The 51233-nt window shown below is 61.1% G+C and carries 53 protein-coding genes; 26 read left to right on the plus strand and 27 right to left on the minus strand.

What is annotated here, in order from left to right:
- Both pdxS and RIF72_RS16270 read right to left on the minus strand, forming a co-directional pair.
- A partial coding sequence (pdxS, locus tag RIF72_RS16265) for a pyridoxal 5'-phosphate synthase lyase subunit PdxS (protein WP_309075925.1) occupies window positions 1–703 on the minus strand: 703 nt, incomplete at its 3' end.
- A 219-nt stretch (window positions 704–922) separates the two neighbouring features.
- The gene (locus RIF72_RS16270; protein ID WP_309075878.1) at window positions 923–1600 is read right to left on the minus strand and encodes a GntR family transcriptional regulator; all 678 of its coding nucleotides are present in this window, start codon (window positions 1598–1600) and stop codon (window positions 923–925) included.
- Window positions 1601–1719: 119 nt separating this feature from the next.
- Between RIF72_RS16270 and purU the strand changes: the two genes are divergently transcribed.
- The 11 genes from purU to RIF72_RS16325 all read left to right on the plus strand — a co-directional run bounded on the left by purU (window position 1720) and on the right by RIF72_RS16325 (window position 16457).
- Window positions 1720–2634 (plus strand): formyltetrahydrofolate deformylase, encoded by a 915-nt coding sequence (purU, locus tag RIF72_RS16275; RefSeq protein WP_309075879.1) that lies wholly within the window; start codon window positions 1720–1722, stop codon window positions 2632–2634.
- Window positions 2635–2691: 57 nt separating this feature from the next.
- Window positions 2692–5184 carry an FAD-dependent oxidoreductase gene (locus RIF72_RS16280; protein ID WP_309075880.1) on the plus strand — a complete coding sequence of 831 codons (2493 nt, stop codon included), beginning with the start codon at window positions 2692–2694 and terminating at the stop codon, window positions 5182–5184.
- A 133-nt stretch (window positions 5185–5317) separates the two neighbouring features.
- Complete coding sequence (locus RIF72_RS16285) at window positions 5318–5944, plus strand: cyclodeaminase/cyclohydrolase family protein (RefSeq protein ID WP_309075881.1); 627 nt, start codon at window positions 5318–5320, stop codon at window positions 5942–5944.
- Window positions 5941–6843: a bifunctional 5,10-methylenetetrahydrofolate dehydrogenase/5,10-methenyltetrahydrofolate cyclohydrolase gene (locus tag RIF72_RS16290; RefSeq protein ID WP_309075882.1), complete on the plus strand. Its 903-nt coding sequence runs from the start codon at window positions 5941–5943 to the stop codon at window positions 6841–6843. Before RIF72_RS16285 ends, RIF72_RS16290 begins: the two co-directional genes overlap by 4 nt.
- A 10-nt stretch (window positions 6844–6853) precedes the next feature.
- A complete protein-coding gene (locus RIF72_RS16295; protein WP_309075883.1) occupies window positions 6854–9172 on the plus strand; it encodes an FdhF/YdeP family oxidoreductase in 2319 nt (772 codons plus the stop codon).
- 197 nt (window positions 9173–9369) lie between these two features.
- Entirely contained in the window at window positions 9370–10587 is a 1218-nt protein-coding gene (gene fdhA / locus RIF72_RS16300) for a formaldehyde dehydrogenase, glutathione-independent (RefSeq protein ID WP_026005570.1), read from the plus strand.
- Between the two features lie 124 nt (window positions 10588–10711).
- Complete coding sequence (locus RIF72_RS16305) at window positions 10712–11992, plus strand: molybdopterin molybdotransferase MoeA (protein WP_309075884.1); 1281 nt, start codon at window positions 10712–10714, stop codon at window positions 11990–11992.
- Window positions 11980–12858 (plus strand): formate dehydrogenase accessory sulfurtransferase FdhD, encoded by an 879-nt coding sequence (fdhD, locus tag RIF72_RS16310; RefSeq protein ID WP_309075885.1) that lies wholly within the window; start codon window positions 11980–11982, stop codon window positions 12856–12858. Before RIF72_RS16305 ends, fdhD begins: the two co-directional genes overlap by 13 nt.
- Window positions 12859–12985: 127 nt before the next feature.
- A complete protein-coding gene (locus RIF72_RS16315; protein ID WP_309075926.1) occupies window positions 12986–13792 on the plus strand; it encodes an IclR family transcriptional regulator in 807 nt (268 codons plus the stop codon).
- A 387-nt stretch (window positions 13793–14179) separates the two neighbouring features.
- The gene (locus RIF72_RS16320; protein ID WP_309075886.1) at window positions 14180–16216 is read left to right on the plus strand and encodes a BCCT family transporter; all 2037 of its coding nucleotides are present in this window, start codon (window positions 14180–14182) and stop codon (window positions 16214–16216) included.
- A 46-nt stretch (window positions 16217–16262) separates the two neighbouring features.
- Complete coding sequence (locus tag RIF72_RS16325; RefSeq protein WP_309075887.1) at window positions 16263–16457, plus strand: hypothetical protein; 195 nt, start codon at window positions 16263–16265, stop codon at window positions 16455–16457.
- Window positions 16458–16546: 89 nt separating this feature from the next.
- Here RIF72_RS16325 and RIF72_RS16330 read toward each other — a convergent pair whose 3' ends face one another.
- Window positions 16547–17227 (minus strand): fasciclin domain-containing protein, encoded by a 681-nt coding sequence (locus RIF72_RS16330; RefSeq protein WP_309075888.1) that lies wholly within the window; start codon window positions 17225–17227, stop codon window positions 16547–16549.
- A 211-nt stretch (window positions 17228–17438) separates the two neighbouring features.
- Here RIF72_RS16330 and RIF72_RS16335 point away from each other — a divergent pair, with 211 nt between their 5' ends.
- Window positions 17439–18020 carry a GNAT family N-acetyltransferase gene (locus tag RIF72_RS16335; protein WP_309075889.1) on the plus strand — a complete coding sequence of 194 codons (582 nt, stop codon included), beginning with the start codon at window positions 17439–17441 and terminating at the stop codon, window positions 18018–18020.
- A gap of 57 nt (window positions 18021–18077) precedes the next feature.
- Here RIF72_RS16335 and RIF72_RS16340 read toward each other — a convergent pair whose 3' ends face one another.
- On the minus strand, window positions 18078–18866 hold the full coding sequence (locus tag RIF72_RS16340) for an IclR family transcriptional regulator (protein WP_309075890.1): 789 nt from the start codon (window positions 18864–18866) through the stop codon (window positions 18078–18080).
- A 158-nt stretch (window positions 18867–19024) separates the two neighbouring features.
- Here RIF72_RS16340 and RIF72_RS16345 point away from each other — a divergent pair, with 158 nt between their 5' ends.
- The 3 genes from RIF72_RS16345 to RIF72_RS16355 are packed head-to-tail and all read left to right on the plus strand — an operon-like array spanning window position 19025 to window position 21678.
- Window positions 19025–19741 (plus strand): CoA transferase subunit A, encoded by a 717-nt coding sequence (locus RIF72_RS16345; RefSeq protein ID WP_309075891.1) that lies wholly within the window; start codon window positions 19025–19027, stop codon window positions 19739–19741.
- A 21-nt stretch (window positions 19742–19762) separates the two neighbouring features.
- Window positions 19763–20467 (plus strand): CoA transferase subunit B, encoded by a 705-nt coding sequence (locus RIF72_RS16350; RefSeq protein WP_309075892.1) that lies wholly within the window; start codon window positions 19763–19765, stop codon window positions 20465–20467.
- Window positions 20464–21678 (plus strand): acetyl-CoA acetyltransferase, encoded by a 1215-nt coding sequence (locus RIF72_RS16355; RefSeq protein ID WP_309075893.1) that lies wholly within the window; start codon window positions 20464–20466, stop codon window positions 21676–21678. The genes RIF72_RS16350 and RIF72_RS16355 overlap by 4 nt, the downstream gene beginning before the upstream one ends.
- A gap of 67 nt (window positions 21679–21745) precedes the next feature.
- Here the strand turns inward: RIF72_RS16355 and RIF72_RS16360 are convergent, their stop codons facing one another.
- Complete coding sequence (locus tag RIF72_RS16360) at window positions 21746–22429, minus strand: ankyrin repeat domain-containing protein (protein ID WP_309075894.1); 684 nt, start codon at window positions 22427–22429, stop codon at window positions 21746–21748.
- A 10-nt stretch (window positions 22430–22439) separates the two neighbouring features.
- Window positions 22440–23027, minus strand: a complete 588-nt coding sequence (locus RIF72_RS16365) for a heme-binding protein (RefSeq protein ID WP_309075895.1) — start codon at window positions 23025–23027, stop codon at window positions 22440–22442.
- A gap of 160 nt (window positions 23028–23187) precedes the next feature.
- Between RIF72_RS16365 and RIF72_RS16370 the strand changes: the two genes are divergently transcribed.
- From RIF72_RS16370 to RIF72_RS16390, 5 genes are all read left to right on the plus strand, one after another.
- Window positions 23188–24405 (plus strand): sensor histidine kinase, encoded by a 1218-nt coding sequence (locus RIF72_RS16370; RefSeq protein ID WP_309075896.1) that lies wholly within the window; start codon window positions 23188–23190, stop codon window positions 24403–24405.
- Window positions 24402–25028: a response regulator transcription factor gene (locus RIF72_RS16375; protein ID WP_309075897.1), complete on the plus strand. Its 627-nt coding sequence runs from the start codon at window positions 24402–24404 to the stop codon at window positions 25026–25028. The genes RIF72_RS16370 and RIF72_RS16375 overlap by 4 nt, the downstream gene beginning before the upstream one ends.
- A 27-nt stretch (window positions 25029–25055) precedes the next feature.
- Complete coding sequence (locus RIF72_RS16380; RefSeq protein ID WP_309075898.1) at window positions 25056–25622, plus strand: DUF308 domain-containing protein; 567 nt, start codon at window positions 25056–25058, stop codon at window positions 25620–25622.
- Window positions 25623–25695: 73 nt separating this feature from the next.
- A complete protein-coding gene (locus tag RIF72_RS16385; protein ID WP_309075899.1) occupies window positions 25696–26502 on the plus strand; it encodes an exodeoxyribonuclease III in 807 nt (268 codons plus the stop codon).
- 48 nt (window positions 26503–26550) lie between these two features.
- Window positions 26551–27438, plus strand: coding sequence for a hypothetical protein (locus RIF72_RS16390; RefSeq protein WP_309075900.1), 888 nt, complete (start codon window positions 26551–26553; stop codon window positions 27436–27438).
- A 29-nt stretch (window positions 27439–27467) separates the two neighbouring features.
- Here RIF72_RS16390 and RIF72_RS16395 read toward each other — a convergent pair whose 3' ends face one another.
- The 4 genes from RIF72_RS16395 to RIF72_RS16410 form a co-directional block, all read right to left on the minus strand.
- Window positions 27468–28517 (minus strand): LacI family DNA-binding transcriptional regulator, encoded by a 1050-nt coding sequence (locus RIF72_RS16395; protein ID WP_309075901.1) that lies wholly within the window; start codon window positions 28515–28517, stop codon window positions 27468–27470.
- A gap of 113 nt (window positions 28518–28630) precedes the next feature.
- Window positions 28631–29593 carry a carbohydrate ABC transporter permease gene (locus RIF72_RS16400; RefSeq protein ID WP_309075902.1) on the minus strand — a complete coding sequence of 321 codons (963 nt, stop codon included), beginning with the start codon at window positions 29591–29593 and terminating at the stop codon, window positions 28631–28633.
- Complete coding sequence (locus RIF72_RS16405) at window positions 29590–30555, minus strand: sugar ABC transporter permease (RefSeq protein WP_309075903.1); 966 nt, start codon at window positions 30553–30555, stop codon at window positions 29590–29592. Before RIF72_RS16405 ends, RIF72_RS16400 begins: the two co-directional genes overlap by 4 nt.
- A gap of 96 nt (window positions 30556–30651) precedes the next feature.
- Window positions 30652–31998 carry an ABC transporter substrate-binding protein gene (locus RIF72_RS16410; RefSeq protein ID WP_309075904.1) on the minus strand — a complete coding sequence of 449 codons (1347 nt, stop codon included), beginning with the start codon at window positions 31996–31998 and terminating at the stop codon, window positions 30652–30654.
- Between the two features lie 250 nt (window positions 31999–32248).
- Between RIF72_RS16410 and RIF72_RS16415 the strand changes: the two genes are divergently transcribed.
- On the plus strand, window positions 32249–32650 hold the full coding sequence (locus tag RIF72_RS16415) for a helix-turn-helix transcriptional regulator (protein ID WP_309075905.1): 402 nt from the start codon (window positions 32249–32251) through the stop codon (window positions 32648–32650).
- A 6-nt stretch (window positions 32651–32656) separates the two neighbouring features.
- Here RIF72_RS16415 and RIF72_RS16420 read toward each other — a convergent pair whose 3' ends face one another.
- The 8 genes from RIF72_RS16420 to RIF72_RS16455 all read right to left on the minus strand — a co-directional run bounded on the left by RIF72_RS16420 (window position 32657) and on the right by RIF72_RS16455 (window position 36635).
- Window positions 32657–33301 (minus strand): DNA alkylation repair protein, encoded by a 645-nt coding sequence (locus tag RIF72_RS16420; RefSeq protein ID WP_309075927.1) that lies wholly within the window; start codon window positions 33299–33301, stop codon window positions 32657–32659.
- A gap of 31 nt (window positions 33302–33332) precedes the next feature.
- Entirely contained in the window at window positions 33333–33668 is a 336-nt protein-coding gene (locus RIF72_RS16425) for a hypothetical protein (protein WP_309075906.1), read from the minus strand.
- A 93-nt stretch (window positions 33669–33761) separates the two neighbouring features.
- Window positions 33762–34373, minus strand: a complete 612-nt coding sequence (locus tag RIF72_RS16430) for a hypothetical protein (RefSeq protein ID WP_309075907.1) — start codon at window positions 34371–34373, stop codon at window positions 33762–33764.
- On the minus strand, window positions 34370–35017 hold the full coding sequence (locus RIF72_RS16435) for a DUF6286 domain-containing protein (RefSeq protein ID WP_309075908.1): 648 nt from the start codon (window positions 35015–35017) through the stop codon (window positions 34370–34372). Before RIF72_RS16435 ends, RIF72_RS16430 begins: the two co-directional genes overlap by 4 nt.
- A complete protein-coding gene (locus RIF72_RS16440) occupies window positions 35014–35394 on the minus strand; it encodes a hypothetical protein (RefSeq protein WP_309075909.1) in 381 nt (126 codons plus the stop codon). Before RIF72_RS16440 ends, RIF72_RS16435 begins: the two co-directional genes overlap by 4 nt.
- Window positions 35391–35582, minus strand: coding sequence for a DUF2273 domain-containing protein (locus RIF72_RS16445; protein WP_018779541.1), 192 nt, complete (start codon window positions 35580–35582; stop codon window positions 35391–35393). The genes RIF72_RS16440 and RIF72_RS16445 overlap by 4 nt, the downstream gene beginning before the upstream one ends.
- The gene (locus RIF72_RS16450; RefSeq protein WP_309075910.1) at window positions 35579–36025 is read right to left on the minus strand and encodes an Asp23/Gls24 family envelope stress response protein; all 447 of its coding nucleotides are present in this window, start codon (window positions 36023–36025) and stop codon (window positions 35579–35581) included. Before RIF72_RS16450 ends, RIF72_RS16445 begins: the two co-directional genes overlap by 4 nt.
- 91 nt (window positions 36026–36116) lie before the next feature.
- A complete protein-coding gene (locus tag RIF72_RS16455; protein ID WP_309075911.1) occupies window positions 36117–36635 on the minus strand; it encodes a hypothetical protein in 519 nt (172 codons plus the stop codon).
- Window positions 36636–36810: 175 nt separating this feature from the next.
- Between RIF72_RS16455 and RIF72_RS16460 the strand changes: the two genes are divergently transcribed.
- A complete protein-coding gene (locus RIF72_RS16460; protein ID WP_309075912.1) occupies window positions 36811–37473 on the plus strand; it encodes a DUF6318 family protein in 663 nt (220 codons plus the stop codon).
- 223 nt (window positions 37474–37696) lie between these two features.
- A complete protein-coding gene (locus RIF72_RS16465) occupies window positions 37697–38422 on the plus strand; it encodes a PKD domain-containing protein (protein ID WP_309075913.1) in 726 nt (241 codons plus the stop codon).
- A gap of 26 nt (window positions 38423–38448) precedes the next feature.
- Here RIF72_RS16465 and RIF72_RS16470 read toward each other — a convergent pair whose 3' ends face one another.
- Both RIF72_RS16470 and RIF72_RS16475 read right to left on the minus strand, forming a co-directional pair.
- Entirely contained in the window at window positions 38449–39276 is an 828-nt protein-coding gene (locus RIF72_RS16470) for a glycerophosphodiester phosphodiesterase (protein WP_309075914.1), read from the minus strand.
- A gap of 8 nt (window positions 39277–39284) precedes the next feature.
- The gene (locus tag RIF72_RS16475; RefSeq protein WP_309075915.1) at window positions 39285–40031 is read right to left on the minus strand and encodes an MgtC/SapB family protein; all 747 of its coding nucleotides are present in this window, start codon (window positions 40029–40031) and stop codon (window positions 39285–39287) included.
- A 495-nt stretch (window positions 40032–40526) separates the two neighbouring features.
- Here RIF72_RS16475 and RIF72_RS16480 point away from each other — a divergent pair, with 495 nt between their 5' ends.
- Genes RIF72_RS16480 through RIF72_RS16490 form a run of 3 tightly spaced genes read left to right on the plus strand, consistent with a single transcriptional unit; the run spans window position 40527 to window position 43803 of the window.
- Complete coding sequence (locus tag RIF72_RS16480; RefSeq protein ID WP_375164241.1) at window positions 40527–41498, plus strand: carbohydrate ABC transporter permease; 972 nt, start codon at window positions 40527–40529, stop codon at window positions 41496–41498.
- On the plus strand, window positions 41495–42376 hold the full coding sequence (locus tag RIF72_RS16485; RefSeq protein ID WP_309075916.1) for a carbohydrate ABC transporter permease: 882 nt from the start codon (window positions 41495–41497) through the stop codon (window positions 42374–42376). Before RIF72_RS16480 ends, RIF72_RS16485 begins: the two co-directional genes overlap by 4 nt.
- A 59-nt stretch (window positions 42377–42435) precedes the next feature.
- The gene (locus RIF72_RS16490; protein WP_309075917.1) at window positions 42436–43803 is read left to right on the plus strand and encodes an ABC transporter substrate-binding protein; all 1368 of its coding nucleotides are present in this window, start codon (window positions 42436–42438) and stop codon (window positions 43801–43803) included.
- A gap of 106 nt (window positions 43804–43909) precedes the next feature.
- Here RIF72_RS16490 and RIF72_RS16495 read toward each other — a convergent pair whose 3' ends face one another.
- The 7 genes from RIF72_RS16495 to RIF72_RS16525 all read right to left on the minus strand — a co-directional run.
- The gene (locus RIF72_RS16495; RefSeq protein WP_309075918.1) at window positions 43910–44758 is read right to left on the minus strand and encodes a TIM barrel protein; all 849 of its coding nucleotides are present in this window, start codon (window positions 44756–44758) and stop codon (window positions 43910–43912) included.
- 2 nt (window positions 44759–44760) lie between these two features.
- On the minus strand, window positions 44761–45597 hold the full coding sequence (locus tag RIF72_RS16500) for a carbohydrate ABC transporter permease (RefSeq protein WP_017199573.1): 837 nt from the start codon (window positions 45595–45597) through the stop codon (window positions 44761–44763).
- Complete coding sequence (locus tag RIF72_RS16505) at window positions 45591–46562, minus strand: sugar ABC transporter permease (RefSeq protein ID WP_309075919.1); 972 nt, start codon at window positions 46560–46562, stop codon at window positions 45591–45593. The genes RIF72_RS16500 and RIF72_RS16505 overlap by 7 nt, the downstream gene beginning before the upstream one ends.
- Window positions 46563–46573: 11 nt before the next feature.
- Window positions 46574–47899, minus strand: coding sequence for an extracellular solute-binding protein (locus tag RIF72_RS16510; protein ID WP_309075921.1), 1326 nt, complete (start codon window positions 47897–47899; stop codon window positions 46574–46576).
- A gap of 209 nt (window positions 47900–48108) precedes the next feature.
- Window positions 48109–49215, minus strand: coding sequence for a LacI family DNA-binding transcriptional regulator (locus RIF72_RS16515; protein WP_309075922.1), 1107 nt, complete (start codon window positions 49213–49215; stop codon window positions 48109–48111).
- A gap of 74 nt (window positions 49216–49289) precedes the next feature.
- Window positions 49290–50174 (minus strand): PfkB family carbohydrate kinase, encoded by an 885-nt coding sequence (locus tag RIF72_RS16520; protein ID WP_309075923.1) that lies wholly within the window; start codon window positions 50172–50174, stop codon window positions 49290–49292.
- 81 nt (window positions 50175–50255) lie between these two features.
- Window positions 50256–51233 (minus strand): SIS domain-containing protein (locus RIF72_RS16525; RefSeq protein ID WP_309075924.1); only part of this gene is annotated, 978 nt, incomplete at its 5' end.

Raw genomic sequence — 51233 nt, forward strand, 5'->3', positions numbered from 1 at the left:
GCTCGGCCGGGTTGCCGGACTTGAAGATCCCGGAACCGACGAACACGCCGTCTGCGCCGAGCTGCATCATCATCGCAGCGTCAGCCGGGGTGGCGATGCCACCGGCGGTGAACAGGACCACGGGGAGATTGCCGGTGGCGGCAATTTCCTTGACCAGTTCGTACGGGGCCTGCAGTTCCTTGGCCGCAACGTACAGCTCATCCTCGGGCAGGGCGGCGAGCTTAGCGATCTCGGAACGGATCTTGCGCATGTGCCCGGTGGCGTTGGAAACATCGCCGGTGCCGGCCTCGCCCTTGGAACGGATCATCGCCGCGCCCTCGTTGATGCGGCGCAGTGCCTCACCAAGGTTGGTGGCACCACAAACAAAGGGAACAGTGAAGTTCCACTTGTCGATGTGGTTGATGTAGTCGGCCGGGGTCAGGACCTCGGACTCGTCGATGTAGTCAACACCGAGGGACTGCAGGACCTGGGCTTCGACGAAGTGGCCGATGCGGGCTTTGGCCATGACCGGGATGGAAACCGCGGCGATGATCGCATCGATCATGTCCGGATCCGACATGCGGGACACGCCGCCTTGGGCGCGGATGTCAGCCGGGACGCGCTCGAGCGCCATGACAGCGACGGCACCGGCATCCTCGGCGATGCGGGCCTGCTCGACGTTAACGACGTCCATGATGACGCCGCCCTTGAGCATCTCCGCCATGCCCCGTTTGACGCGACTGCCGCCAATCAATGGGATGTGGTCAAAAAGGTGGGGTCTTGTCGTCACGTGATACTCCAAAGGCTGAAGGCTGTGATTGCATCACCAGCGCCCGGATTCAGCGGAGAGGAAGAGAACGCGTGATATCCGGGTGATATATTAGTTGGAGTCTTCAGTATGCAAGCACCGAAGCGCGGAGTCAACAGTCAGATCGGCGCTAAGTCAGGCTGCGAAAAGCGCCTGACGCACAGCGTGCTCGAAGCCGCTGACATGGACGCGGGCCAACTCGGCAGCTTTATCCTCGTCACCATCGATGACAGCTCGCAGCAGGTCGAGGTGCTCGCGCACGTGGTGCTCAAGATCAGGCAACCGATCCAGGACCATGCACCAGATTCGGGTAGCCAGATTGTCGTAGCGAATCAGGATGTCCTCGAGGTGCGGGTTCGCGGCCGCCGCGTAGATGCCCTGGTGAACGCTGGCGTCAAGCCGCAGGGTTTCAACCACCGACGCCGCACTGACGTCAAAATCCTCCACCGCGCGCATTACATCGCGGAGGTGTTCTTTGGTGGCGGCCGAAGCGACCCGTGCAGCCCTCGCGGCTGCCAGGGGTTCCAACTGCGCCCGGATCTCCGATATAAAGGCCAAGTCCGTTACTTCCACTCGGGTGGCAAACGTCCCCCGCCTCGGATAAGTGATGACAAGCCGATCCAACTCCAGGCGCTTCAATGCTTCACGCACCGGCGTGCGGCCAATCTCCAGGTCCCTGGCGAGTTGGTCATCATTGAGGAGGTCGCCGGGTTTGATGTCCAACATCAACAAGCGATCCCGGAGGCGTTCGTACGCGACGTCAGCCAAGGATTTCTTGGTGGCCTCGCCGACTGCCAGGGTTCCAAAAGCCACAGCGCCATCCCTTTCTTCACAACCAAAAAATCTATTGACCTGCCCTGAACACCAGTATACGCTGAATCCAATCCTAATATATCAGTACAGGACCCAGGAATATATCTTAAGGAGGAGAGATGACCCTCGTGGCAACAGACTCACCGGTAAGCACCCTACCGAAGCCCGAAATGCTCAAAGAAGAGCAGGCACAGAAGTTCGTACTCACATTGTCGTGCGTCGAACGCGCCGGGATTGTTCAGGCAGTCACAACCTTCCTTTTCGAGCGTGGTTTCAACATCGAAGAGCACCAGCAGTTCGACGACGGACTCCGCCAGACACTGCACCTGCGGACTGCTTTCTCCGGCCCGCTGTCCTACTCCCCGGAGCGGCTTGAAGAGGAATTCAGTGCAATTGCTGACCGCTTCGAGATGAAGTTCAGCTTCCATGACCAAACCAAGAAGCGGGTCCTGGTTATGGTGTCCAAGTTCGGACACTGCCTCAACGACCTCATCTTCCGCTGGCGGGGCGGCAGCCTCGGCGGTGACCTCGTAGTGGTTGCCTCCAACCATGAGACCCACCGGGCCATGGCTGAAGCCGCCGGCCTGCCCTTTGTCTACATTCCCGTCACCCCGGATACCAAGGCAGACGCTGAGCAGCGGCTCCTGGACCTGGTGGAAGAGTACAACGTGGACCTCGTAGTGCTGGCGCGGTACATGCAGGTACTTTCGGACGACTTGTGCCGTGCCCTCGAAGGACGCGCCATCAACATCCACCACTCCTTCCTGCCGGGATTCAAGGGGGCCCGCCCCTACCACCAGGCCTATGACCGCGGCGTGAAGCTGGTGGGTGCCACGGCCCACTACGTCACCGCTGACTTGGACGAGGGACCGATCATCGAGCAGGAAGTCATCCGCGTCGATCACAGCTACGGTCCCACAACACTCTCAACCGTGGGCCAGGACGCCGAAGCCTTGGCATTGTCCCGCGCTGTCAGGTGGCACTGCGAACACCGCGTGCTGCTGGACCAGACCAGCACCGTGGTTTTCCGCTAAACCAAGCACCAGAACACCAGCAGACTCACCCCCATTAACTTCAGCAGGAGAACCCCCATGGCATCCACGCCTCGCATTGTCATCATCGGAGCTGGGATTGTTGGCACCAACCTCGCCGACGAACTGGTCACCCGCGGTTGGAACAACATCACCGTCCTGGACCAAGGACCCCTGAACATGCCCGGTGGCTCAACGTCCCACGCACCGGGCCTGGTTTTCCAGACCAACCCCTCAAAGTCCATGGCACTCTTCGCCAAGTACACAGTGGAGAAGCTGCTGTCCCTCACGGAAGACGGCCAAAGCTGCTTCAACCAGGTGGGCGGCCTTGAAGTTGCTACTACCGAAACCCGCCTGGCTGACCTGAAGCGCAAGCTCGGCTACGCACAGTCTTGGGGCATCGACGGCAAGATCCTCTCCCGCGAGGAATGCAAGGAGCTCTACCCCCTGATCAATGAGGAAGACATCCTGGGCGGCCTCCACGTCCCCACCGATGGCCTGGCTCTTGCAGCCCGCGCCGTGCAGTTGCTCATCAAGCGAACTGAAGCCGCCGGCGTGAAGTACATCGGCAACACCGAGGTGACCGGAATCGAACAGTCCAACCACCGCGTGACCGGCGTCGAGACTCCCGACGGCGTGATCCCCGCGGACATCGTGGTTTCCTGCGCCGGCTTCTGGGGCGCCAAGGTGGGCGAGTTGATCGGGATGTCCGTTCCGCTCCTCCCGCTGGCCCACCAGTACGTAAAAACGACGCCGGTTCCCGCCCAGAAGGGCAAGAACGAACTTCCCAACGGCGCCCAGCTGCCGATCCTGCGCCACCAGGACCAGGACCTCTACTACCGCGAGCACGGCGAGCGCTACGGCATCGGCTCCTACGCCCACCGCCCCATGCCTGTGGACCTCGATGAACTGGGAAGCTACGAGCCGAGCAGCATCACCGAACACAACATGCCCTCGCGCCTGGACTTCACGCTGGAAGACTTCCTGCCCGCATGGGAAGCCACCAAGCAGATCCTGCCGGCACTGCGGGAAAGCGAAATCGAGGATGGCTTCAACGGCATCTTCTCCTTCACACCGGATGGTGGCTCCCTGGTGGGCGAGTCCAAGGAAGTTGACGGCTTCTTCGTTGCCGAGGCCGTGTGGGTCACTCACTCCGCCGGCATCGCACGTGCCGTGGCCGAGCTCCTGATCGAAGGAAAGTCGCAGATTGACCTCGGTGACTGCGACATCCACCGCTTCGAAGAGGTCCAGCTGACCCCCGAATACGTCAGCGAAACCTCCCAGCAGAACTTCGTGGAGATCTACGATGTGATGCACCCGCTCCAGCCCAAGCTTTCTCCCCGCAACCTCCGCGTCAGCCCCTTCCACGCTCGCCACAAGCAGTTGGGCGGCTACTTCCTGGAAGGTGCCGGATGGGAGCGCCCCTACTGGTTCGAAGCCAACGCCGAGCTCCTCAAGGAAATGCCGGACGACTGGCAGCCGCCGGCCCGCGACGCCTGGTCCGGCATGTTCAGCTCCCCCATCGCCGCGGCTGAAGCTTGGAAGACCCGCACAGCAGTGGCGATGTACGACATGACGCCGCTGAAGCGCCTCGAAGTTTCCGGCCCTGGAGCCTTGAAGCTGCTGCAGGAGCTCACCACCGGCGACCTTGCCAAGAAGCCCGGCGCCGTGACCTACACCCTGCTTCTGGATGAGGCCGGTGGCGTACGAAGCGACATCACAGTGGCCCGCCTGAGCGAAGACACCTTCCAGCTTGGCGCCAACGGCAACATGGACACCGCCTACTTCGAGCGCGCAGCCCGGCACCAGACCGAAAACGGAGGCGCCGGAGACTGGGTCCAGGTCCGCGACACCACGGGTGGCACCTGCTGCATCGGTTTGTGGGGTCCCCTCGCCCGTGACCTCATCAGCACGGTGAGCAGCGACGACTTCTCAAACGACGGCCTGAAGTACTTCCGTGCCAAGAAAGTCACCATCGGAGGAGTCACTGTCACCGCGATGCGGCTCTCCTACGTGGGCGAACTGGGCTGGGAGCTGTACACCAGCGCCGATAACGGGCAGCGCCTCTGGGACGCCTTGTGGAAGGCCGGCCAGCCGTTCGGCGTCATCGCCGCGGGCCGTGCCGCCTTCAGCTCGCTGCGACTCGAAAAGGGCTACCGTTCCTGGGGCTCGGACATGACCACTGAGCACGATCCCTATGAGGCCGGCCTTGGCTTCGCCGTGAAGATGACCAAGGAGAACTTCGTCGGCAAAGCCGCCTTGGAAGGGCGCAGTGAGGAAAGCTCGGCACGCCGCCTGCGCTGCTTGACCGTCGACGACGGCAGGAGCCTGGTGCTGGGCAAGGAACCGGTGTTCTACAAGGACCAGGCGGTAGGTTACGTCACCAGCGCGGCCTACGGTTACTCGGTCCGCAAGCCGATCGCCTACGCCTACTTGCCCTCTGCAGTGTCCCTCGGAGACTCCGTGGAAATCGAGTACTTCGGACGCCGCATCCAAGCCACCGTTACCGAAGACCCGCTGTACGACCCCACCATGAGCCGGCTCCGGGGCTAACAGCCCACGCAGCCACCAAGGGCATGCGGCCCGGACCCTTCCCCTCGCACCGACCGGGTCCGGGCCGCTGCCTTACCCCTTCTTAAGACAGCTTCCTTAGTCACCCTTCTTCTTCAGTCAGCCAGGAAGACACATGATCAGTTCAGAAACCATCCATGACTACCTCTCCAGGCTCGCTTCACGTCAGCCCACTCCCGGCGGAGGCGCAGCCGCTGCCTTGCATGCCGCCCAAGGTGCTGCCTTGGTAGCCATGGTGGCCAGATACACCACCGGCGCCAAATATGAAGAGCACTCCGCACTGGTAACCCGGATCACCAGTGCTGCCGACCACCTGATCGTCGAGGCCCTGCGTCTCGCTGACGCCGACGAGCACGCCTTCCAGTCAGTCATCGACTCCTACAAGCTCCCCTCGGAATCCGACGAACTCAAGGCAATAAAGACCGCAGCCATCCAGGACGCCCTGGTTCAGGCTGCCCATACTCCCGCGCAGCTCATCAAGGTTGCCGGCGAAGTGGTGGATCTTGCCACCGAACTCTTTGACGTAGCCAATCCCAACGTCATCAGCGACGTCGCCGCTGCTGCCGATGCAGCCCGCGCAGCTGCCACCACGGCCCGGGTCAACATCGACATCAATGTAGTCGCCATCAAGCACGGCGAAGCCCGTTCCCGCCTGGCGGAACAGACGAACGGGATTGAGGACAAAGTGGTTCTCGCAGCCGATGCCCTGGTGCAGCGCGTCCGCGAAAGGATCCTCTCATGACCACCGAAGTGCACGGGAACACCAGAGTGCTTTCCGGCAAGCCACTCGCTGCCCTTATCCAGCAGCGCGCCCATGAGGAGACTGCCCTCCTGGATGACGAGGGCATTCGCCCGGTCCTGGCTGTTGTTGTTGCAACGGACGACGAATCGACGCACTGGTACGTGCGGTCCATCGAGCGTGCAGCCGGACGTGCCGGTATTGGTTGCAGGATCGTCGATCTTGGTCACGATGCCACCGAACAAGTGCTGGCCAGCGTCCTGGCCGACCTCAGCGCCGAGCCATCCGTCCACGGCATCATCCTCCAGACTCCCCTGCCGGCGGCCGTCCGCGCTGACCGCCTCGTGGGTCTCATCGTTCCGGAAAAAGACATCGACGGCGCCAATCCCCTCAGCCTCGGCCGCTTGGCCGTGGGGCAGCCCGCATTCGCCCCCGCTACTGCCCAGGCCGTGGTGGAGTTGCTGGACCACTTCCAGGTCCCGGTCGCGGGACGCAACGTGGCCGTCGTCGGGCGTTCCGCCGTGGTGGGCAAGCCACTGTCCCTGCTCCTGATTGAAAGGGACGCCACCGTCACCGTCTGCCATTCCAAATCAGGACCGCTGCAACGCTACACCCAGCTGGCCGACGTCGTGGTTGTTGCCGCCGGGCGGACCGGACTGCTGAAGGGCAGCCACCTCTCTCCGGACACGGTAGTGATCGACGTCGGCACGAACGTCCTGCCCGACGGTTCCCTTGTGGGAGATGTTGACGAAGCCAGCGTCACCGGCGTAGCGTCCGGCCTAAGCCCGGTTCCGGGCGGCGTCGGGTCAGTGACCACCGCGCTCTTGCTGCTGCACACTGTGGAAGCCGCCCGGCAACAGTCCCGCACCGCGCTGCTCACTGCTTCCACTTCCCGGATCTGAAGGGTTCCCCATGCATTCCAAAGCCCCCCGCGAGAACATCGACGAGTCAAAGCTGACCGTCACCAAACCCAAGACCAAGGCCGTGGGCATCCCCGCTGTTGCCAACGCCTTGAAGATTTCGCTGGAACAGATGGGACCACTGCGCAGCGTTCAAACCCTGCTGGCAGTGAACCAGCTGGACGGCTTCGACTGTATGGGGTGCGCCTGGCCCGAGCACGAAAAGCGCAACGCGGCAGAGTTCTGCGAGAACGGCGCCAAAGCAGTGGCCGAGGAAGCCACCCGGCGTCGTGTCACGCCGGAATTTTTTGCCCAGCACTCCATTGCCGAGCTCAAGACCCGCGATGACTTCTGGCTAGGCCAGCAAGGCCGGCTCACCCACCCGATGTTCCTGGATGAAGGCGATACCCATTACAGGGCCATTGATTGGGAGGAAGCCTATGACCTCATGGCCGAGGAACTGCGGAGCCTGGAACACCCCGATGAAGCCGTCTTCTATACCTCCGGCCGGACCTCCAACGAGGCAGCGTTCGTTTACCAGCTCCTGGTTCGCGGCCTGGGCACCAACAACCTCCCGGACTGCTCCAACATGTGCCACGAATCCTCGGGCTCCGCGCTGGTGGAAACCATCGGCATCGGCAAAGGTTCCGTCAGCCTGACGGACCTTGAGACGGCGTCGCTGATCTTCGTGGCCGGGCAGAATCCCGGTACCAACCACCCGCGCATGCTCAGCGCGCTGGAAAAGGCCAAGAAAAACGGCGCGGTCATCGTTTCCGTCAATCCCCTTCCCGAAGCCGGGCTCCTGCACTTTGAGAACCCCCAGCATGTGGCCGGCATGATTCAAGGGACACAACTGACGGACGACTTCCTGCAGATCCGTGCCGGCGGCGACCAAGCCCTCTTCCAGGGCTTGGGCAAATACCTGCTTGAAGCCGAAGCTGCCGGACGGAACACCCCGGGCCTGCAAACGGTCCTGGACCATGACTTCATCAACAACCACACCGTGGGCATCGACGACTACCTGCGTTACCTGGAAAAGGTGGAGTGGGAAGACATTGTGGAGGCAACTGGCCTCACCCTTGAGCAGATCCATTCGACAGGCGAGCGGATGCTCGCCTCCAGTGCCACCATCGTGTGCTGGGCCATGGGCCTGACCCAACACAAACATTCAGTACCCACGCTCCGGGACGTAGTCAACGTCCTGCTGCTTCAAGGCAACATTGGCAAACCGGGCGCCGGCGTTTGTCCTGTACGCGGCCACTCGAACGTCCAGGGTGACCGCACCATGGGCATCTTCGAGAAAATGCCGGAGACGTTCCACGACCGGCTGGACCAGGAATTCGAGTTCCGGTCTCCGCGCGAGCACGGCTTTGACACCGTGGCAGCCATCCGCGCCATGCGGGACGGCAAAGTCCGTTTCTTTATGGGCATGGGCGGCAACTTCGTCCGGGCTGCCCCGGATTCAGACGTCACCGAGCAAGCGTTGGCCAACACCCGGCTGACCGTTCAGATCTCCACCAAGCTGAACCACTCGCACCTGTCCACTGGTCGCCGGGCTCTGATCCTGCCCACCCTCGGACGCACCGAGAAGGACACTCAACGGACCGGCGACCAGCGGGTCACCGTGGAAGACTCCATGAGCGCCGTCCACGCATCACGGGGACGCCTCAAGCCTGCAAGTGAACACCTCCACTCCGAAGTAGCGATCGTCTGCAACCTTGCAGACAGGCTGTTCAAAGACGGCAACCAACGCCTGCCCAACACCCCGCAGGCTTCCTGGCTGGCCATGAGGGACGACTACTCGCTGATCCGCAAACACATTGAAGCGGTGTTTGACGGCTTTGAAGACTTCGAAGCGCGGATCCAGCATCCGGGAGGCTTTGTCCTGCCACATCCCCCGCGGGATGCCAGGAAGTTCGACACCGCATCAGGAAAAGCACATTTCACCGGCAATGAGCTGGAGTTCATCAAGATCCCGCCAGGCCGGTTGGTCCTGCAAACTCTGCGTTCACACGACCAGTACAACACCACCATCTACGGCAAGGACGACCGCTACCGTGGCATCCATGGTGGCCGTCGCGTGGTGCTCATCAGCGCCGAGGACATTACCGAGCTGGGTTTTGCCGACGGCGACATGGTCCACCTGATCTCGGAATTCCAAGGAACAGACCGGCGGGCCGAGAACTTCCGCATCGTGTCTTACTCAACGCCGAAAGGCTGTGCCGCCGCGTACTACCCGGAGACCAATGTCCTGGTCCCCTTGGACTCCGTGGCGGACACCAGCGGAACGCCCACGTCCAAGTCCGTGATCATCCGGTTGGAGAGGGCGTAGGACCCGCTGTACACCATGAGCTGCGTCACATAGTATGACTGATATATCTATCTGATACTGATGGAAATATCAGCTGTCCGGTTGTCCGTGAATGGTGCTTCGATGGCCTGAAACCTGGGGAGGTATTTCCTCATCGAAGCACCACTTTCGGACCATTGGGCAGCAGTTCAGCAATAGCCAAAGAAGAGGGAGTGACCATGTCAGGAAACAGAGCAGTCGCCTACAAGGAACCTGGTGTCGTCGAGATCATCGACACCGACTACCCAACGTTTGAGCTTAAGGACGGACCGGGCGTCAACCCGGCCAACGTCGGCCGGAAGGTGCCTCATGGCGCGATCCTCCGCACAGTAACCACCAACATTTGCGGTTCGGACCAGCACATGGTCCGGGGACGCACCACAGCTCCGCAGGACCTGGTCCTCGGCCACGAAATCACAGGCGAAGTGGTGGAGGTGGGACCCGACGTCGAGTTCATCAAGGTAGGCGACATCGTCTCGGTGCCGTTCAACATTTCCTGTGGCCGTTGCCGCAACTGCAAGGAGCAAAAGACCGGCATCTGCCTCAACGTCAACCCCGACCGCCCCGGCAGCGCCTACGGCTACGTGGACATGGGAGGCTGGGTGGGCGGACAAGCAGAGTTCGTGCTGGTCCCCTACGCCGACTGGAACCTGCTGCGTTTCCCGGACCGCGATCAGGCCTTGGAAAAGATCATGGACTTGACCATGCTCTCGGACATCTTCCCCACCGGCTTCCATGGCGCCGTCACCGCCGGCGTGGGCGTGGGGTCCACAGTTTACGTTGCAGGTGCCGGGCCCGTGGGCCTTGCTGCTGCCGTGGGCGCACAGCTGCTTGGCGCCGCCGTCGTGATCGTGGGCGACATGAACGAGGACCGCCTGGCGCAGGCGCGTTCCTTCGGCTGCGAAACAGTCAACGTGTCCAACGGCGATCCGAAGGAGCAGATCGCACAGATCCTTGGTGTTCCGGAAGTGGATTGCGGCGTCGACGCGGTGGGCTTCGAAGCCCGCGGCCACGGTAAGGACGCCTCGCACGAGGCTCCTGCCACAGTGTTGAACTCCCTCATGGACATCACTGCCGCCGGTGGATCCCTGGGCATCCCAGGGCTCTACGTCACGGGCGATCCGGGTGGAATCGACGATGCAGCCAAGCACGGCTCACTCTCGCTGTCCCTTGGTACCGGCTGGGCCAAATCCCTGTCCTTCACCACCGGCCAATGCCCGGTCATGAAATACAACCGGCAGCTGATGATGGCCATCCTCCATGACAAGGTCCAGATCGCCAAGGCAGTCAACGCCCAAGCCATCCCGCTCGAGGACGCTCCGCGCGGCTACGCCGAATTCGACGCCGGAGCGGCAACGAAGTTCGTGCTGAACCCCAACGGATACGTGAAGGCCTAATACACGTATCCGTCTCAGTACGCACCACACGGATACCGGGGACTGCGCGGCAAAATTATGGGAAGGCCGGGCAGTCCCCGGTATCTGCGTTTCACCGGAAGCACCACCTCAGGAAGCGGGCACCATGCTTGCACAAGCAACCTTCACCGACACTCACGCAGGGTTCATGGTGAGCGGCGAGCCGCGGCATGCACCCTCGTGGGCCGAAGCACGTGAACTGGCCTACCAGTGCGCCGGCCCCCTCCCGTCGTCGAAAGTCACCCTCGGCGATGCGATTGGGCACACCCTGACTAGCCCTGTCACCGCTCAACGGAACATGCCCCATTACGCGTCATCCGCCATGGACGGCTGGGCCATCAACGGCAGCGGTCCTTGGATACTAACGACGGCGGGGCTGCCGCTGTCGCCGGGCGAAGCCAGCGTCATCGCCACCGGCGGCCTCGTTCCAGCCAGTGCCACGGCAATCCTGCGCAAGGAAAGCGGCCAGGTATCCAGGGACGGGCTCCTCTCGCTCAGGCAAGACGCCAAGCCGGGTGAGACACTCCCAGGCCGGCATATTCGTCCAGCCGGAGAAGAAGCCGCCGCCGGAGATGTCCTCATACCCGCCGGCACGCTCCTCAATCCGGCTCACATCGCCCTGGCCTCTGTGGCAGGCCACGATCACCTTCACGTGCAGCGCAAGCCGAGGGTCGCCGTCGTACTCACCGGTTCGGAAGTGGTCACCTCAGGTGAGCCGGCACCAGGACAGGTCCGCGACGCGTTCGGCCCGCAGCTGGACGCCGTGATCTCGCAGTTGGGCGGGGAGCCAAACGGTCAGCTCAGGATAGGCGACTCGTACCAAGAGTGGATGGCGGCGCTGGGCGGCGTTCCTGATCGCTTACCGCCCGATGTGACGATCACCACCGGTGGGACGGGAAAATCCGGAACCGACCACTTCCGCGACGCCATTGTGGCACTCGGCGGTCGGCTCCTCCTGGACGAAATCGCCATGCGGCCGGGACATCCGGCCGTGCTGGCGGAACTTCCTGACGGGCGTTTCGTGATCGGGCTCCCGGGAAATCCGCTGGCCGCGATGATGGCGCTGATGACCCTGGGGGAACCGTTGCTGGCCGCCATGGGAAGCAGGCCCCTCCGGGGAGCCGTGTTGATGACGTCCGGGGCCGACATAGATCCGGACCCAAGGCGGACACGCCTCATGCCCTGCACCCTCAGCCACGATCTCGCGTTCCCCGCCTCCCGCACGGGTCCGGGGATGATGCGCGGGCTTGCTTGGGCAGACGGATACATGGCTGTTCCCCCTGAAGGCGTCTCAGCCGGCGCGCCCGTACCCGTCCTGCCGCTGCCGTGGACAGCACCCATCAATTCTCCGAACCAATCAGGAGGGTATGCCGCATGGCACGCATGACCCAGCGCAGGAAAATCCATCGTTTCCGCTTGGATGCAACAGACACCGAACATTCCGTGCGGTTCAAGGAGGATGTTCTGGCCGCCGAAGAACCCTTGGAAATCAGGATTGGAGGCAAATCCTTTGCCGTGACCATGAGGACACCGGGCGACGACTTTGACCTGGTGGCTGGATTCCTGGTGTCCGAGGGCATCATCCGCAGCCCTTCGGAGCTGGTCTCCCTTCGCTTCTGTGCGGGCGAGAAGGAGGGGGTGCAGACCTTCAATGTGGTGGAAGCCCAGCTACGGCCGGACGTTGCGTTGCCGGACACCATGCGCCACGTATATACGTCGAGCTCTTGTGGCATCTGCGGCACGGACTCCATCGAAGCCGTACGCAAGACCATCCACTTCGATCCATCCCTGGACCGCCTACAAGTTCCAGTGGACGTCCTCGCCGAGCTCCCGGACCGCCTCCGCGAAGCGCAGGCGGTCTTCGACCGAACCGGAGGCGTCCATGCGGCAGGGCTCTTTAAGGTGGACGGCCCCAGCCCCGAGCTGCTGTGTCTGCGGGAAGACGTCGGCCGCCACAATGCAGTAGACAAAGTGGTTGGCTGGGCTCTCAGGCAGGACCTGCTGCCCTTGACCGGCCTGGTTCTGCAGGTCTCGGGCAGGGCATCGTTCGAACTCGTCCAGAAAGCAGCTTTGGCCGGCATCCCGGTTCTAGCGGCCGTCAGCGCGCCCTCCAGCCTCGCCGTCGATCTTGCCGCCGAGACCGGGGTGACCCTTGTTGGCTTCAGCCGGGGACACAGCCTCAATGTCTATGCCGGAAGGGAACGCCTGACCAACCCACGAAAGGCTGTCCGGGAGGTTGCCATGAGCGGGTGAATCATTCGAGCGCCCATGATGCGAAAAGGTCCGTGCAAAACTCCGTCTAGGATGAGGAAGACGAGGGTGCAGGCCGAACAGGGCTACCAGCTCAGGGCGGCCTGCTTGGACAATGACACGAGGCACCATGGCCGCACGCAGCAACCCGGACTTCGACAAGGACGCAGACGCCCAAGGCGGAGGCGTCCAGTCAGTAGACCGCGCACTCCAAATCCTGGAAATCCTGGCCCGGGAGGGCGACGTTGGCGTGAGCGACATCGCCGAGGAAATGGGCGTCCACAAATCCACCGTGTCCCGGCTGGTCGGCTCCTTGGTCAACCGCGAACTGGTCCGGCAGAACAGCGAACGTGGCAAGTACCAGTTGGGCTTTGGAATCCTCCGCCTGGCTTCTTCCATCCCTGGCAGACTGAGCGTGGTCCATGAGGCGCGCCAAGTCCTGGAGTCGCTGGCGGCCGAATACAAGGAAACCGTCAACCTGGCTGTGCTGCGGTCCAACTATGCCGTCAACGTGGACCAGGCCATGGGACCCTCAACGCTGGCCACCTACGACTGGGTGGGCAGCCTGACGCCGCTGCATGCCACATCCAGCGGCAAGGTCCTTCTTGCCGCCTTGACCGCCGACGAGAGAACCCAGGTCCTTAAGGCTGTGGGTCTACCCGCGCGAACTCCACGCACTGTTACCAACCGCGGTGAGCTGGAAAAGCAGCTGCTGGACGTGGCCCGCAACGGCTACGCCACGGTTCATGAAGAGTTCGAAATCGGCCTTACCGCCGTTGCCGTGCCCATCTTCAACCACTCGGGAAGTGTTATCGCCGCGGTAAGTATCTCGGGCCCGGCGTTCCGCTTCTCACCCGAGGACCAGCCGGGCCTCATCGACGGCCTCCGCGAGGCCGGGCTGACCATCAGCGCCCGGATGGGTTACAGGCACCGCTAAGCCCTGCCCTTCATGGCTCCGTGATGCCCCATGCGCAACACGGGCCATCATACGCAACGCACTTCTGCTCGCCCATTCGCTGCGTCAAAGTGTCGGCAAGCATGTAAAAGTCCTTGACTTTGAGTGTGACGGGGCGCACTCTGTTGCTTAGCGCGAATGTTGTTGATTCATGCGGAACGCCCTTCAGCGCTCCATGAGCCCAGCGTTCAACCAACCCGTCCGACCCAAGAGGTGCCCATGAAACTGCCCATCTACGCTCATGAAGTGCAGATCCGGGACAGCAAATCATGGTCAGCAGGGAAGCCCCCCCAGCCTTCCCTTCGGCCTCATCTTTCAGGGCCATGTATAAACGCAAAACCCATGACTCGCCGAGCAAAGGACCCGCTCATGGCTATAAACAGCGACACAAAACCTTTAACACCAGAGGAGTTACCCGCCGACGACCGCCTGGCGGGTACTTCAACATCCAACTCCACGACGGCAAACAGGCCTGTTCCCTCGGAGAACCTTGAGGAAATAATCACGGTCTCCCCCGACGACATCAACGTGGCCGCCCTCGACGCTGAGGACGGAGGCGCAGAGAGCCTTCCCGATTCTGAAGAATACGAACAGATCATGGAAGAGCTGCGTCACGCCAGGACCGAACAAGCAGTTTCGGCCCGCCGCAACCGCAAACTTACTCTCGACAAAGTCACCTTCGGGATCACGGGCGCCATCGCCGTCGCCTTCGTGGTCTGGGGCTTTACGGGAAGGGACAGCCTCTCCGACACTTCCAAAGGCGCCCTGAACTGGGTCATGGAATACACGGGCTGGCTGTTCATGGTTCTCGCCTCATTGTTCGTCATCTTCGTCCTGTGGCTTGCCCTCGGTAAGTTCGGCAACATCCCGCTGGGCAAGGACGGCGAGAAGCCCGAGTTCCGGACCATTTCCTGGGTGGCCATGATGTTCGCCGCCGGCATGGGCATCGGGCTCATGTTCTACGGCGTGGCCGAACCGCTGTACCACTACATCTCGCCGCCGCCGGGAACAGTGGACGGCCGCACTCCAGATGCCATCCAAACTGCCATGGCCACATCGATCTTCCACTGGACCCTGCACCCGTGGGCCATGTATGCAGTGGTCGGCATCGCCATGGCATACGGCACCTACCGCCTGGGCCGCAAGCAACTGGTTTCCGCCGCCTTCACCTCACTTTTTGGCATCCGCATGGTGGAGGGTCCGCTCGGGAAGTTCATTAACATCCTGGCCATCTTCGCCACACTGTTTGGAACCGCCGCCTCGCTGGGCCTCGGCGCCCTTCAGATCGGAAGCGGGATGACGTCCAACGGTTGGTTGGGTGAGATCGGCACTCCGGTGCTCGTGGTCATTGTGGCTATCCTGACCTTCTGCTTCGTGGCATCCGCTGTATCAGGCATCAGCCGAGGCATCCAGTGGCTTTCCAACATCAATATGGTCCTGGCTGTTGTTCTCGCCTTGATTGTGTTTGTAGCCGGACCCACCCTGTTCATCCTTAACCTGATCCCGTCCGCTGTAGGCGACTACGCCCGGGACCTTGCCGAAATGTCGTCACGGACCGAAGCTGTTGGGGATGAGTCCCTGCGCAGCTGGATGACCAGCTGGACCATCTTCTACTGGGCTTGGTGGATCTCCTGGACGCCCTTCGTCGGCATGTTCATCGCCCGCATCAGCCGTGGACGCACCATCCGCCAGTTCGTCACCGGCGTTCTGCTGGTGCCCAGCGTTGTCAGCGTCATCTGGTTCGGAATCTTCGGCGGCGCCGCTTTCCACGTCCAGCAGGAGGCAGACAAGGCCGGCACGCCCGGGCTTGTGGCCATGGTGGATGGCGCACCCTCCATCAACTTCGATGGCGCCCTCTTCGACCTCGTGAAGAACCTGGGCATGCCCGGCTGGCTGACAGCAGCGGTCATCGTCCTGGCCATGGTCCTGGTGGCGATCTTCTTCGTCACCGGCGCCGATGCAGCCTCTATCGTGATGGGATCCCTCAGCTCCAATGGCGCTGAGCACCCGCGTCGAGGAGTGGTGATCTTCTGGGGAAGCCTCACCGGCGCAGTGGCAGCGGTCATGCTGCTCGCCGGCGGCGATAAACCATCGGAAGCCTTGTCGGGCCTGCAAAGAGTAACCATCGTGGCAGCCCTGCCTTTCGTGATCGTCATGCTGCTGCTCTGCTTCGCACTGGTCAAGGACCTTCGCCGGGACCCGCTCCAGTTGCACAAGCGCTTGGCTACTTCGGTGGTGGAACGAGCCATCCGAACAGGCGTTGAGCAACATGGCGGCGTTCAATTCGACCTCGTCACCAAACACGACTGCGCCGAAAAGTGCACAGAGTCCGATTGCCCCGGGGGAACACCCACGGGAACCATTCCCCTGGTCGGCAAGCCCCAACTGGATTCCGACCACAAGTAACCCAGCCTTTTGGCTGACCCCCATTCACACCTCAGTAAGGTCCACCATGCCCAACACCTCTGCCAATGGCACGCTCCGTCTCAACACTCAAGCCCGTCACAACAGCCAAGCGAATGAGGACGTCACCCTCACTCTCGACGCTTCCAACCCCGTGACAGTTCGGATTGAGGTTGACCGCTGCCCCTGCGGATCGGAACACAACAGGGCCGGCTCCTACGTCGACACTGATTTCGGCCGCTAGCAGCAACACGCTGATTCGAACACAACAAAGCAGGCGCCGGATTCTTCTTCCGGCGCCTGCTTTTTGTTAGTACTGCTGGAGGCTAAAGCCTATTTGGGCATCAGCACCGAATCGATCAGGTAAACCGTGGCGTTGGCGGTCTGAACGCCACCGCAGATCACGTTGGAAGCTCCGTCAACCGTGAGGGCATCCTTGGTGCCGGCAACCGTCACTTCGCCACCCTGGACAGTCGTGTGGGTGCCCACGATCTGGTCCGGGGTCAGCTGACCGGGGACTACGTGATAGGTGAGAATCTTGCTCAGCAGGGCATCGTCCGTCTTGAGCGTCTCGATCGTTGCGGGGTCGATCTTGGCGAAGGCATCGTCAACCGGTGCGAACACCGTGAATTCGCTGCCATTCAGGGTAGAAACCAAGTCCACCTTGGGGTTGAGCTGACCCGAAACTGCGGCGGTCAGGGTCTTGAGCAGCGGGTTGTTCGATGCTGCTACGGCTACCGGGTCCTGGGCCATGCCCATTACCGAACCGGCACCGTCCGGAACCTGCGCGGCGTAACCGGCGCAGCCGGGGCCCACAAGGTTAGCGGCCGGATCCATGGCGGCGCTGGTCATGGCGGAGGCCGACGGCGACGGCGCCGCCATAGAGGTTTCCGGGGCGGCAGACGAAGCAGCCGGTGTGCTGGATGTGCTGGAACCACCACAGGCAGTGAGACCGAGAAGGGCGGCTGCAGTGAGGCCAACGAAGGCGAGGGCGGGGCGCTTTGTGGACAACATGTCATTCTCCTTGTTTTTGGAACCAGGGCGTTGGGTCCATTTGGTGGTGGGACACGGGCTGCAGGTGTCGCTTTTGCTTCACCAGCGGTTTGTGTCTCACCAGCTATTCGGAGGTTGGGACGACGTGGATGGGTGCGGATTGAAAAAGTTTTTTTAAGCCAGCCTCCCCAGGTCTGGTGGAGGGGTTGATCCTGGTGACAGGATGATCCGCATGGCTATCGAGGTTCGACCCGCGACGGTGTTCGATGACGTGAAAACCATGGTGGGACCCAAGAGCCCCGATGCCAACGTGTGCTGGTGCCTGAGTTACAGGATTCCGTCGAAACTGAACCAGGAGCTCCAGAAACAGGAGCGCGGGAAGTTGGTGAGGAAGCTGGTGGCCGAGGACCCACCCCCAGGCGTTCTGGCATACGACGGCGACGAAGTAGTTGGGTGGGCAGCAGTCCACCCTCGCGCGGACACCACTTTTGCCAAGAACCGCAAGATCCCCCACGTGGATGAGACGAGGGTGTGGTCGGTCTGGTGTATACGGGTGAGACCCGGGCATCGTGGCAAGGGAATTTCCCACGAGCTGCTCCGCGGGGCGATTGACTTCGCAAAGAGCCACGGCGCGCCCGCCATTGAGGGTTACCCGGTGGACAACAAAGGCGGCAAGGTGGACCTGACCATGGCCTACGTGGGCACCCGGAGGCTATTCGAGCAGGCGGGCTTCAAGAAAGTGGCCGAGACGACGTCGGTCCTCAACGGTTTCCCGAGGGTGCTGATGCGTCTGGACCTCACCTCCCCCAACTAGGTCGCAGATCAGGTCGTTCTCAGCGCTGAGAACGACCTGATCTGCTACCTAGTTGGGTCAGGATCCCTGCAGGCGCGCCGTCATCCTGTGCGCTTCCTCGAGCAACAGTTTCCCGAGGAACTCCTGGCGGTCTGCACGGAATCGCGGCTCAATTCCCGTCAAGGAAAGAGCCCACGCTGGCCGTCCCTGCTGATCAAACACAGCCGCTCCCATGCCCCAGCTGCCTTCCAGGATCAAACCGGGATTGACGGAGTATCCAGCCAGCCGCGTCCGTTCCAGGTTGTCCCGCACCACGTCAACAGGATGCCCCACGGCGAAGTCGCCGGCGTGCGCGGCCCAGTCGCCCAACAACGGTTCCTGTTCGTCGGGAGGCAGGAAAGCCATGATGGCAGTGCCGGCCGAAGCGACCCCCAGCGGAAAGCGCACGCCTTCGTGCAGCACGAAGGACCGCACCGGGAACGAGCCCTCTTCCCGCAGCACGCACACGGTTTCGTTGCCACGACGAATGGAGAAGAAGGCGCTCTCTCCTGTCTCTGCAGCCAACCTGCGCAGCGAAGGCCGCGCAATGTCCTCCATGGGAAAACGTGCAGCGGCCACTGATCCCAGCAGGAAGATCTCCGGCCCCAACACCCACTTCCCGGAGGCCGGATCGTGTTCCAGTAAACCCTCCGCGGCCAAGGAGGTCAGAAGCCGGTGAACGGTCGGCCGGGTCAAGCCGGACTCCCGCACCAAGCCCGCCAGGGACATGCCTTCGGGCTTACGTCCCACAAGCCGAAGCAGCAGGGCCACCCGGCCCACCACTTGCGCTCCCTGAACCACCACAGCACCCTCCACAAGAGATTTCATCCATAATATGGACACCCTTCATCGTAGTGTCCATACCCTGAGTAATTGGACATCTAGCTCATTGACCGCCTAATGGGTGGACCCTAGGCTCCTATTTTAGAGTCGATGCGTTCCACAAAGTGGACTGCGGTGAGAAACAACTCAAAGAGGAGTCGAGCATGACCAAGATCCAAGCGAGCGCAGCCCAAGCGTTACATGACCTGATGGCAGACGGCCTGACTATCGCCGTCGGCGGTTTTGGACTCAGCGGCATCCCCGCTGACCTCATCGACGCCGTCCGCGAGTCCGGCGCCAAGGATCTCACCATCGTGTCCAACAACATGGGCGTGGACGGCAAGGGGCTCGGCGTCCTCATCGAAGCGGGCCAAGTCCGGAAGGTCATCGCTTCCTACGTAGGTGAGAACAAGCTCTTCGCCGAGCAATACCTCGCCGGCCAGCTGGAGGTCGAGTTCACGCCGCAGGGCACCCTCGCCGAGCGTCTCCGTGCTGGCGGCGCCGGCATTCCAGCGTTCTACACGCGAACCGGAGTGGGAACCCTGGTTGCCGAAGGCAAGCCGTTGGAAGAGTTCGACGGCGTGACGTACGTCCGGGAGCGAGCCATCACCGCCGACGTCGCCCTGGTCCACGCCCACACTGCGGATACGGACGGGAACCTGATTTATCGCTACACGGCCCGCAACTTCAACCCGGTGGTTGCCACCGCGGGTGCAGTGACCATCGCCGAGGCTGAGGTCATTGTTCAACCCGGTCAGCTGGACCCGAATCACATCGTCACCCCGGGCGTATACATCCAGCGGCTGGTTCAGGCCACGGATCGGGTCAAGGACATCGAACAGCGGACGGTCCGCCCGCCCCGCGAAGCGGTCACGGTCTAAGAGAACAAGGAAAACATCACCATGGCATGGACACGAGACCAAATGGCCGCCATCGCGGCCGAAGAACTGAACGACGGCGATTACGTCAACCTCGGCATCGGCATTCCCACGTTGGTGGCCAACAACCTGCCCGACGGCGTGCGGGTTGTCCTCCAAAGTGAGAACGGCCTGCTGGGCATGGGCCCTTTCCCGTATGAGGGCGACGAGGACGCCGACCTCATCAACGCCGGCAAGCAGACCGTCACCATCACCCCCGGCGGCAGCATCTTCGACTCCGCCACGTCGTTCGGCATGATCCGCGGCGGCCACGTCAAGGTGGCCATCCTGGGCGCCATGCAGGTGTCCGGTTCGGGGGACCTGGCCAACTGGACCATTCCCGGAAAGATGGTCAAAGGCATGGGCGGGGCCATGGACCTGGTGGCCGGGACCCCGCGTGTGGTTGTACTCACTGAGCACAACGCTAAGGACGGTTCGCCCAAGATCGTCACTGAATGCACGCTCCCGCTCACTGGACTCAAGTGCGTTGACCGGATCATCACGGACCTCGCCGTTTTCGACGTCGAGGAAACACCGTCCACGGCGGAAACACACGACGGCGGCACCCGGCTGCTGCTGACCCGCCTGGCCCCTGGCGTCACGGTGGAAGAGATCCGCAGCAAGACCGAGGCAGATTTCACGGTGGCTCTCGCCTCTGTTGATCACACACTTGAAGGAGTAAACGCATGAGCCTGAAGGACCAATTCGGCAAGGACATCCTGCTCACAGGGTGGGGGCACAGCAAGTTCGGCAAACTGACTGATGACACGTTGGAGTCGCTGATTGTCCAGGTTGCCGGCGAAGCGATTAAGAACTCGGGGCTGGATCCCAAGGACATCGATGAGATCTATCTCGGCCAGTTCAACTCCGGGATGCAGCCTCTGGGATTCACGTCGTCGCTGGCGCTTCAGTTGTCCGCGGACCTTGCCAACATTCCCGCGACGCGCACCGAGAATGCTTGCGCTTCCGGATCCGCGGCTTTCCAGCAAGGTGTCAAAGCCGTCCTCGCCGGAACTGCCCGCCACGTCCTGGTGATCGGGGCGGAGAAGATGACCGACGCCGGCGCCGAGGTTGTGAGGGCGGCCTTGCTTGGCGCTTCGTACGAGATGGCAGGAAAAGCCTCTTCTACGGGATTCACCGGATTGTTTGCTGAGGTCGCCAAGCACTATGGGAAGCGCTATGGGGCAAACATCGACGCCTTGGGATTCGAAGGCGGCCTTGGCGACGTCCTCGGTTCCATCGCCGCCAAGAACCACCACAACGGCATGGACAACCCGTACGCCCAGATGCACCGCGACTTCAGCGAGGAATTCTGCCGGACCGTCTCAGAGAAGAACCCCATAGTGGCCGAACCCTTGCGCCGCACGGACTGTTCGCCGGTCTCAGACGGTGCCGCCGCCGTCGTGCTTTCCACGTCGGCTACCGGAGGCGCAACCGCGCCTGTGCGCCTCGCCGGATTTGGCCACGCCAACGACTTCTTCCCGGCGGAGAAGCGCGATCCCACCGAGTTTGCAGCCACCAGGGCTTCGTGGGAGCGTGCGCTGGGTATGGCTGGAGTTGGCCTCCAGGACTTGGACTTCGCGGAGGTGCACGACTGCTTCACCATCGCCGAACTCATCATGTATGAAGCCATGGGCCTCACTCCTCGCGGCGAGGGCGCGCGAGCCGTCCAGGAAGGCTGGGTCTATATGGACGGCAAGCTGCCCGTCAACGTCTCCGGCGGGCTGAAGGCGAAAGGCCACCCGGTGGGGGCCACTGGTGTGTCGCAGCATGTCATCGCCGCGATGCAGCTCAGCGGCACGGCCGGCGACATGCAGTTGTCCAATGCACGCCGGGGCGCGGTCCAGAACATGGGCGGAGTGGGCATCGCCAACTATGTGAGCATCCTCGAATCCCTCTAACCCAAGTAAGTCGCAGATCAGGTCGTTCCCAGCGCTGGGAACGACCTGATCTGCTACCTAGTTGGGATCAGCGGTTCCGGACCAGCGCTGCGATCTCCGTGAACCCGAGCCGCTCTGCGTTTTGCAGGGCGGTTCGGCCTTGGGGGTCGCGGATGTCCGGGTTGGCGCCGGCAGCCAGGAGTTGCCGGACCACGTCCTGCTGCTTGGGCCCGCCATTGTTGAGCAGGATCGCTTCCTGCATTGCAGTCCACCCCAAATTGTTGACGTGGTCCACGGGTACACCTGCTGCGATCAGAATCCTGACCGTTTCGGTGTGCCCATGCTCGCTCGCAGGGATCAGCGCGGTGCCGCCGTACCGATTGGTGCTGCGAACATCCGCTCCAGCAGCCAGAGTCAGCTGCAGGACCTCGTTGAAGCCTTCAGCGCCGGCGTAGAGGAACGCGGAGTCCTGGATGTCATCCTTCGCGTTGACGTTCCCACCCTCCGCGATCAGTTCACGGACCCGGGCAACATCGTTGGCCTTCGCGGCGAGGATCAGGAGCCGGTCGGTTTCGATTTGGGCCTCCGGTGAAAGTGTAGTGGGCAATACAGCCGACGACGACGGGTCAGGACTTGGGCTCGATGTCGCGGTCGAGCTGGGCGCCTGGTCAGCAGGCGACGACGGCGCGCAGCCGGCCACGAGCGCGGCGATCAGCAAGCCCGCACCGATCACCGAACCTGCGGCCACGCCCCGCCCCTTTAGGGAATTCATACTGCCGAGGCTACTTCGCGGCCGCAGCCAACGCATCAGCACCGGCGGTGGCGCAGGCCTCGTCGAGGGCGCCGTCGGGTGCGCCGCCAACTCCGATGCCCGCCACTGAAACGCCGTTGACCTTCAGCGGAACGCCACCGGGCAGGAACAAGGTGCCGGGAAGGTCGGCGATGGACGGGCCGTTGCCGTTGACGCGCTTGGCGAGTTCGCTGGTGGGTGCACCGAAAGCTGCTGCCGTGTAGGCCTTCTGCTTGGCGGCTTCGATGGTGTGCTCGGCGGCGTTGTCACCGCGAAGGAGCGCCTGCACGGTGCCGAAGCGGTCAACCAGTGCCACGGTCACGAACGGCAGCTTGTCGGCCTGGCACTTTGCGAGCGCGGCATTGACGGCCTTGCTGGACGCCCCCACAGAGATGCGGTTCTGGGCCACGACGTTCTCCGGCGCAGGCAGAACGTCTGCGGCAACCTTCACCGGTGCGGCAGCAGGCGCGGCAGCAGGCGCTGCAGCGGGTGACACGGCGTTGGCCACGGCAGTGACGCCGCCGGTGAGCAACAATGCTCCGGCAGCAGCGGCGGCAATCATCTTCTTGGACTTCTTCACGGGGTCTCCTCGTTGTAATCATCGGGTACAGCTCCATGCTTCCGCGGACGGGCCCACAGCCACATCGGCCGGGCGCCCCTCCCGGCCTCAGCCTTTCCGCCACCGGTATCAGCCAAAAGGTGGAGAGACCAAGGACAGCGCCGGGATCTAGCATGGGAGGATGCCAACTGCCTCCCCACGGCCCGCGCCCAGCAACCGAATCGACGGGCGCATTGATGTAGTTGTGCACTTGGGCTTTGCCGTCCTGATAGTGGCCTCTGCGGTCAGGTACGTCATGCGCCACTCCCCCGCGGACAATCTGTGGACCGTTGCCCTGGCCCTTGCAGTGTGTGCGTTGTACGCGGTCACCGCCGTGTTGGTCCACCGGCAACAAGGCCAAGGCATGCAACAGCTGTGGATTCCGTGGACGGTCGCGTTGCTTGCAGCCTGGGCCGCGTTGGTGGTGATCGCCCCGAGCTTCGCATGGTGTTCCTTCGCCATCTTCTTCCTCACCCGCACGGCCTTCCAAGGCTGGGCCGGCTATGTGGCAGGAGGCGCGACGGCGGCGGCCACCGCCGTCGGGCTCTTCCGGATGAGCGGTTGGACGGACGTCGCCATGCTGCTCGGCCCGCTCGCTGCGGGCGCCCTGCTCACCCTGATCTACGACAAGATCGAGCGCGACGCGGCACTGCAACGCAGGCTTTTCGACGACGTCACCCTAGCCCAGGAGCAACTAGCCGCCAAGCAGCGTGAAGCTGGAATCGCCGCTGAACGCGAACGCGTGTCACAGGAAATCCACGACACCGTCACCCAAGGCCTGGCCAGCAGCCTGCTTCTCCTTGAAGCCGCCCAGCGGTCTTGGCCAGCCGAAACTGCCCGGGAAGAAGTACACAAAGCAACGGATTTGCTCAGGCGGAATCTCGCCGACACCCGCAGTCTGGTGCACGAACTCTCGGCTCCGGGCCTCGAGACCGGGCCGCTGCCGGAGGCCTTGGAACATGCAGCAAGGCAGTACTTTGAGACCGTGAGCATCCAGGTCACGGGTGAGCCGCGACCCCTTCCGCCCGAGGTGCGGCATGCCCTGCTCCGCGTCACCCAGAGCGCCGTGGCCAACATCAAGCTCCATGCCCGTGCAGACCACGCCAGTGTGACCCTGGGGTACCTTCCGGACGCGGTCACCTTGGACGTGTTCGACGACGGCCGCGGCTTTGATCCCGCAGCGGTACCTCCGCCGTCGGCAAACGGAGGATACGGCCTGCGGGCCATGAGGCAGCGTGTAGAACAATTGGGCGGAGAATTGTCTGTGGAAAGCTCGCCGGGCGAGGGAACCATCATTGCGGCGCAGTTCCCCTTGACCAACATTGCTGATCCGGCAAATGGCCTGAAGGAGGCACTATGAATACCATTTCCGTGCTCCTTGTGGACGACCACACCGTAGTCCGGAGCGGGCTCAAAGCGCTGTTGGGCACCCAAGGTGATATCGCCGTCGTCGGGGAAGCGGCCTCAGGCGAGGAAGCACTGGACGCTGCGCACGAGCACACGCCCGCGGTAGTCCTCATGGACCTTGCGATGGGCGCCGGAATGGATGGCATCGAAGCCATCAAACAGCTCCGCCAGTGGAATCCGAAGCAGGCCGTCATCGTGTTCACCACCTACGATTCCGACGCCGACATCGTCCGCGCAGTGGACGCCGGAGCCATGGGCTACTTACTTAAGGATGCCGCGCCGGAGGAGATCTTCGCAGCCGTGCGGGGCGCTGTGCAGGGGAAGAGCGTGATGAGTGCACCGGTGGCCTCACGCCTGTTCCAGCAACTGCGGAATCCGGACGAGATACTCACTCCCCGCGAAGCCGAGTTGCTCAGCCTCCTTACCCAGGGCCTCAGCAACCGCGATCTGGGCAAACGCCTGTTCATTTCCGAAGCAACAGTCAAAACCCACCTCGCCCACATCTACGCCAAACTGGGCGTGGAGACGCGGGCCGCAGCAATTGCCACAGCTATCCGGCGCGAAGGGATGCGGTAAAGGCACGCCGTTGGTTACGCTGACCGTATGTCGGACGTAGCGGATCGCAAAATGTTCAAAAACCCGGGAACTGCTTTGCTGGTCCGGGGAGCCCTTTTCATAGTTTTTGGCCTACTGATCATTGTTTTACCGAGCGCTACTGCCTTGGTGGTAGTTGTCATGTTCGGGGTATTCGCGATGATTGACGGCATTACCAGCGTGGCCCATTATTTCTATGACCCCGCCGGCCGTTCCCGTTGGACCATAGTGGGCGGCCTGATCTCCCTCGCAGCCGGCATTGTGGCGATTGCCTTGCCTGGAATTACGGCAGCAGCGATCGGTGTCCTCATCGGCTTGTGGGCCTTGGTCCTGGGTCTTTCCCAAATCATTCTGTCGCTGGCTGCCAGGAGCTTCATCCGGAACTGGGGTATCTGGTTCTTGACGGGACTCGTCACAACGGGGTTCGGGATTGTTGTCCTTTTCAACCCGGGGCTCGGTTTCCTGAGCCTGGTGTGGATGTTGGCAGGGTTCGCGATCCTGACAGGGTTGCTCCTCATCGCATCAGGCATCGGCCTCCGCAGGCTGGCCAGTTCACCCCCGCTGTTCGCGCGATAGTGTGTGCTGGTTGTGAACGGCAAAAAGGGCAGCAGGGGATGCACTCAGCGCCAAGTTCGGTAAGTTAGTGGCTGTGAAGATAGCAACCTGGAATGTGAACTCCCTCCGCGCCCGTGCCGACCGCGTAGAAGCCTGGCTTGAGCGCAGCGACTGTGATGTCCTGGCCATCCAGGAGACCAAGTGCAAGGACGAGAACTTCCCTTGGGAGCTCTTCGAGCGCATGGGTTACGAGGTTGCGCACTTTGGCGTGAACCAGTGGAACGGTGTTGCCATCGCTTCCCGGGTGGGCTTGGAGGACGTGCAGCGAACCTTCCTGGACCAGCCTGCGTTCGGCAAGGCAGGCAAGGATCCCGCGCAGGAAGCCCGTGCCATCGCAGCCACCTGCGGCGGCGTCCGAATCTGGAGCCTCTACGTTCCCAACGGCCGCTCACTGGACGACGAACACATGCCGTACAAGATCAAGTGGCTTGACGTCCTGCAGGGCCACGCAGCCGAATGGGTGAAGTCCGATCCGACCGCCCAGATCGCGCTCATGGGGGACTGGAACATCGCCCCGTTCGACGACGACGTGTGGGACATCGAGCTCTTCCGCAACAACAACTACACCCACGTCAGCGAACCCGAGCGCGCAGCCTTCCACGCCTTCGAAACCGCAGGGTTCACCGACGTCGTCCGTCCCTACACTCCGGGCCCCGGTGTGTACACGTACTGGGACTACACGCAGCTGCGCTTCCCCAAGAAGGAAGGCATGCGCATCGACTTCTGCCTCGCCTCCCCGGCACTGGCATCGCGTGTCACCGGAGCCTCCATCGACCGCGAAGAGCGCAAGGGCAAGGGCGCTTCGGACCACGCTCCCGTCATCGTGGAGCTCGCAGACTAAGTACCTCGCAGACCAAGTACAAGGTCACTAACGAAAGGGGCGGCTGACATGACTGGAAACCTGTATCGGGGCCAGGCCGGTCTGCCGTTCTCTTCGTCGCTGCGCATTTACGAGCCCCTTGAGGCGTTCCCGCCTGAACAGCAGCGCCAACTCGTTGCTGAGGGCAGCAAGAACGGTTCCCGGGCCGCCGTCGAGAATGCGGAGCTCCAAGCCTCGCTGGGACGCATCACGCGCTCCGGCGGCGATCCTTTCCCCACGGGCCGCACGGACTTGGTCCGCATGACGCGCGTGCCCACCGGCCGTCATGCCGCGGTGTCCGGGAAAGAAGATCACGACGCCGGACGGCTGCTTTACTGCCCCAGCCAACTGGTTATTCGGGCTGGTTTGGCGGCCAACGCGCTCATGGACGGTGTGCACAGCCCGCTGGCGGATCTTCTCATTCCGGTCTCGCAGCGGGACAAGCACCAGGCAAGGATCGATCGCATCAACGCCGGGGAAGCCGCTAAACGTGTGCATACCCGTGCCTCAACATGGGGCATTCCCTTCAGTTGGTTCTCGCTTTTCAACGAGTCCGACCGCAAGGACGTGGTGGAATCCGAGGGGCGCATCCTGACGGTCCGGGTATGGACGCCCCTGACTGAGGCCCTGGACCGGGCACGGTTCGCCGTGGCCCATCTGGCGCTGGCTGCTCCGGATTTGGATATGTTGGATGACCTGACACAGCTCACGGAATGGCTGGAACTTTTTCACGTCCAGTCCATGGTGGAGCTGGACTATGGCGCCGTAGCCGACAAGGTGTATCCGGACGAGTCCCCCATGGACGTTCGTTTGGGGATTGAGTGCCTGGCTGAAGGCGACATGACCGGTGCGGCCGCTGCCTATCGACGCCTCGCCTCGCGGTGGATTCCCATCCGGCAGTTGGCGCGCGCTTCCTAGCCTGCTTCGGCACTAGCTTGGCTTCGGCGCTAGCTTGGCGGGGCCGTTGTGTCGCGCACGATCAGTTTGTGAGGCGCTACTTCTGAATGCACTGCTCCCTGGTTACCGTCCAGTTCATCCAAGAGCATTTTGGTGGCGAGTTCGGCCTGGTTGTCGGGACGCTGCCCGACGGTGGTGAGACCCACCGACGACGAGAAATCGTGGTCATCGATCCCGATGACCGAGAGGTCCTCCGGCACCCGTACACCGTGGCGGGCTGCTTCGAAAATGACACCCATCGCCATCTCGTCCGATGAACAGAAAATGGCCGTTGGCTTGCGGCCGGGCTGACTCCAAAGACGGTTGAATGCCTGTTGCCCGCTGGCTACCGTGAAGTCCCCCCATTGGTCCCATTCCGGACGGACTTCCAGGCCGGCGTCGGTCATGACTTCCTGGAACGCCCGGATACGCACGCGGGGGACGTCGAAGTTCAGGTCCGTTTCGTCGTCGCCATGGAGCAGGGCGATGTCCTTGTGGCCCAGTTCCAGCAGATGCCGCACGGCCGTGGAGGCGGCGTCGTAATCATTGATGCCGATGTACGCGCAGTCCTCAACGTGACCACCCACCACTACCAATGGGATGTCGATCTTGTGGAGGTGTTCCAGCTCTTCCTCGGTCAACGACATGCACAGCACCAGCAGTGCGTCGATTTGTTTGTAGACCATGGTGGAACTGAAGAGCCGCTCACGATTGCTGCCGTGGCCGCCCAGATTGAAAAGGGAGAGGTTGTACTTGCGTGAATGCAGTTCCCGGTCGGCGCCTTCGATGGCCTTGGAGAAGAACCACCTGCTGACGAAAGGGGCCAGCACGCCGATGGTGCGTGTTCGGCCCGTTGCCAGTCCCGAGGCCGACGACGACGCCACGTACCCTAGGGAACTGGCTACTTCGAGGATCTTTTCCCGGGTCGCGGGCGACACTCGCGGCAGTCCCCGGACTGCCCTGGAAACTGTCGCCGTGGAAACTCCGGCAGCAGCAGCGACGTCCTCGATGCTGACGCCCGCATGGCCGCCGCGTTGGGACCTACCCGTTGTTTTTGACACAGGCTCCCCTCTCCGGCCGCCGTTGCTCCGCCTTCACCTTAAATGTGGACTTGTGCTTTGCAGGCCTCGGTTACGCAGCCACGTAATGCGCTGCGCAACCGAGGCCGCGCTTCCTAGCCCTTGAGGCCGCCGGACAGCAGGCCGCGCACGAAGTAGCGCTGCAATCCGAAGAACACCAGGAGCGGCACAATGATGGAGACGAATGCTGCCGCCGGATTCAGGTAGTCCCTGGCACCACGAGTACCGGAGATCTCGGCCAAACGCTGCGTAATGGGTGCAACGTCCGCCGTTCCGCCGGAGAATACCAGCGCCACCAGCAAGTCATTCCAGACCCAGAGGAACTGGAAAATGGCCAGCGAGGCGAGCGCAGGAACCGACAACGGCAGAATGATCCGCCAGAAGATGGTGCTGTGTCCAGCGCCATCCACCCTTGCCGCCTCAATGACTTCCCCGGGAATTTCCGAGATGAAGTTGTGGAGGAGGAAGATGCCCAGCGGAAGGCCGAACATGGTGTGGGCAATCCACAGCTGTGCGTAAGAGCCGGCCGGGAGCTGCAGGGTCTGCGTGAAGAACTGCAGGAGCGGAATCAGCGCCATCTGTAGCGGGATGATCTGCAGGGCAAAGACGAAGATGAAGAGTGCGTCGCGGCCCTTGAACTTACCCCACGCGAAAACGTACGCGGCCATGGACGCCAACACCAGCACAAAGATGGTGACAGGGATGACGATCGCGATGGAGTTGACGAAGTACTGCGAGAGGTTGGCGGACTGTGAGCCTGCGGGAGTCAGAACGTCCACGTAGTTCTTGAACGTGAAGTCCCAGTCAATAAAGGCGTTCCACCAGCCGTCGGAGCGGGGACCCACCTGCTTGGCTGCCGGACGGAACGAGGTGACAAAGAGGCCGAACGTCGGCACGGACCATACGACGGCGATGATGATCGCTGCCGCTGTTGCCCACTTGGAGGTGAGCTTCGTTTTGACCCGACGCATGATCGGCTGGGCGTCCTCCGTGGGGTCGGATCCAGGACGCTGCCGGGTGGCTTTCGAGGCCTCTTGCGGGGCTGGCGTGGCTGTCAATGGATCTCCCTTTGCTTGCGAAGGACTCGAGCGTTGTACACGACGATCGGCAGCACCATGAGGAACAGGACCAGGGCCAGAGCGGCACCACGTCCCGGCTCACCGGCGCGGAAGGCTTGCGTATACATTTCGTTGGCGACCACGGACGTGTCGTAGTTGCCTGCCGTCATGGTTCGGACAATGTCGAACACCTTCAGCGTGGCGATTGTGATGGTTGTCAGAACCACCACCAAGGCGCCGCGGATACCCGGAATCGTGACATTCCGGAACTGCTGCCAGGCGTTGGCTCCATCCAGGCGGGCTGCCTCGATGAGTTCCACCGGTACACCCTTGATGGCTGCAGAAAGGATCACCATGGCAAAGCCGGTCTGGATCCAGACCATGACGATGATCAGGAAGAACGTGTTTTCCGGGGCATCCAAAAGGAACTGCTTGGGATCCATGCCCAAGGCGTCCCGGAAGAAGTTGATGACACCGGTCTGCTCGATATTCGGGCCGCGGTAGTCATACACGAGCTTCCAAATGATCCCGGCGCCCACAAAGGAGATGGCCATCGGCATGAAGACCAGTGACTTCAGAACCCGCTCTCCACGGGCTTTGTCGATAAACACCGCATAGGCAAGCCCAAAGCCCGTGGACAGCAGCGGAACCAGAACGGTCCAAATCACGGTGTTCCGCAGCGTGGTCAGAGCTTCGGGCTGCGTGAACATCCATGCGAAGTTATCAAAGCCGTTGACGTTGCCGCCGGCGTCAGTGAAGGCCAGCATTGACGTGCGGACGGCCGGATAAACCAGGCCCACCAGCATCAGGATGGCCGCGGGGGCAAGGAAGCCCGCAACGGTTACTTTGTCCTTGACCGATTTAGGTGCCCTGTCCACCAGCAGCATGATGAGGCCGATAACCGCTGCGAATATCGCCAGGGCTATCACTACTTGTAGGAGTTTTTCTCCAATAAATTCCATACCCAACCTCCGGGGCGTGAGTGAATCACTAAGTTCCGGGAAAAGCACTGCCTCCCCGGCTGGGAGTTCCAGTCAGGGGAGGCAGCACTTTGGGAGTTAGCTCTTAGGCCAGCTGGATTCGATGCTGTTGGCAACATCCTGTGAGGACGTGCCGTTGATCCACTGCACAATGCCCTTCCAGAAGGAGTTGGAACCAACTGCACTCGGCATCAGGTCAGAGCCGTCGAAACGGAAGACAGTCTCAGGGTCCTGGAGGATCTGGACGGTCAGCTTGTCGAGGTCCGACTGTGCGTTGTTGGGATCCAGGCCCTTGTTGGCGCTGACGACGCCTCCAAGTTTCACACGGTTGTTGGCAAAGTCAGCGCTGGCCAGGTAAGCCAGGAACGACTGAACTTCAGCGGTGTCCTTGTAGGCGCCTACCATTTCGCCGCCACCGGTGACTGCCTTGCCCTTGCTTTCGTCAATCGGCGGGGTGATGAATGCCCATACGTCGCCATCCTCAGCAACGTTGGTTCCTGCAGGCCAGTTGGCTGCCTGGAAGTTGGCCTGGTGGTGCATGGCGCAAGTGCCATCCAAGACCGGCTGGCCAGCCTGTGCGAAACCGGTGCTGAGGATTGTGCGAACGTCACCGAAGCCACCGTTCACCATGTCCGGGTTGAGGAGGATGTCGCCGGCCTTGTTAAAGGAATCGACGATCTTAGGATCATTGAACGGAATCTCGTGAGCTACCCACTGGTCGTAAACCTCGGGTCCGTGGGCACGCAGGACGACGTCCTCGATCCAGTCCGTGCCGGGCCAGCCGGTAGCCTCACCGGATTCGAAACCAGCACACCACGGCTTCATGTTCGGGTCATCTGCTGCGATCTTCTTGGAGAGTTCGATCATTTCGTCCCACGTCTTGGGAACCTCCCAGCCCTTGTCGCTGAAGGTCTTGGGCGCGTACCAAACAAAGCCCTTGACGTTGGCGAGCATCGGAGCGGCGTAGTACGTGCCGTCCACCGTGCCGTACTTCTTCCAGTCCGGGGACCAGTTCTTGTCCACGAGATCCGAAACGGTCTGCGGGGCGGGCTTCAGGTAACCGGCCCGCGCCTGGGTGGCAAGAAGACCGGGCTGCGGGAAGATCGCCACATCAGGGGCGGTGCCGGACTGGGCACGGACACCGATCTGGGTTTCGAATTCCTTGCTGCCCTCATACCTAACAGTGATGCCAGTGCAGTTCTCGAACTGCGACCAGGCTTCTTCGAGGTTGGTTGCCTCGATATCGACGATCGTCGAATAGACGGAGACGGTCTTGCCGTCATGCTTGCCATAGCTTTCGTAGGCGGAGCAATCATCCGACCCGGCGGTGGATCCACCACCGCCACCATCTCCGCTACACGCGGAAAGGGTAAGTGCCAGAACACCGGCGGCTGCGACCGGTAGTAGGTACTTGGTTTTCTTCATGCTAAAGACTCCTCGCTGAGTACAAAGATTCGGCGGCGCAATTGATGTGGTGACGCTCACACTAGCCATGATCGTTCTTCTAATGCAAGCGCTTACACATAACGTAATCGCATTGATACCAAGCAGTCTTCGCTTCTCTGCGACAGAGGGCCTTTCCGGGGGTCCGACAGGTGACTGTGGGCAACTCCGGCCCGCACTATTCCCCGCCCTGATTTGATTGCCTACTATTGCCTATGGAAAACTGAGAATCGTGGATGAACTTGAAGCACTGCAGACTATCGGCCGCCTGATCAAAGAAGAACGCTTGGCCCAAGGCCTGAGCCAAGTGCAGTTGGCCAAGCAGGCTGGTACTGCCATCAAGACAGTCCGAACACTGGAATCCGGGACCCGCAGGACGCAGGAGATCAACCAGCGCAAGCTTGAGCACGCTTTGGGCTGGAGGGCAGGATCCGTATCGGAGGTCCTTAAAGGCAAGTCGAACTTCGCTCCGGACATGATCACCCCTGACGACATGCGCTCAAGCGACGAATCACGCCCGGGGCCTCCCCGCGTCACCGTTCCCAGCGCTCCCGTAGCCAGGGCCTCACACCTCTCCGACGAAGAACTCCTCGCCGAGCTCACCTACCGTATGATGCATCGGAACAGGGGCTGATCAGCCCTACTTGACCGCCTTGCGCCGCACCATCTCATTGATCCAGGCCGGCGCGAACGGCGAGGTGCAGTTAGGCGGCGTCGGGTAGTCCTTCAGCACTTCCAAGCGCTCACCGATGTCCAGGGCTCTGGCCCTGTGCTCCGTGAACTCAATACCTATTTGCGCCAGACAGTGATTCATGGCCCATTGGAGGCGGTCCGGGGCGTCCTTCATGTTGGCCTCTATGGCGTCGAGCAGCTGGGCGAGTTCCAGGCTTTCGGGCTTCCTGACGACTCGTTCGGACGTCATCGCCCATCCCGCACTCGCCACCACGGGATCGGGATCGGAGAACCAAGCCAGCCGAAGATCTTCGGAGTGCGGGCTTTTCTTGACGACGTAGTTCACCAGCCAGTCCTGCACTTTGGGAGTCCGTGCTTCGCGCAGCATGCCGTCCAATTCAGCCCGCTCAAAAGCTGCGGGGCGGCAGATCAGGAGGGCCAGCAACCTGGCGGCACTGTCACCCGTCTCCCAAAGCTCCCGAGAAAGGTCCTGCTGGATCTTCAGCCGCTTCGCGACGGCACGCAGTTTGCTGAGGTTTACCCCATGGTCATCGCCATGCTTCTCATTTACCTCGCGGGCGCGGGGTTCTTCCAGTGCCGCGAGTTCCGCCATAAGTTCGGCGACGGTCGACTCGGGCACGATTCTACTTCTCGCCTTTGAACAAGCCTGCGATCTTCGAGCCCAGGCCCTTGACGTTTTCCGCCACATCTTCGGCGATTTCCTTGGATTTCTCCGCGACGTCGCCCGCCAGTTCCTTCGCATTCTCGCCGACGTCACCGGAGAAGAATTCCTTGACATTCTCTGCGGCGTCTCCGGCTAACTCCTTGACATTCCCGGCAGCCTCACCGGCGAATTCCTTCACATTCTCAACAGCCTCGCCAGCGAATTCCTTGGCATTTTCCAGTGCATCGCCTGCTCCATCCTTGCCGTTTCCTGCAGCGCCATTTACCGCTTCGGCTCCCGTGGTCTCTTCACTCATGGTGTTCTCCTCTGTGACGGTTGGATCTGGAAATTGTGCGCCGGGGAAGGTTTCCCCTTTGCAGTCAGACAATGGACGTACGGGTCCCCTATATCAGCGGACCCTTTCGGCCTTGGTAAACCTGGATCGGGCACCGGAAACCATGTGGATCAGCACAGGGGTCTTCTGTCCGATCACAAGGTCCAACGCTTCAACAAGCTGCGACACTTCAGCCGCGAGGATATGGGGCGCCACTCCTTGCCGCGGTTGGATGCGGATTCGCAGACCCGGATTGCCTTTTACCTCAAGGGTCGCCACGGACGCACCCGCGAGGTCCGTCCGTTCAGACAAAGCGGCCCGTAGTGTCTGTTCAGCGACGCCCCCACCGATCCTGACTTCGCCGTCCACGTCGCTGTCGTCGTCGCTGGCCACCAGAAGGTTGGCCCGGCCTTTGCCTTGCTGCGACAACCAAGCGATCATCGCGATGATGATGGCCACCAGGATCAGGCCTGCCACAATCCACAACCAGCTTTCCTCGCGCCCCGGGAAGCGCGTCTGCCGGAAGGCATTTTCGGCACCCGCCCACACGGAAGCCGACCAGTCATGCCACCACGTGCCCACTGCCGGCACGGTGGCCAGCATCAGGAGAAGCAGCCCGACAGCCAGCAGTTTCGCACCGATGATGAAGAGCAGTACACGGTTGAGTGTCCGCGGTGTTCCGTTCACGCTCCGATCACCCCCGACGACGCCAGGTTCACCCTGACAGCAGGCATCGGCACAGGCGACATTTCTTCAAGTTCAGCCTGCACGGCCGTCAACACTGCTTCTTCGCTGACCCTGCTACCCGAGGTTGGCCGCACGTTCACCACAACCAACTGTCGCGAGACAACCACCATGACTTGTTCCTGGGTGACGTTCGCGGCAGTTCGCGCACGACGTGCCAGCGCGGAGGCCAGGACTTCGTCATCAACCACGACGGCGGTGCGCGGGTCCCGGAGCAAGTGGCGGGCTCGCCTGCCAGGCAGAACAGCGTGGAGGAGAAAGAAGAGCCCCACCATGGCGATGACGGCACCACTCGCACCGAGCAGCAGGGGTGAGATGCCTTCCGGGAGGGCAATGATGCGCCCAGCTGCAGTGGTGGGGTCGATCAGCCAGGGTGGCTGCCCGATGGCGCGGACGCCCGCTTCGAGGAGTGCATAGACACACAGAACGATGACCAGGACGGCCGCAATGACGGACGCTCCAGCGCGGGACGAATGCGTCTCACGGCGCAGTATACGGCTCATCTCGGGGTCCTCCCCGGCAACCGGAGTGGCTCCCGCGTTCGGGTCCCTTGATTTCAATTGTTGTGTTTCCTGATCCTGGGTCACTGGACGCGGCCTCCCTCGGTGACGTGCGCTCCACTGATCCTGATATCCACCCTGCTGAGTTCGGAACCGCTAAGCCGGGTCACGGTTTCAAGGACAAATGCCTTGGCCGCCACGGCACGGTCCCAGATCGACCCACCAAATCCTTGGACACGTTGCGGATCACGCAGCACCTCGGTCAAAGCCGGGACGCTGATGGGTGCCACTATGGACAAAGCCAGCAGGCCGTCGTCGTCCGCCCAATCAGCTCGGATGTCGTGGGCCTCAACGCCGAGCGCCTCCGCTGCGGCGGCCCGAGCCAACGATGTCAATGCCTGGGTACTGATCCGGTTATGGCCGGCCAGGCTGGTGGTGTACTCCACAGCCTCAGCCACGCTCATGACGAAGAGCGCCGGCCCGTAATGGCGTCCAGCACACTGCGGAGATCCAGCTTGCCCTCAGCCGCGCGGCCAAGCAGCGCGCCGATGCCCATGAACAGCAGGGAGATCAGGAAGCCCCATAACCCGAACGAGAAGGACATGAAAGCCACGAAAGCGCCGATAGCGATTCCCACCACGGTCATGCTCATTGGAGAGCCTCCCTTTCCACTGCCACTGTCTTGCTTCCGGCGGGTTTGGCCGGCGGCGCGATGAAGACATCAGTGATCTCGATATTGACCTCAATCACCTGAAGGCCCACCAGTTCCTCCACAGCCCGGTAGACCGCAGCCCGGACCTGGTTGGCGACGCCGTGCAAGGGATGACCGTAGAGAGCAACCAACGTTATGTCCACCGCCACTTGGGTCTCCCCCACCTCGGCTCGGACGCCTGCTGCATGGTCCGAGCTGCCGACGGCGTCGCGAATGGCACCCAGCGCACGGGACGGAGCCGAGCCCAAGGAGTAGACGCCGGGCACTGTACGGGCAGCGATACCCGCTACTTTGGCGACGGCCGCCTCGGAAATGATGGTGCGTCCGGTACCAGGGATTTCGCCCCCGGGCACGGGATCAAGCTGCACGTTCTGGTCTTCCACGGAGCACTCCCCTTCTCTTGAGTACCACCCTAGCGTCTAGCTCCGACGCTTTGGGAGAAGCGTCAGAGAGAAGGGAACGCGCCCGGTGGCGCTACTTACAGTTCTTCTCGGTCCAGTCCTGGATGGGCTTCATAAGTTCTTCAAACTGCCCGTCGCCGTATTTGCTGAAGTCCGAGCCGGCAGCCTCCGTGAAGACCCGAAGTTTCTCGAACGCCGGCTTCAGTTCTTCCGGCACTTTGCCCTCCATTTTGGACAACTCCTGCTTGGCCTTGTCGATGTCCTCGGGCTTGCCGCCGGCCATTGCCGCCAACGGCAGGATGGTTACGCTCAGCATCGTGGCGCTTACCGAAAGACAGGCCTCGGACATGGACCCGAACTCGCCATAGACACCACCCGTTCCCGTGGGTGCATCGGGGCTCGTGGTTGCATTGGGGCTCGCGCTTGCGCCCACATCGGCGGCTGGCACCTCGGACGACGCCGCAGCGCTAGGCGTGGACTGCGCAACAGGCGTTGGAAACGTGCAGGCGCTGAGCGTCAGCATGACGATTAGCAAGGCTGCCGCTATTAGGCGCCCGGATGTGGACAGGCGCGGGCGTTCGATCGTGGACATGGTTCCCCCCAATAAGATGCGTGCGATGACAAGCCGGCGAGGCAAGAATACGCCGGGCACCATGCGGAGACCATAGGCGGGTTATCCACAATCGCGAATTCCTGACTGGGACGCGGTTGTTTGCCCCACCTAGACTGGCCGACACACCACCAAAACAGCTGCTGGGGAGCCTGTCATGCCACGCCACTCGTTCATGTCTTCGTCTTTTGTTCGCCGCCGTCCAGCGGTTTTGGCTCTCGCTCTTGCGATGCTCTTGAGCGGCTGCGGCGGTGCCACACCCAGCAGCTCACCGACGGAAACAAGCACGACGACGGCGACGCCCACCTCAAGCTTTTCAGTTCCCGAGGCTTCGGCTACTCCGTCAGCACCCGCCGTTTACAAGCCAGCTGATGCACAAGGGAAAGCACAGAATGTGCCCGTTCCTGTTATGCCCGAGCTGGCGAAGGAGAATTCAAAGCCGGGGCTGGAGGCGTTTATCGGGTTTTACTATGCGGTCAAGAACTACGCCAACGAAACAGGCGATATTACAAACCTCTCCGAACTGAACTCTCCCGAATGCACGGCGTGCGGCAAGCTGCTCGATGGAACGTCCGACAGTTACATCAACGGTCGTTGGATGGCTGGGGGACGAATCACAGTACCTACGATGGAGCTCGACTGGCAGGCCGACGACTTGTCTCATCTGGCAAAGGTGCAGTTGATTCAAGACGCGATTACCTACTACAACTCAGACGGTACGGAAGGGCGCCCGCCAAGTGCCGCGACCAATAGTGCCTTCGTGTTCGTCGCGCGTTTCCATACGTCTTGGAAGGTGGTGGAGATCGGTGTCATCCGCTAACCGCGTCCTAGCTGTGTTCGTTTGTACCGCCATCCTGTTTCACGCCCTCCCCGCGGCAGGCGTAGAAGGGCCGGGAGGCTCATCAACGTGGGGGACTAGCAATGAAGAAGAGGGAACAATTGATGCTGGCGTAATTTGGAAGTTCGATCCGCTGAAGGGGGAAGCTGTTCGAGTCGGTACTAGTGGGAGTACCGGTTCGGCATCCGAGGATCCAAATCAGTACATGGCTGACGTGCACTGCCGATCGGGCGGAACGGACACTCCCGACAGGGGTTGCCTCACGATGGAATGCCCGGCCAAGACACCGGGAGGCGAAGAAGGCACACCGGTCATCTGGCGACAGGCACCAAAGTCCATCACCAACCCGACATGGACCGACTACCCAGCCGTCAGCGGACCCACCTGCCTCTACGACCCCGAACCCGAAAACGTCCTCGCCAACATCGCCGCCAGGATCCTCAACGACTTTCGCCAACTTCCCGTCAACCCGGGAAGCCTCGAAGCACAGCCCTTCCCCCACACCCTCAAAGGCGGACCCACCAACTTCTACGCCACCACGGGAGAACAAGGCTTCGACATCACCATCCTCGGCCAAACAGTCCACCTGACCGCCACACCCGCCAACTACACCTACACCTTCGGCGACGGCACCACCCTCGGCCCCACACCCGCCGCAGGCTACTCCATCCCCGAAACCGAATGGCTCAACAACGAGACCCGAACCAGCCACACCTACACAGACACCGGCAACTACCAAGCAACCCTCACCACCAGCTTCACCGGCACCTACTCCGTCAACAACGGACCACCACTACCCATCAACGGAACCCTCGACATCACCACACCCGCCAAAACAATCCACGTCTGGAAAACAGAAAAAGCACTCGTCGCCGACACCTGCCAGGAAAACCCCAACTCCTGGGGCTGCCCCGGCACAGCTCTCCAGTGAGATCCAGTCCAGCGGTTCCTTTCCGATCAGGCCGAAGGAGCAGGGTTCAGCAGGGGCAGCGATATGGGGCGGGCCGGTGGAAGAGGTTTTCCCAGCTCAGTCAAAGCTCGCCGGGCCATAGCGACGTCGTTCACGCATATACCATCCACGCCAAGACCGGCTGCGGTACTGATCTGTTCGTCTGTTTCCACTGTCCACGGAAATACCTTCAGCCCAGCGGCATGTGCTGCGGCGACCAAACCGGCGTCGAGAATTCCAACAGCCGGCGCAACGGCGGACGCTCCGGTGGCCAAGGCCGCGTCCACCAGGTCTTGAGCAGTCGATGGGTAGAGTCCCGGAGCCCAGGACGTTGTTGCCCTGCTGAGCGCGACCAAAGGGACTCCCGGCAATATGCCGGACATTGCCTTGATGATTTGGGGATCAAAGCTCCGCACCCGCAAAGCTTGTTCATCTTGATGAGCCGCCAAAACCTTGGACAGCACCGTAACAATCCCATGACCGTACTCGTCCCAGGCTGCCCCCTCGGTCTTGACCTCAATATCCAAAATGACGCCACTCGCATTGGCAAAACGCAGCAGGGCCAAGGTTTCAGAGAGGGATGGCACGCGGGTTTCGACATCGACGTCGGTCGTGGTTGCAGGGTGCTTCTCTACCTTGGCTTCACGAAGTGTCTCAAGCCTGATGTCCCTGGCATCGATGACCGCATCGTGGCGCAGCGCAAGCTGGCCATCAGAAGTGAGCCAGACATCTACTTCAATGGCGTCGACGCCAAGACGGAGCGCCTCAACGAAGCTCGCCAAGGTGTTGCCATGACGATCGGCCAATACGCCCCGATGCCCTTGAATCTCAATCACGTGTGCCCCTACTCGGCTTCGTCAACGACGGAAACTTCAGTAACAGTGGAGAGCTGGGAGAGCCTGGCGACGATGTCCGAAACAGCCATGGTTCCTTCAATTTCCAACTCTATTTCAACGAGATCAGACACAGCGGTTTCAGCGCCTTGCATCAACCGGTCCATCACGCCCTTGGATTCTCCGGAACCCCGCATGGTGGCAAAGCCTTGAACGCGGAATCCTTGCTCGGTACATGTATGCAGAACATCCCTCAAGGCGCCTACCCCATCCACGTAGCTAACTCTCAGCAGCCACTGGCTCGGAAGGCCGAAGCGAAGTTTGCCGGTCAGCACAGGGTAGACGTAGACGATGACGAAATGCGCTGCGGTAACGAACACCGCGGGCAACACCAAACCTGCTCCCGCGCCAGTGCCTACAGCCGCAGTCACCCAAACGGAGGCGGCCGTAGTGAGGCCTCGCACCTGATTCCGCCTCACGAATACAAGCCCAGCCCCGATGAAACCAATGCCCGACACTACCTGTGCGGCCAGGCGGGAGGGGTCCAACCTCACCAAATCCACCGCCAGCACATCACTGAACCCGTATTTGCTGACCACCATGAACAGCGCCGCACCCAAACCCACCATGGCGTGTGTTCGCATACCCGCCGACTTGTTTTTGCTTTGACGTTCAAATCCAATGGCTGTGGACAATACAAGCGCCACGGCCAAGGCCAAGCACATATGCCACCACTGCGTATCAGCGCTGAAGATCACTTCATGCTCCTGTTCCTGTTACTCGGTAAGACCCCCTTCTTCTGTAGTCCAAGTGGAAGACCCAGTCCGATCGCGGATGTTCCAGGCAGAAGCTGTTCGAAAAATAGACGCGGCGTGAGCCGGCCTGGCTGCAATGCTTCCAACGCTTGGGCGTTCCAGTCAATGCCTCTGCACGTTTGTGCAGATCTTCATCAAGGCTTTGTCCGAATGTAAATACATGCTATTTCCGCGCTCGCAAGACGGCGCAAACCCCGCGGCGGCAACGCAAACAGCGATATCCACAATTCCAATAATGAGTCTTGTGATAGCACCCGTAAGTGTGTAGGTTGAGAAATGACCTGAGGTTAGGTTGTCAGGTCAAATGTGAAACAAACGCTTTTCAGCAAGTGCTAAATCGCCCGGACAGCGATGACGAGGGGGTCAACGTGAGGGTTCTCTATGGGCAGATCAAACACAGATGGCGCATCGGTCGCCGCCTCTACGGCGCCGGGTGGAATGCATGACCGGGTTCGCACGGAAAACCGCGATGCGCAATCAAGCCGGGTGCCGGTCGACAGACCGCCACTAGCCGGTATCAAGAGGCGACGCTGGAATCGAAGAACGCGGAAAGATACGTGGGTGTTTGTCGCATTTGCGGCCCCCAATATTTTGCTCATCCTTCTGTTCACTTACCGTCCGCTCATCACGAACATCTACTACTCCACGCTGGACTGGACTCTGGGGTCCGCCAGCGCCACCGCCGTCGGTATAGGCAACTACGTGGAGTTCTTCAGCTCCCCGGATGCTTCAAATGTCTTAGGCGTCACCGCCATATTCACCGTCACAACTGTTGGTGGGGCCATGATTCTGGGGCTTCTGGTGGCGCTTGCGCTGAATCAGAGACTCAAGGGCAGGACCTTTGCAAGGGCTGTGGTTTTCGCCCCTTACGTCCTTTCCGGCGTGGGTGTCGGCTTGGTATGGCTGTTCATCTTCGATCCGACGTACGGCGTCCTTTCCTGGATCCTGCGCGGTGTGGGGCAGGTGAGCCCGCAGTGGGTAAATGATCCGAAGCTTGCGCTGGTCATGGTCACCATCGTTTATGTCTGGAAAAACCTCGGCTACTGCGCTGTGGTGTATCTGGCGGGCCTGCAGTCCATTCCCACGCAGCTCATGGAAGCCGCGGCCTTGGACGGCGCCAGCAATGTGCGGCGCTTCTTGTCGATCGTGGTTCCCCTGCTATCCCCCACCACGTTCTTCCTCCTGATTACCTCATTACTAAGCTCCCTGCAGGCGTTCGACATCATTCGGATCATGACTCCGTCAGGCAACGGAACCAGCACTTTGATCTTTGATTCCTACCTTCAAGCGTTCGGTTCCTACAACCGGGCGGGGTACTCGGCGGCTATCTCCGTTGTGTTGTTCGTGGGTCTGCTCATCATGACAGCCGTGCAGTTGCGGTTTGTGGAGCGAAAGGTTCACTACTCATGAGCACCGAAACCACAGAAGCTCCTCCCAACCGCGACCGTCCATTCTCCTGGCAAAACCTTGGCAGGACCATCGCGGGAGGCTACATTCCACTCCTTCTGGCAACGCTCGTTGTTTTCCTCCCCCTCCTGTGGATGATGCTGTCGTCATTGAAGGCACCGGGGGAAATCGTCACAACAAACCTGACCTTGCTTCCTAAAGACCCGAACCTGCAGAACTATGCGGACGCAGCGTCCACCGTGCCGTTCGCGCGGTTCTTCCTCAACAGCGTCATCGTGACCGTTGTTGGGTCCACGATCAAATGCATCCTGGCCGTCTTTACGGCATATGCACTGGTCTTTGTCCGATTCCCGTTCAAAAGGGTCATCTTCCTGCTGATCCTGGTGGCGCTGATGGTCCCGCCACAGGTTTCCGTTCTTCCCAACTATGTATTGATAGCGGGAATGGGAGGCCTGAACACCTATTGGGGGATCATCCTTCCCGGTTTGGGAACCGCGTTCGGCACCTTTCTTCTGCGTCAGCACTTCCTCACCCTGCCTCCGGCAATCATGGAGTCCGCGGAAATCGACGGCGCGGGACACTGGCGAAAGCTCTGGAAGATCGTGGTGCCCGTGTCGGTGCCAAGCATCGCGACGGTTGCGTTGGTAACCATCGTTTCCGAATGGAACGAATACATCTGGCCGCTCATCGTCACTGACCATCCGGACATGATGACCCTCCCCGTCGGGCTGACGCAGCTGGTCAATAGCGATGGCAGCACCCAGAACTGGGGCATGCTCATGGCCGGCGCCGTGATCGTCCTCCTGCCGATTCTGGTCATCTTTGCTGCATTGCAGCGTTACATCGTCTCCGGCCTCACTCAAGGTTCAGTCACAGGCTGAAGCCCACCACATCGAAGTTCCGCTCAATGCACTTCGACCACTAGAAAGGCACCTCTTCCATGTCCATATCACTTACCCGAAAGCACTTCCTCGGTTTGGCCGGAGCTACTCTTGGCGCCGCCGCTATGGCAGCGTGCGCCGGCCCCTCCACCGACGGTGCCGGCACCGCACTCAAGACGCTCTCCCCGGACGAATGGTCCAAGGTCAAGCCGGCCTCGAGTATCAGCTTCATGTCCAGCCACCCAGGGAAGTCCCGGGACACGGAAGTGAAGCTGATTGAAGCCTTCCAAGCAGCAAACCCGGGCATCAAGGTCAACCTCATCACGGGCGGGTCAAATTACGAGGAGGTGGCGCAAAAGTTCCAAACCGCCCAGGCAGGCAGTGAAGTACCGGACGTCGTTCTCGCTTCTGATGTGTGGTGGTTCCGGTACGCCGTCTCGGGCGCCATCCTGCCGATTGACGATCTCCTGAAAGCTGTCGGCGTGAGCACTTCCGACTACAACCCCGGCTTGATCGGCGACTACAAGCACTCTAACCAGCAATGGGCCGTCCCGTATGCCCGCTCCACGCCGTTGTTCTACTTCAACAAGGACCACTTCAAGGCTGCCGGAGTTCCTGAACGCGCACCTGCAACCTGGGAGGAGTTCGCAGAGTGGGCGCCCGGAATCAAGGAGGCAAATGCGTCGAGCTCCGGCTACCAGAACGCCTATCAATACCCGGCGATCGCGGGTTATGCCGGGTGGACCCTGCAGAATGTTCTCTGGGGACAGGGCGGCAGCTGGTCAAAGGAATGGGACATTACGGCTGATTCAGAGGCGTCAGTCGCTGCAATGCAGTGGGTACAGGATTCCATTGTGAAACATGGCTGGGCGGGAGTCTCGTCCAAGAACGCCATCACGGATCTTCAGGCGGGGGCCGTAAGTGCCACCATCAGCTCGTCAGCAGATTTGGCCGCCACGTTGAAGGCAGCGAAGGAAGCAAACATGAGGATCGGCGTCGGTTTCTTGCCGGGAGGCTCCGCAGCGAGTACGCAAGTTTGCCCGACCGGCGGCTCAGGCCTGGTGATCGCCAGCAAGACTTCACCGGAACGTCAGCTGGCAGCGGCCAAATTCGTGACCTTTATGACCAACGCCCAAAGCACAATGGCTTTGTCTTCAGCTACCGGATACCTTCCGGTGGCTGAAGCAGCAGATATTTCGTCGATTGTTGCTCAGACACCGGAGTTCAAAACCGTGGTGGACCAGCTCAAGGTAACCAGAACCCAGGACTTCGCGCGAACGTTCCTCCCCGGCGGAGACCAGGAGCTGGCCAAGGCTGCTACCAAAATCATGAACGAAAAAGCCGATGTGAAGTCGACGCTGACGCAGCTCAAAGGAACCTTGGAAGGTATTTACAACAAGGATGTGAAGCCCAAACTAAAGGCCTAGCATCCCGTGCCGTACCGCGCGAGCGTCGCCGCCCTCAGGGTGTGCGACGCTCGCCTGGCGGAAGGAAAGCCCCGACTCCTGGGGGTGGCCCCGGCACGGGAACGGGCTAAGCCACCGTCTGCGCCAAGCTAGTCTCAACAGCCTCGAGGCATCGCGTTACTGCGGTGCGCGGCTCCAGTGAGTAGGAGCCGTCACCAAAGAGTTCAAACGTTAGGGCTCCGCTGTAGTCCAGCTGGCTGAGTTCGCGCAGAATCTCATCCAGATCCAGAAAACCGTCGCCCCAAGCCAGGTGTCCAGTGGGAGCGCCGTCAACAAGGTGAACGTGTCGGATGCCCTCGCCGAAAGCCTTTGAATAGTCGCTGATGCTTTCTCCCGCTGCTGCCAGGGCAACGGTGTCAATCACCACCCCCAAAGTTGAGGATCCGACGTCGTCGAGCATTGAACGAAGCGAGCCGACGTCAGTGACGAGGTTCGACTCGACGCGTTGAAGAGGCTCAAGGACGCAAGCTACACCAAGTTCGGCAGCCCGCTGAGTGATGGTTTGGAGGGTTTCAACAGACCGCGTCCACGCGACATCAGCTGGTTCGTCCTCGTAGCCTCGTCCCGCAGTCAGGAACAAAAGGGGGGATTCCAGCTCGCTGCACACCTCCGCGGCCCGCAAGAAGAACTGGAGGCTTTGATCTCGAAGCCATTCCTCCCCCGAAGCAATATTGACGGGATAAGCAACCTGTTCAGGGGTAAGGCAGGCGACGGCGAGCCCCCGCTCCAGCAACTGTCCTTTCACCTTGCGCAGATGTGCTGAATCAGTTTGGGGTATGTGAAGGTGCGGGGCGATGCCCCAGAGCTCTACCTTGGTCCTTCCCAGTTCGGCCATATCATCGAGGCAGCGCTCAAGGGTGTGGTGCTGGTAGGCAAAGTTTGAACCGCTGACTTGATCCAAGCCCAGTTTGCTCATGGCTACTTACCAACTCCGTCGGCAAGTCCCCGGATAAAGTACCGCTGCCCGGCGAAGAAGAGCACAATCACTGGAATTGCCGCGATGGCCATGCCCGCGAACACCACGGGGTAGTCCGTGCCGTGCTTGGACATAAGATTCGTCAACCCAACCGGCAGGGTTTGCAACGCTCCCCCGCTGGTGAAGACCATGGCAAACAGGTACTCGTTCCATGTGAACAGGATGTTCAGGAGGACAGTCGATACCAGGATTGGCTTGCACATGGGCAGAATGACCTGCCAGAACGCCCGGGCTTTGGAAGCGCCGTCCACTGATGCTGCCTCATCCACCTCTGCGGGCAGGTCCATCATGTAAGCCCGGATAAGGAACGTTGTGAACGGAACACGGAACGCCGTGTACAGAATCAGCAATGCCCAGAGATTGTTATAAAGACCCAAGCTTTGGAACATCTTGACCAGCGGGATCAGGGCAACCGTGGGAGCAAGCATGAGGCCGCCAAGGATGAGGACGAGCACCACCCTGTTAAAGGGGATGTTCACCCTGGTCAGTCCATAGGCTGCCCAAGCACTGATGAATACAGTCGCAACGGTGGAAGCTACCGTGACCAAAACGCTGGTAGTCAGGTAATCACCCACTCCCCGATTCCATGCAGTGACGTAGTTATCCCATTTCCAGGCAATGGGCAGGGCGAAGGGATTGGAGAACAGCTCGGAGTTGGACTTCACGCCGTTGAGCATCATCCAGACCAACGGATAAATAACGACGACGGCGAGGGCAACCAGGAACGCTTTGATCAGGACCCGTCCGAGTACCAGCAGTACAGCTGAGCGCGTCACCATTGGACCCTCCTTTTCTTGGAGATACGAAGCTGAATGACGGCCAGGACCAGCGTGATGATGAAGACAGCAGTAGCGACGGCGGCCGCGTAGCCAAAGTCGTTGCGGACGAATCCGCTTCTGTAGAGCCAGGTGCCGAGGACTTGGCTGGAATTGTTCGGTCCTCCGCTGGTCATCACCATGACCTCGTTGAACACTTGGAAGGCTCCGGACACCGTGACAATCATCATGAGGCCGGTCATTTCCCTGACGAGCGGCAAGGAAATCGAAAAGAATCGCTGGACGGGGCCAACGCCGTCGATGGATGCGGCTTCATACAGTTCGGAGGGAATCCGCTGGAGTGCCACCGAGAAGAGAAGCGTGCAATACCCGAAGCCTTGCCACTGGCTCATGGCGATGATGGCAAAGATCGCCGTGTTTTCCTGGCCCAGCCATGCCTGAGTGAAGTTTCCGAGGCCTAGGAAGTCCAAAGCCGCGTTCAGGATGCCCATCTCGGGTTCGTAGATGAAGTAGAACAAGAGACCAGCGACTGTGAGTGAGATCGCGGAGGGTACAAAGTAGACGGCTCGAAGGATTCCCCTCCAACGTTGGCTTCGTAGTCCCTCGATCATCGCAGCGAGGGTCATCGCCCCGAATACCTGGAAGGCGATGGAGATGATGGCGTAGAGCGTGTTGTTAAGGAGTGACTTCCAGAAGATGGGGTCGTTGAACATGCGGACGTAGTTGTCCGCTCCCACAAAGGTTTGGCGGCCGCTGTAGATATCCCACTTGAGGAAACTGAAGCCAAGGTTCTGCACCAAGGGCAGGTAGGCGAACACACCCAGCAGCAGGACCGCAGGCAGGACCCACACAACGTTGCGCCAGCGACGTGTTCGGGCGGACTTGGCGGCCCGGTCTTTCGGGGACTTAGTGGAAACGGGCGCCGGAGGTGGAGCCGCCGGCTTCCAGGCAGTATCGGAAACGGTCATGGCTTTGCCTACTACTTAGCTGCACTGGAAGCTGCTCGGACGGACGCAAGAACCTGATCGGGGGTCTGAGTTCCGGCCACCAAGGCCTCCCCACCGGCAAGCCAGGCATCCGCCACAGCAGGAACAGTTACGGAGTCCAGCCAGGTAATCGCCGCGGACGCTTCATTGACTTGCTTGATGCCCTCGATGACAGGTCCGGAAGAATTCTCAGTAGAAACTGCGCCCTTGACTGCGCTGGGCTGCCCATACGGCGGGGCGGAGAGTTTGGCAGCATTCTGGCTGTTGGTGGCGAACTTCATGAAATCAGCTGCGAGTGCGGCGTTCTTGGAACGCGCATTGATGATGTAGCCCTCGGGGGAACCTTCAATGGCCTTCGGATCGCCCTTGGCGTCTGTTGCCGCGGGAAGCTTGAAGATACCCAATCCATCCTGCTTGAGCTTTGATTCGGCAGATGCGGTGGAGTCGAACTCCAGGATCTCCTGGTAGTACATACCTGACTTCCCCTCAGCCAATGCCTGCTGCGCTGTGGTGTAGAGAACACCGTTGGAATCTTTGCCGCTGCCGGTGCACTCATTGATCAGGGTGGTGAACTGGTCCATGGCCTTGAGGTAACCCTTGTCCTCGAGCTTGGCTGTTTCCGGGCTGAAATCGGCTTGTAGCGTCTCGGCCGGCACCTCGTAGGCGAAAAGTTGCTGCAGGTAGTGCAGCCCCGGCCAGCCGTCCTTGTTTCCGAACGAGATCGGCTCGTAGCCGGCTCCCTTGAGCACGGAGCACGATGAGATGAGTTCACCGAAGGTGGCTGGCGGTGTCAGGCCGAGTTCTTTGAAGATCCGCTGGTTGTAACCCATGAACTTGCCGTTGTTGTAGAGCGGCACCGCAAAGTACTTGCCGTCTTTGGCAAATGCTTTCAGTGCGGATTCGCCGAAGTTGTTCCCCCACTCTGTGCCGGGGGCAATGACCGGGGTCAGATCTGCCGCGAGTCCTCCATCAATGAAGTTGTTGGCCCAGCTGCCAGCCCACGTGAAGTAGATGTCAGGCATTGCCTGGGACGCAGTCAGCGTCTTGGTCTTGTCCTTGATGCTCTGGTCCGTCTCCTGGATGAGATCGAAGGACACTTCCGGGTGCTGCTTCTTGTACTCTGCCGCCAGATCCTCAAAGTAGGGTTCCAGCGGGTCTCCGCCAAACTTCGTGAGGATGCTGAGGGTTCCTGTGTACTGGGGCTCAGCGTTGGGATCCAGGACAGCAGCCGGCTGGCTACCGCCGTCGGAACAGCCGGTAAGCGCCAAAGCGGCGCCGGCCATCAATGCCATCAGTGATTGGGTGCTTTTACGCATCATGTCTTCTTTCGGTCGAAGGGCCGATCAGCCGGGGTTCCTCTACGGGAGTGGAAGTCATGCCCGCCGTTGGGATGTGCTTCACGGAGACGGGCTGAAGGGGTAACTCCTGGGATGGGACTTGGGGATGGAATTTGTGATACCGGTACCACAGTGAATCATGATTTGCGGCAGCGGGGAAGAGAGCTAGAGAAATTTACAGGGAGGAATTTCTAGTCGCTGCGGGCAGCGCGTACAGGGCCGTCCGAGGAACGGGCCACAAGCAGCGAAGGAAGGACGTGCTTCTTCGGGGCAGACGTATCGCCGTCGATCCTGGCAATGAGCTGCTGGGAAGCAACGGCCCCCATTTGGCGCATGGGTTGCTGGATCATGGTCAGCGGCGGATCCATGACGGCAGCCCAAGGGCTGTCGTCGAACCCGATCAGGGAGACGTCCTTTGGCAGGCGCAGGTTTTTGGCACGGAGCGAATGCAATGCCCCAACCGTCGCCTCAGTCTCGGTAGTGAAAATGGCAGTTGGCGGGTCCGCCAAAGCCAGCATTCCACTGACAGCCCGCGTCGCCTGGCCCTCGTTCTTGAGAACGTGGGTGATGAGAGCAGTGTCAAAAGGAATCCCGGCCTCTTCGAGCGCGTCGAGGTAACCCCTCAGCCGTTCACCATCACTCCAGAGCGCTTCATCCAGAATGCTGTGCATCTGTTTCAAATCCGTCGCCGGGCTCAGGGTCACGGGCCCCCACGCGAATGCAATGCGCCGATGCCCGTTGTGAATCAGCGAGGCGACCGCTGATCGTGCAGCTTCCCTGTTGTCGATCACCACCGAATCCGTCTCCAGCTTGTCCACCAAACGGTCAATAAGAACTACAGGAGTCCCTCGATCAATGGCATTGGACAGATGCGAGACGTCGTCGCTTCGGCCGGCCGCGGAGGCCACAACGAGGCCATCCACTTGCTTTGCCAACAAGACGGCGATGGCATCGCGCTCCAGCTCAAGCTTCTCGTCAGTGCTCAGAATGATGGCGTCATAGCCGGCCGATTTCGCCGTTTCCGAGATGCCTTTGAGCACGCCTGAGAAGAACGGGTTGGCCACGTCCGCCAGCACAATTCCAAGGGTTTTGGTGACCCCTGTGGTCATGCTTCGAGCCAGCGTGTTCGGTTGGTAGCCCAATTTCTCGGCGGCCCGCATCACCTTGGCACGCGTGGCTTCACTGACCGAACCATAGTTCCCAAGGGTTCGGGCAACCGTGGCCCTCCCCACTCCCGCAGCTGCTGCTACTTCGGTAATGGTGGGGGCAGCCGGGTGGTTCTGATGATCCGTCGCCATCCGGCCCCCTTCAGTTGTGGAATCCGCGTTCGCGGTTCCGTCCGTTGATTTGTCTCTGCATCAGATCCTAGTAGCTACCGCGACTGCCCGGCCGCTACCTCCACTGCCCTGCCGTATCCAAAGGCGCCCTCCACATAACACTGAGCCGCGGCCGACTCCGCGCCACGAGCCAGGGCTTTCTGCAAAGCGTCGACCGGCGGCCGGTTCGCCCGGCTCCAGCCGGAGCCAAGCAGGCTGACCACCACTCCCGCCAGGAAGGCATCCCCGCAACCCATCGTGTCTGCGAACCGAAGCGGGTCGGTAGGTGCCGCCGCCTGCGTGAGGAAGCGTTCGCCGTCGTACATCATTGCGCCTAACTGGCCGCGTGTCCCCACCGCAAGCGCAACGCCCGCCGCATGTACTCGCCTGAGGTCATATTCGACGGCGGCAACGGCCATGTTTCCGCACGACAAAAGCGCCAGGTCCACGTAGGGCGCCGTCTGCGTCAAATAGGAGTCAGTTCGACGCTCCGGCTCCGACGAGTAGTCGAAACTGACCAGCGTCCCTGTGCTTCGAACGGCAGGCAACTGGGGCTCGGACGCCGAATAGACGCTCGAATGCACCAGATCGGCTGAAGCCAGGTACTTCAGGTGCTCATCCTCCAGCGCGAAGGGATGACTCGTGGTGACGCCGCCTTCGTTCCAGCCCAGGAAGATCCGATCACCGTCCACCACTTTGATTTCGGTGACCCCGTTGAGGCCGTCGCGGATGATGCACTGACTGGTATCAACACCCTCAGCATCAATGGCATCGCGGACAAAAGCGCCCAGCGGATCCGAGCCAAAGACGCCGAGGTAGGCAGACTCAACGCCCAGCCGGCGGGCAAAGACCGCGACGTTGACGCAGTTTCCCCCCGGGTACATCACTTTGCGGTCGAGAAAACGGTCCACGATGTTGTCCCCGAACCCGATTACTTTCATGCTCTTCCTGTCTCGAAGCTGCGGGCCCGGACAGAACCGGGCCCGCAGCGCGGCCGTATGCCTTTGCGGGCGTCGTGCTGGTCAGTATTCGACCACCCGGTAGTAACGGCGCAGGTCCAGGGAGTGGTTGCGGACGCGTTCGAGGTGCTTGCTGAAACGGTCAAGAACCGTGTCCAGAATCAGCGGCGCAAGAAGTGCACGGAATCGTGGGCTAACCCCGGGGAGTTCGTAGTCTTTGCTGTCCAGCAGGGTGGTGTTCTTGTTGTAGTTTTCGGCGAACTTGGCCACACGGTCCATCAGCGGGCGGGTCTCATCCTCGCCCAGGAGCAGCATGAGGCTGGTGTCTTCCTCGATGAGTTCCAAGGAACCGTGGAAGAACTCTGCACCGTGCACGCGGGTTGTGCGAAGCCACTGCATCTCTTCGAGGATGCACATGGAATAGAGGTAGGTGAGGCCCCAGAGGTTTCCGGTGCCGACAAGGAAATGGTAGTCAGCGTCCTTGTTCTTCTCGGCAAAGGCTTCCGCCACGGATTCTGCTTGACGGGCGACGCCGACCAAGCTTTCGGGGACGGTCTTTAGTTCCGTCGCCAGTTCTTCGTACCCTTCAAATTCGCCCCGCGCGGCAAGGAGACGGGTGCTCAAGAGAATCATCGGGATGTCGAACGGCCAGGTTTTGGGTTCGGTCACCAAGGCGACATCGAGGGCTTTGGCGAAGGGGCTATCTCCGAATCCTGTAAACCCAACGGTGTAGGCGCCCTTGGCCTTGGCAAACTCGATGGCCTCGATAACGTCTTCCGTAGTGCCCGAAACGGAGGCAAAGACAGCCACGGAACCGGGGCCGAACGTGGGGTCATCCGTGAGCATGAGCTCTTTGCCGATGGAGGCGCGGACAGGCAGGGTGGAGCGGGACCGGATGAAGTGCTCGTAGGGCAGCATCGCGGCGTAGGTTCCGCCGGCGCCAATAAGGAACAGGTTGGTCAGCTGCCGCTCCTGGATGGAGTCAACAACCGATTCGATCTGCCCCTGCAACGCCAGTGCGCTGCGGGTCTGCGTGAGGAA

Origin of the sequence: Paenarthrobacter sp., from assembly GCF_031180005.1 — a bacterium.
Classification (GTDB): domain Bacteria; phylum Actinomycetota; class Actinomycetes; order Actinomycetales; family Micrococcaceae; genus Arthrobacter.

Coding starts and splice junctions, on each gene's coding strand:
- purU (WP_309075879.1), top strand. CDS start 1,720: ATGACCCTCGTGGCAACAGACTCACCGGTAAGCACCCTACCGAAGCCC.
- RIF72_RS16280 (WP_309075880.1), top strand. CDS start 2,692: ATGGCATCCACGCCTCGCATTGTCATCATCGGAGCTGGGATTGTTGGC.
- RIF72_RS16285 (WP_309075881.1), top strand. CDS start 5,318: ATGATCAGTTCAGAAACCATCCATGACTACCTCTCCAGGCTCGCTTCA.
- RIF72_RS16290 (WP_309075882.1), top strand. CDS start 5,941: ATGACCACCGAAGTGCACGGGAACACCAGAGTGCTTTCCGGCAAGCCA.
- RIF72_RS16295 (WP_309075883.1), top strand. CDS start 6,854: ATGCATTCCAAAGCCCCCCGCGAGAACATCGACGAGTCAAAGCTGACC.
- fdhA (WP_026005570.1), top strand. CDS start 9,370: ATGTCAGGAAACAGAGCAGTCGCCTACAAGGAACCTGGTGTCGTCGAG.
- RIF72_RS16305 (WP_309075884.1), top strand. CDS start 10,712: ATGCTTGCACAAGCAACCTTCACCGACACTCACGCAGGGTTCATGGTG.
- fdhD (WP_309075885.1), top strand. CDS start 11,980: ATGGCACGCATGACCCAGCGCAGGAAAATCCATCGTTTCCGCTTGGAT.
- RIF72_RS16315 (WP_309075926.1), top strand. CDS start 12,986: ATGGCCGCACGCAGCAACCCGGACTTCGACAAGGACGCAGACGCCCAA.
- RIF72_RS16320 (WP_309075886.1), top strand. CDS start 14,180: ATGGCTATAAACAGCGACACAAAACCTTTAACACCAGAGGAGTTACCC.
- RIF72_RS16325 (WP_309075887.1), top strand. CDS start 16,263: ATGCCCAACACCTCTGCCAATGGCACGCTCCGTCTCAACACTCAAGCC.
- RIF72_RS16330 (WP_309075888.1), bottom strand. CDS start 17,227: ATGTTGTCCACAAAGCGCCCCGCCCTCGCCTTCGTTGGCCTCACTGCA.
- RIF72_RS16335 (WP_309075889.1), top strand. CDS start 17,439: ATGGCTATCGAGGTTCGACCCGCGACGGTGTTCGATGACGTGAAAACC.
- RIF72_RS16340 (WP_309075890.1), bottom strand. CDS start 18,866: ATGAAATCTCTTGTGGAGGGTGCTGTGGTGGTTCAGGGAGCGCAAGTG.
- RIF72_RS16345 (WP_309075891.1), top strand. CDS start 19,025: ATGACCAAGATCCAAGCGAGCGCAGCCCAAGCGTTACATGACCTGATG.
- RIF72_RS16350 (WP_309075892.1), top strand. CDS start 19,763: ATGGCATGGACACGAGACCAAATGGCCGCCATCGCGGCCGAAGAACTG.
- RIF72_RS16355 (WP_309075893.1), top strand. CDS start 20,464: ATGAGCCTGAAGGACCAATTCGGCAAGGACATCCTGCTCACAGGGTGG.
- RIF72_RS16360 (WP_309075894.1), bottom strand. CDS start 22,429: ATGAATTCCCTAAAGGGGCGGGGCGTGGCCGCAGGTTCGGTGATCGGT.
- RIF72_RS16370 (WP_309075896.1), top strand. CDS start 23,188: ATGCCAACTGCCTCCCCACGGCCCGCGCCCAGCAACCGAATCGACGGG.
- RIF72_RS16375 (WP_309075897.1), top strand. CDS start 24,402: ATGAATACCATTTCCGTGCTCCTTGTGGACGACCACACCGTAGTCCGG.
- RIF72_RS16380 (WP_309075898.1), top strand. CDS start 25,056: ATGTCGGACGTAGCGGATCGCAAAATGTTCAAAAACCCGGGAACTGCT.
- RIF72_RS16390 (WP_309075900.1), top strand. CDS start 26,551: ATGACTGGAAACCTGTATCGGGGCCAGGCCGGTCTGCCGTTCTCTTCG.
- RIF72_RS16405 (WP_309075903.1), bottom strand. CDS start 30,555: ATGGAATTTATTGGAGAAAAACTCCTACAAGTAGTGATAGCCCTGGCG.
- RIF72_RS16410 (WP_309075904.1), bottom strand. CDS start 31,998: ATGAAGAAAACCAAGTACCTACTACCGGTCGCAGCCGCCGGTGTTCTG.
- RIF72_RS16420 (WP_309075927.1), bottom strand. CDS start 33,301: ATGGCGGAACTCGCGGCACTGGAAGAACCCCGCGCCCGCGAGGTAAAT.
- RIF72_RS16425 (WP_309075906.1), bottom strand. CDS start 33,668: ATGAGTGAAGAGACCACGGGAGCCGAAGCGGTAAATGGCGCTGCAGGA.
- RIF72_RS16440 (WP_309075909.1), bottom strand. CDS start 35,394: ATGAGCGTGGCTGAGGCTGTGGAGTACACCACCAGCCTGGCCGGCCAT.
- RIF72_RS16445 (WP_018779541.1), bottom strand. CDS start 35,582: ATGAGCATGACCGTGGTGGGAATCGCTATCGGCGCTTTCGTGGCTTTC.
- RIF72_RS16455 (WP_309075911.1), bottom strand. CDS start 36,635: ATGTCCACGATCGAACGCCCGCGCCTGTCCACATCCGGGCGCCTAATA.
- RIF72_RS16460 (WP_309075912.1), top strand. CDS start 36,811: ATGCCACGCCACTCGTTCATGTCTTCGTCTTTTGTTCGCCGCCGTCCA.
- RIF72_RS16465 (WP_309075913.1), top strand. CDS start 37,697: ATGGCTGACGTGCACTGCCGATCGGGCGGAACGGACACTCCCGACAGG.
- RIF72_RS16480 (WP_375164241.1), top strand. CDS start 40,527: ATGCATGACCGGGTTCGCACGGAAAACCGCGATGCGCAATCAAGCCGG.
- RIF72_RS16485 (WP_309075916.1), top strand. CDS start 41,495: ATGAGCACCGAAACCACAGAAGCTCCTCCCAACCGCGACCGTCCATTC.
- RIF72_RS16490 (WP_309075917.1), top strand. CDS start 42,436: ATGTCCATATCACTTACCCGAAAGCACTTCCTCGGTTTGGCCGGAGCT.
- RIF72_RS16495 (WP_309075918.1), bottom strand. CDS start 44,758: ATGAGCAAACTGGGCTTGGATCAAGTCAGCGGTTCAAACTTTGCCTAC.
- RIF72_RS16500 (WP_017199573.1), bottom strand. CDS start 45,597: ATGGTGACGCGCTCAGCTGTACTGCTGGTACTCGGACGGGTCCTGATC.
- RIF72_RS16505 (WP_309075919.1), bottom strand. CDS start 46,562: ATGACCGTTTCCGATACTGCCTGGAAGCCGGCGGCTCCACCTCCGGCG.
- RIF72_RS16510 (WP_309075921.1), bottom strand. CDS start 47,899: ATGATGCGTAAAAGCACCCAATCACTGATGGCATTGATGGCCGGCGCC.
- RIF72_RS16515 (WP_309075922.1), bottom strand. CDS start 49,215: ATGGCGACGGATCATCAGAACCACCCGGCTGCCCCCACCATTACCGAA.
- RIF72_RS16520 (WP_309075923.1), bottom strand. CDS start 50,174: ATGAAAGTAATCGGGTTCGGGGACAACATCGTGGACCGTTTTCTCGAC.